This is a genomic window from Streptomyces sp. NPDC051576, from assembly GCF_040681835.1.
Lineage (GTDB): Bacteria > Actinomycetota > Actinomycetes > Streptomycetales > Streptomycetaceae > Streptomyces.
The window spans coordinates 1-57511 of sequence record NZ_JBFAZO010000020.1; the positions used below are offsets into that span (position 1 = coordinate 1).

At 70.9% G+C, this 57511-nt stretch carries 53 protein-coding genes and 1 riboswitch (1 of these 54 cut by a window edge); of the genes, 41 read left to right on the forward strand and 12 right to left on the reverse strand.

What is annotated here, in order from left to right; all coding sequences use genetic code 11:
• Positions 1-119 precede the first annotated feature (119 nt).
• Positions 120-620 (reverse strand): transcriptional regulator BldD, encoded by a 501-nt coding sequence (gene bldD, locus AB0M63_RS43200; protein ID WP_019059743.1) that lies wholly within the window; start codon positions 618-620, stop codon positions 120-122.
• Positions 621-873: 253 nt separating this feature from the next.
• Here bldD and pyrR point away from each other — a divergent pair, with 253 nt between their 5' ends.
• The 13 genes from pyrR to metK all read left to right on the forward strand — a co-directional run bounded on the left by pyrR (position 874) and on the right by metK (position 15125).
• Positions 874-1437 (forward strand): bifunctional pyr operon transcriptional regulator/uracil phosphoribosyltransferase PyrR, encoded by a 564-nt coding sequence (gene pyrR / locus AB0M63_RS43205; RefSeq protein ID WP_355925580.1) that lies wholly within the window; start codon positions 874-876, stop codon positions 1435-1437.
• An 86-nt stretch (positions 1438-1523) separates the two neighbouring features.
• A complete protein-coding gene (locus tag AB0M63_RS43210) occupies positions 1524-2501 on the forward strand; it encodes an aspartate carbamoyltransferase catalytic subunit (protein ID WP_355925578.1) in 978 nt (325 codons plus the stop codon).
• Between the two features lie 5 nt (positions 2502-2506).
• On the forward strand, positions 2507-3793 hold the full coding sequence (locus AB0M63_RS43215; RefSeq protein WP_358849739.1) for a dihydroorotase: 1287 nt from the start codon (positions 2507-2509) through the stop codon (positions 3791-3793).
• The gene (locus AB0M63_RS43220) at positions 3790-4374 is read left to right on the forward strand and encodes a hypothetical protein (RefSeq protein WP_366023247.1); all 585 of its coding nucleotides are present in this window, start codon (positions 3790-3792) and stop codon (positions 4372-4374) included. Before AB0M63_RS43215 ends, AB0M63_RS43220 begins: the two co-directional genes overlap by 4 nt.
• Positions 4371-5528 carry a glutamine-hydrolyzing carbamoyl-phosphate synthase small subunit gene (gene carA / locus AB0M63_RS43225; RefSeq protein ID WP_366023248.1) on the forward strand — a complete coding sequence of 386 codons (1158 nt, stop codon included), beginning with the start codon at positions 4371-4373 and terminating at the stop codon, positions 5526-5528. The genes AB0M63_RS43220 and carA overlap by 4 nt, the downstream gene beginning before the upstream one ends.
• Entirely contained in the window at positions 5521-8838 is a 3318-nt protein-coding gene (carB, locus tag AB0M63_RS43230; protein ID WP_366023249.1) for a carbamoyl-phosphate synthase large subunit, read from the forward strand. The genes carA and carB overlap by 8 nt, the downstream gene beginning before the upstream one ends.
• Before the next feature lie 74 nt (positions 8839-8912).
• Positions 8913-10019 carry a quinone-dependent dihydroorotate dehydrogenase gene (locus tag AB0M63_RS43235; RefSeq protein ID WP_366023250.1) on the forward strand — a complete coding sequence of 369 codons (1107 nt, stop codon included), beginning with the start codon at positions 8913-8915 and terminating at the stop codon, positions 10017-10019.
• On the forward strand, positions 10016-10861 hold the full coding sequence (pyrF, locus tag AB0M63_RS43240) for an orotidine-5'-phosphate decarboxylase (protein WP_366023251.1): 846 nt from the start codon (positions 10016-10018) through the stop codon (positions 10859-10861). The genes AB0M63_RS43235 and pyrF overlap by 4 nt, the downstream gene beginning before the upstream one ends.
• 289 nt (positions 10862-11150) lie before the next feature.
• Complete coding sequence (locus AB0M63_RS43245; RefSeq protein ID WP_019059734.1) at positions 11151-11474, forward strand: integration host factor; 324 nt, start codon at positions 11151-11153, stop codon at positions 11472-11474.
• Between the two features lie 36 nt (positions 11475-11510).
• The gene (gene gmk / locus AB0M63_RS43250; RefSeq protein WP_355918662.1) at positions 11511-12068 is read left to right on the forward strand and encodes a guanylate kinase; all 558 of its coding nucleotides are present in this window, start codon (positions 11511-11513) and stop codon (positions 12066-12068) included.
• A 40-nt stretch (positions 12069-12108) separates the two neighbouring features.
• A complete protein-coding gene (gene rpoZ, locus AB0M63_RS43255; RefSeq protein ID WP_019059732.1) occupies positions 12109-12381 on the forward strand; it encodes a DNA-directed RNA polymerase subunit omega in 273 nt (90 codons plus the stop codon).
• A gap of 93 nt (positions 12382-12474) precedes the next feature.
• Positions 12475-13677: a bifunctional phosphopantothenoylcysteine decarboxylase/phosphopantothenate--cysteine ligase CoaBC gene (gene coaBC, locus AB0M63_RS43260; protein ID WP_366023252.1), complete on the forward strand. Its 1203-nt coding sequence runs from the start codon at positions 12475-12477 to the stop codon at positions 13675-13677.
• A 239-nt stretch (positions 13678-13916) separates the two neighbouring features.
• Positions 13917-15125, forward strand: a complete 1209-nt coding sequence (gene metK / locus AB0M63_RS43265; RefSeq protein ID WP_355918656.1) for a methionine adenosyltransferase — start codon at positions 13917-13919, stop codon at positions 15123-15125.
• A 59-nt stretch (positions 15126-15184) separates the two neighbouring features.
• On the opposite strand, the gene AB0M63_RS43270 is transcribed toward metK, so the two are convergent.
• Genes AB0M63_RS43270 through AB0M63_RS43285 form a run of 4 tightly spaced genes read right to left on the reverse strand, consistent with a single transcriptional unit; the run spans position 15185 to position 20319 of the window.
• Positions 15185-16282, reverse strand: coding sequence for a hypothetical protein (locus tag AB0M63_RS43270; RefSeq protein WP_366023253.1), 1098 nt, complete (start codon positions 16280-16282; stop codon positions 15185-15187).
• Positions 16283-16329: 47 nt separating this feature from the next.
• Positions 16330-18282, reverse strand: coding sequence for an ABC transporter substrate-binding protein (locus tag AB0M63_RS43275; RefSeq protein ID WP_366023254.1), 1953 nt, complete (start codon positions 18280-18282; stop codon positions 16330-16332).
• Complete coding sequence (locus AB0M63_RS43280) at positions 18279-19016, reverse strand: TIR domain-containing protein (RefSeq protein WP_366023255.1); 738 nt, start codon at positions 19014-19016, stop codon at positions 18279-18281. Before AB0M63_RS43280 ends, AB0M63_RS43275 begins: the two co-directional genes overlap by 4 nt.
• 13 nt (positions 19017-19029) lie before the next feature.
• Positions 19030-20319, reverse strand: a complete 1290-nt coding sequence (locus tag AB0M63_RS43285) for a helix-turn-helix transcriptional regulator (RefSeq protein WP_366023256.1) — start codon at positions 20317-20319, stop codon at positions 19030-19032.
• Positions 20320-20735: 416 nt separating this feature from the next.
• Between AB0M63_RS43285 and AB0M63_RS43290 the strand changes: the two genes are divergently transcribed.
• Positions 20736-20858 carry a hypothetical protein gene (locus AB0M63_RS43290; protein WP_366023257.1) on the forward strand — a complete coding sequence of 41 codons (123 nt, stop codon included), beginning with the start codon at positions 20736-20738 and terminating at the stop codon, positions 20856-20858.
• A gap of 60 nt (positions 20859-20918) precedes the next feature.
• Positions 20919-23060 carry a primosomal protein N' gene (locus AB0M63_RS43295; RefSeq protein ID WP_366023258.1) on the forward strand — a complete coding sequence of 714 codons (2142 nt, stop codon included), beginning with the start codon at positions 20919-20921 and terminating at the stop codon, positions 23058-23060.
• A 169-nt stretch (positions 23061-23229) separates the two neighbouring features.
• Here the strand turns inward: AB0M63_RS43295 and AB0M63_RS43300 are convergent, their stop codons facing one another.
• Positions 23230-23781 carry a hypothetical protein gene (locus AB0M63_RS43300; protein ID WP_355918640.1) on the reverse strand — a complete coding sequence of 184 codons (552 nt, stop codon included), beginning with the start codon at positions 23779-23781 and terminating at the stop codon, positions 23230-23232.
• A 254-nt stretch (positions 23782-24035) separates the two neighbouring features.
• Here AB0M63_RS43300 and fmt point away from each other — a divergent pair, with 254 nt between their 5' ends.
• Both fmt and AB0M63_RS43310 read left to right on the forward strand, forming a co-directional pair.
• A complete protein-coding gene (gene fmt / locus AB0M63_RS43305) occupies positions 24036-24986 on the forward strand; it encodes a methionyl-tRNA formyltransferase (protein WP_366023259.1) in 951 nt (316 codons plus the stop codon).
• A gap of 76 nt (positions 24987-25062) precedes the next feature.
• On the forward strand, positions 25063-26481 hold the full coding sequence (locus tag AB0M63_RS43310) for a transcription antitermination factor NusB (RefSeq protein WP_366023260.1): 1419 nt from the start codon (positions 25063-25065) through the stop codon (positions 26479-26481).
• A 579-nt stretch (positions 26482-27060) separates the two neighbouring features.
• Here the strand turns inward: AB0M63_RS43310 and AB0M63_RS43315 are convergent.
• Positions 27061-28227 (reverse strand): lactate 2-monooxygenase, encoded by a 1167-nt coding sequence (locus AB0M63_RS43315; RefSeq protein WP_366023261.1) that lies wholly within the window; start codon positions 28225-28227, stop codon positions 27061-27063.
• 95 nt (positions 28228-28322) lie between these two features.
• Between AB0M63_RS43315 and AB0M63_RS43320 the strand changes: the two genes are divergently transcribed.
• From AB0M63_RS43320 to AB0M63_RS43345, 6 genes are all read left to right on the forward strand, one after another.
• The gene (locus tag AB0M63_RS43320) at positions 28323-29357 is read left to right on the forward strand and encodes an Lrp/AsnC family transcriptional regulator (RefSeq protein ID WP_366023262.1); all 1035 of its coding nucleotides are present in this window, start codon (positions 28323-28325) and stop codon (positions 29355-29357) included.
• 329 nt (positions 29358-29686) lie between these two features.
• Positions 29687-30373, forward strand: coding sequence for a ribulose-phosphate 3-epimerase (gene rpe / locus AB0M63_RS43325; RefSeq protein ID WP_355918624.1), 687 nt, complete (start codon positions 29687-29689; stop codon positions 30371-30373).
• A gap of 78 nt (positions 30374-30451) precedes the next feature.
• Positions 30452-31498, forward strand: coding sequence for a sugar-binding domain-containing protein (locus AB0M63_RS43330; protein WP_355918621.1), 1047 nt, complete (start codon positions 30452-30454; stop codon positions 31496-31498).
• Positions 31499-31548: 50 nt separating this feature from the next.
• The gene (locus AB0M63_RS43335) at positions 31549-31920 is read left to right on the forward strand and encodes a ribonuclease domain-containing protein (protein ID WP_355918618.1); all 372 of its coding nucleotides are present in this window, start codon (positions 31549-31551) and stop codon (positions 31918-31920) included.
• Positions 31917-32243 carry a barstar family protein gene (locus tag AB0M63_RS43340; RefSeq protein ID WP_355918615.1) on the forward strand — a complete coding sequence of 109 codons (327 nt, stop codon included), beginning with the start codon at positions 31917-31919 and terminating at the stop codon, positions 32241-32243. Before AB0M63_RS43335 ends, AB0M63_RS43340 begins: the two co-directional genes overlap by 4 nt.
• A 35-nt stretch (positions 32244-32278) precedes the next feature.
• Positions 32279-32890 (forward strand): hypothetical protein, encoded by a 612-nt coding sequence (locus AB0M63_RS43345; RefSeq protein ID WP_366023263.1) that lies wholly within the window; start codon positions 32279-32281, stop codon positions 32888-32890.
• Positions 32891-32910: 20 nt separating this feature from the next.
• Here the strand turns inward: AB0M63_RS43345 and AB0M63_RS43350 are convergent, their stop codons facing one another.
• Positions 32911-34299 (reverse strand): hypothetical protein, encoded by a 1389-nt coding sequence (locus AB0M63_RS43350; protein ID WP_366023264.1) that lies wholly within the window; start codon positions 34297-34299, stop codon positions 32911-32913.
• Between the two features lie 205 nt (positions 34300-34504).
• On the opposite strand from AB0M63_RS43350, the gene AB0M63_RS43355 reads away from it, so the two are divergent.
• From AB0M63_RS43355 to AB0M63_RS43370, 4 genes are all read left to right on the forward strand, one after another.
• Positions 34505-35947: a GuaB1 family IMP dehydrogenase-related protein gene (locus AB0M63_RS43355; protein ID WP_355918692.1), complete on the forward strand. Its 1443-nt coding sequence runs from the start codon at positions 34505-34507 to the stop codon at positions 35945-35947.
• 86 nt (positions 35948-36033) lie between these two features.
• The gene (locus AB0M63_RS43360) at positions 36034-36558 is read left to right on the forward strand and encodes a GNAT family N-acetyltransferase (RefSeq protein ID WP_366023265.1); all 525 of its coding nucleotides are present in this window, start codon (positions 36034-36036) and stop codon (positions 36556-36558) included.
• Between the two features lie 15 nt (positions 36559-36573).
• Positions 36574-36969: a hypothetical protein gene (locus tag AB0M63_RS43365; protein ID WP_366023266.1), complete on the forward strand. Its 396-nt coding sequence runs from the start codon at positions 36574-36576 to the stop codon at positions 36967-36969.
• 73 nt (positions 36970-37042) lie between these two features.
• Positions 37043-37495, forward strand: coding sequence for an Lrp/AsnC family transcriptional regulator (locus AB0M63_RS43370; RefSeq protein WP_355918601.1), 453 nt, complete (start codon positions 37043-37045; stop codon positions 37493-37495).
• A gap of 208 nt (positions 37496-37703) precedes the next feature.
• Here AB0M63_RS43370 and AB0M63_RS43375 read toward each other — a convergent pair whose 3' ends face one another.
• Complete coding sequence (locus AB0M63_RS43375) at positions 37704-38444, reverse strand: GntR family transcriptional regulator (RefSeq protein ID WP_366023267.1); 741 nt, start codon at positions 38442-38444, stop codon at positions 37704-37706.
• Positions 38445-38655: 211 nt separating this feature from the next.
• On the opposite strand from AB0M63_RS43375, the gene AB0M63_RS43380 reads away from it, so the two are divergent.
• From AB0M63_RS43380 to AB0M63_RS43410, 7 genes are all read left to right on the forward strand, one after another.
• Complete coding sequence (locus AB0M63_RS43380; protein ID WP_366023268.1) at positions 38656-39813, forward strand: extracellular solute-binding protein; 1158 nt, start codon at positions 38656-38658, stop codon at positions 39811-39813.
• Positions 39810-40709 carry an ABC transporter permease subunit gene (locus tag AB0M63_RS43385; protein ID WP_366023269.1) on the forward strand — a complete coding sequence of 300 codons (900 nt, stop codon included), beginning with the start codon at positions 39810-39812 and terminating at the stop codon, positions 40707-40709. The genes AB0M63_RS43380 and AB0M63_RS43385 overlap by 4 nt, the downstream gene beginning before the upstream one ends.
• Positions 40694-41512, forward strand: coding sequence for an ABC transporter permease subunit (locus AB0M63_RS43390; protein WP_366023270.1), 819 nt, complete (start codon positions 40694-40696; stop codon positions 41510-41512). The genes AB0M63_RS43385 and AB0M63_RS43390 overlap by 16 nt, the downstream gene beginning before the upstream one ends.
• Before the next feature lie 3 nt (positions 41513-41515).
• Positions 41516-42598, forward strand: coding sequence for an ABC transporter ATP-binding protein (locus AB0M63_RS43395; protein ID WP_366023271.1), 1083 nt, complete (start codon positions 41516-41518; stop codon positions 42596-42598).
• Between the two features lie 41 nt (positions 42599-42639).
• A complete protein-coding gene (locus AB0M63_RS43400; RefSeq protein ID WP_366023272.1) occupies positions 42640-44118 on the forward strand; it encodes an HAD-IA family hydrolase in 1479 nt (492 codons plus the stop codon).
• A gap of 785 nt (positions 44119-44903) precedes the next feature.
• Complete coding sequence (locus AB0M63_RS43405; protein WP_366023273.1) at positions 44904-45692, forward strand: carbon-nitrogen hydrolase family protein; 789 nt, start codon at positions 44904-44906, stop codon at positions 45690-45692.
• A gap of 45 nt (positions 45693-45737) precedes the next feature.
• The gene (locus AB0M63_RS43410) at positions 45738-47438 is read left to right on the forward strand and encodes an NAD(P)/FAD-dependent oxidoreductase (RefSeq protein ID WP_355918578.1); all 1701 of its coding nucleotides are present in this window, start codon (positions 45738-45740) and stop codon (positions 47436-47438) included.
• Between the two features lie 7 nt (positions 47439-47445).
• Here the strand turns inward: AB0M63_RS43410 and AB0M63_RS43415 are convergent, their stop codons facing one another.
• Together AB0M63_RS43415 and AB0M63_RS43420 are read right to left on the reverse strand one after the other, a co-directional pair.
• A complete protein-coding gene (locus AB0M63_RS43415; protein WP_355918575.1) occupies positions 47446-48375 on the reverse strand; it encodes an LLM class F420-dependent oxidoreductase in 930 nt (309 codons plus the stop codon).
• Positions 48376-48451: 76 nt separating this feature from the next.
• Positions 48452-49138: a DUF5995 family protein gene (locus AB0M63_RS43420; protein WP_355918572.1), complete on the reverse strand. Its 687-nt coding sequence runs from the start codon at positions 49136-49138 to the stop codon at positions 48452-48454.
• A 139-nt stretch (positions 49139-49277) separates the two neighbouring features.
• Here AB0M63_RS43420 and AB0M63_RS43425 point away from each other — a divergent pair, with 139 nt between their 5' ends.
• Together AB0M63_RS43425 and AB0M63_RS43430 are read left to right on the forward strand one after the other, a co-directional pair.
• On the forward strand, positions 49278-50387 hold the full coding sequence (locus AB0M63_RS43425) for a glycoside hydrolase family 6 protein (protein ID WP_366023274.1): 1110 nt from the start codon (positions 49278-49280) through the stop codon (positions 50385-50387).
• A 116-nt stretch (positions 50388-50503) separates the two neighbouring features.
• Entirely contained in the window at positions 50504-51769 is a 1266-nt protein-coding gene (locus AB0M63_RS43430; RefSeq protein WP_366023310.1) for an alginate lyase family protein, read from the forward strand.
• A gap of 94 nt (positions 51770-51863) precedes the next feature.
• On the opposite strand, the gene AB0M63_RS43435 is transcribed toward AB0M63_RS43430, so the two are convergent.
• On the reverse strand, positions 51864-53075 hold the full coding sequence (locus tag AB0M63_RS43435; protein ID WP_355918566.1) for an MFS transporter: 1212 nt from the start codon (positions 53073-53075) through the stop codon (positions 51864-51866).
• A gap of 131 nt (positions 53076-53206) precedes the next feature.
• Between AB0M63_RS43435 and AB0M63_RS43440 the strand changes: the two genes are divergently transcribed.
• The 5 genes from AB0M63_RS43440 to ribH form a co-directional block, all read left to right on the forward strand.
• Positions 53207-54379: an ROK family transcriptional regulator gene (locus AB0M63_RS43440; RefSeq protein ID WP_366023275.1), complete on the forward strand. Its 1173-nt coding sequence runs from the start codon at positions 53207-53209 to the stop codon at positions 54377-54379.
• A gap of 193 nt (positions 54380-54572) precedes the next feature.
• Positions 54573-54703: riboswitch (FMN riboswitch) on the forward strand.
• Between the two features lie 150 nt (positions 54704-54853).
• Positions 54854-55456: a riboflavin synthase gene (locus AB0M63_RS43445; protein ID WP_366023276.1), complete on the forward strand. Its 603-nt coding sequence runs from the start codon at positions 54854-54856 to the stop codon at positions 55454-55456.
• A complete protein-coding gene (locus tag AB0M63_RS43450; protein ID WP_355918558.1) occupies positions 55453-56097 on the forward strand; it encodes a nicotinamide mononucleotide transporter family protein in 645 nt (214 codons plus the stop codon). The genes AB0M63_RS43445 and AB0M63_RS43450 overlap by 4 nt, the downstream gene beginning before the upstream one ends.
• Positions 56094-57383, forward strand: a complete 1290-nt coding sequence (locus tag AB0M63_RS43455) for a bifunctional 3,4-dihydroxy-2-butanone-4-phosphate synthase/GTP cyclohydrolase II (protein ID WP_366023277.1) — start codon at positions 56094-56096, stop codon at positions 57381-57383. Before AB0M63_RS43450 ends, AB0M63_RS43455 begins: the two co-directional genes overlap by 4 nt.
• Before the next feature lie 30 nt (positions 57384-57413).
• A protein-coding gene (gene ribH, locus AB0M63_RS43460; RefSeq protein WP_355918553.1) for a 6,7-dimethyl-8-ribityllumazine synthase crosses the window boundary here: on the forward strand, positions 57414-57511 show its start. 388 nt of this gene lie beyond the right edge of the window; 98 of the gene's 486 nt are visible here — the first part of the coding sequence; its start codon is at positions 57414-57416; the stop codon falls past the right edge of the window.

Here is a 57511-nt window from a genome sequence, read left to right on the forward strand (position 1 = left end):
ACGCCACATACAGTCGGCGGGCCCAGAACGACGTCTGGTACCTGGCCGGCAACAACCTCGACGAGAGCGGAGCGGTGCCGGAGACCGCCTTCGACGTTTCTGCTGAGACGGGGAGCGGCTCAGTTCTCCTCGTGGGAGACGGCGCGACGCGCGTCCGCGTCCAGCACGCCCCAGCTGATCAGCTGTTCGGTGAGGACCGAGGGCGACTGGTCGTAGATGACGGCGAGTGTGCGCAGGTCGTCCTGGCGGATGGAGAGCACCTTGCCGTTGTAGTCACCGCGCTGGGACTGGATCGTGGCGGCGTACCGCTGCAGCGGGCCGGCCTTCTCGGCGGGCACGTGGGCCAGCCGCTCCAGGTCCAGGACCAGCTTCGGCGGCGGCTCGGCGGCCCCGCCCGGCGTGGTGCCCGGCAGCAGCTCCTGCACCGGAACCCCGTAGAAGTCCGCCAGCTCGGCAAGGCGCTGCACGGTGACGGCACGGTCGCCGCGCTCGTACGACCCGACCACGACCGCCTTCCAGCGTCCCTGGGACTTCTCCTCGACACCGTGGAGGGAAAGGCCCTGCTGGGTGCGGATGGCCCGGAGCTTGGCCCCGAGCTGTTTGGCGTATTCGCTGGACATATAGCTCCCCGGACACTGTGTCGACGCGGCAGCGGTGGGTCCGCGCCGCGCGGCTGGTAACTCACTGTGAGGTTACGCAGCGTTACACTTCCGCGTCAAGCCGAATGGTCCGCACCGGCACTTCCGTGCCGGCGGTGGCCGATTACTCCATAGGGGTGATCAGGGCCGTCGCCCCGGCCTGCTATCGTCGATGGCGCAAATCCGACGTCCTTTAAGGTCCGTCCCGTGAGGCGGAGAAGGAGGTCCGTTTCCTATGGACACCCAGCAGTACGAGTCCGATGCGCGGCCGGTGCTCGAAGCCCCCGACATCGCGCGGGTCCTGACCCGCATCGCCCACGAGATCGTCGAGCGCGCCAAGGGCGCCGACGACGTGGTGCTCCTCGGCATTCCGACCCGGGGCGTGTTCCTCGCCCAGCGGCTCGCCGTCAAGCTCGAAGAGATCACCGACCGCAAGATCCCGGTCGGCTCCCTCGACATCACCATGTACCGCGACGACCTTCGCATGCACCCGCCGCGTGCGCTGGCCCGCACCGACATCCCCGGTGACGGCATCGACGGCCGCCTCGTCGTCCTCGTCGACGACGTGCTCTTCTCCGGCCGCACCATCCGCGCCGCCCTCGACGCGCTGAACGACATCGGGCGCCCGCGCGCGGTGCAGCTCGCGGTCCTGGTCGACAGAGGTCACCGCGAACTGCCCATCCGCGCCGACTACGTCGGCAAGAACCTCCCCACGTCGTTGCGGGAGACGGTCAAGGTCCTGCTCGCCGAGGAGGACGGTCGCGACACCGTGCTGCTCGGCGCCAAGCAGACCTCGTAGCAGGCCGAGGGGCGTGCGCCGGTTCGGTGTGCCCCTGTCTGCCCGGAATCTCCTTCTTTCGTGAACTGCCTTACGGAGCCTGACAGATGCAGCGTCATCTCATCTCGGCCGCCGACCTCACCCGCGACGACGCCGTCCTGATCCTCGACACCGCCGAGGAGATGGCCCGGGTCGCCGACCGGCCGATCAAGAAACTGCCGACCCTGCGCGGCCGTACCGTCGTCAACCTCTTCTTCGAGGACTCCACACGCACGCGCATCTCCTTCGAAGCCGCCGAGAAGCGCCTCTCCGCCGACGTCATCAACTTCACCGCCAAGGGGTCGAGCGTCTCCAAGGGCGAGTCCCTGAAGGACACCGCCCAGACCCTCGAAGCCATGGGCGTCGACGCCGTCGTCATCCGGCACGGTGCCTCCGGAGCGCCGTACCGGCTCGCCACCTCGGGGTGGATCGACGCGGCCGTCATCAACGCCGGCGACGGCACCCACCAGCATCCGACGCAGGCCCTGCTGGACGCGTTCACCATGCGCCGCAGGCTCGTCGGCCGGGACGCCGGGCTCGGCCAGGACCTGGCCGGCAAGCGGATCACCCTCGTCGGCGACATCCTGCACAGCCGGGTCGCCCGCTCGAACGTCGATCTGCTGCACACTCTCGGCGCCGAGGTCACCCTCGTCGCTCCGCCCACCCTGGTGCCGGTCGGCGTCGAGACCTGGCCCTGCGAGGTGTCGTACGACCTCGACAGCACGCTCTCCAAGTCCGACGCGGTGATGCTGCTGCGCGTGCAGCGCGAGCGCATGAACGCGGCGTTCTTCCCGACCGAGCGCGAGTACTCGCGGCGCTACGGCCTCGACGGCGACCGCATGGCGAAGATGCCCGAGCACGCCATCGTGATGCACCCCGGGCCGATGGTCCGGGGCATGGAGATCACCGCCGAGGTCGCCGACTCGGACCGCTGCACCGTCGTCGAGCAGGTCGCAAACGGAGTGTCCATCCGGATGGCCGTGCTCTATCTGCTTCTGGGCGGCAACGAACCCGCCGTCAGCCACGCCCGTATCGAGGAGAAGTAAGTCACATGAGCAAGATCCTGATCCGTGGTGCGAAGATCCTCGGCGGCGAGCCGCAGGACGTGCTGATCGACGGGGACACGATCTCCGAGGTGGGCGTCGGCCTGAGCGCCGAGGGCGCCGAGGTCGTCGAGGCCGCCGGCAAGGTGCTGCTCCCGGGCCTCGTCGACCTGCACACCCACCTCCGCGAGCCCGGCCGCGAGGACTCCGAGACCGTCCTGACCGGCACCCGGGCCGCCGCCAGCGGCGGCTACACGGCCGTGTTCGCCATGGCCAACACCTTCCCCGTGGCCGACACCGCCGGTGTCGTCGAGCAGGTCTACCGGCTGGGCCAGGAGCACGGCTACTGCGATGTGCAGCCCATCGGCGCCGTCACGGTCGGCCTGGAGGGCAAGAAGCTCGCCGAGCTGGGCGCCATGCACGAGTCGGCGGCCGGGGTGACCGTCTTCTCCGACGACGGCAAGTGCGTCGACGACGCGGTGATGATGCGCCGGGCGCTGGAGTACGTGAAGGCCTTCGGCGGAGTCGTCGCCCAGCACGCGCAGGAGCCCCGCCTCACCGAGGGCGCCCAGATGAACGAGGGCGTCGTCTCCGCCGAACTCGGCCTCGGGGGCTGGCCTGCGGTGGCCGAAGAATCGATCATCGCCCGAGATGTCCTGCTCGCCGAGCACGTCGGCTCCCGCGTGCACATCTGCCACCTGTCGACCGCCGGGTCCGTCGAGATCGTCCGCTGGGCCAAGTCCCGGGGCATCGACGTCACCGCCGAGGTGACCCCGCACCACCTCCTCCTCACGGATGAGCTGGTGCGCTCCTACAACCCGGTCTACAAGGTCAACCCGCCGCTGCGCACCGAGCGCGACGTGTTCGCCCTGCGCGAGGCGCTCGCCGACGGCACGATCGACATCGTCGCCACCGACCACGCCCCGCACCCGCACGAGGACAAGGACTGCGAGTGGGCCGCCGCCGCCATGGGGATGGTCGGCCTGGAGACCGCGTTGTCAGTGGTGCAGGAGACCATGGTGGACACCGGGCTCCTCACCTGGACCGGGGTCGCCGAGCGCATGTCCGCCAAGCCCGCCGAGATCGGGCGGGCGCACGGGCACGGCCGTCCCGTCTCGGCTGGTGAGCCCGCCAACCTCACGCTCGTCGACACGGAATACCGTGGGTCGGTGGACCCCGCGGGCTTCGCTTCGCGCAGTCGCAACACCCCGTACGAGGGGCGTGAGCTGCCGGGCCGTGTGACGCACACCTGGCTCCGGGGCAAGGCCACGCTCGTCGACGGGAAGCTCACGTGACACCACTGCAACTGACCCACCTCGCGGCCGGCGAGAAGTCTGCCCCGGTGACCGACTGGGCGGCCCGCATCGGCTGGCTCGTCGGCCTGGCCCTGTTCATCGCGCTCGTCTACTGGCTGATGCGCGAGGGCTGGAAGTGGCGCGGCACCCTCCAGAGCGACCTGCCCGAGCTGCCCGCCGTGCCGGAAGCGCCCGGCGAGGCGAGACTGACGATGAGCGGCCGCTACCACGGCTCCACCACCGCAGGGCAGTGGCTCGACCGCATCGTGGCGCACGGCCTGGGCACCCGCAGCAGGGTCGAGCTGACCCTGACGGAGGCCGGTCTGGCTGTCGTACGACCGGGAGCCACCGACTTCTTCATCCCGGCCGGTGCGCTGCGCGAGGCACTGCTCGGCAAGGGCATCGCCGGGAAGGTCCTCAGCGAGGGCGGGCTGCTGATCGTGACGTGGGCGCACGGCGACCGGCTGATCGACTCCGGGTTCCGCTCGGACCAGGCGGCCGAGCACACGGAGTGGGTCGACACCCTGAACAGCATGATCAACAAGAGTCTCCAGACGACCGACACGGAAGGCGCACGATGACCACCTCCACCAGGGGAGCCACCAAGGTTCCCGCCGTACTCGTCCTGGAGGACGGCCGGACCTTCCGCGGCCGTGCCTACGGGTCCGTGGGGGTGACCTTCGGCGAGGCCGTGTTCTCCACCGGCATGACCGGCTACCAGGAGACCCTGACCGACCCGTCGTACCACCGCCAGGTCGTCGTGATGACGGCCCCGCACGTGGGCAACACCGGGGTCAACGACGAGGACCCCGAATCGCGCCGCATCTGGGTCGCCGGTTACGTGGTGCGCGACCCCGCGCGCGTGCCGTCCAACTGGCGCTCCCGCCGCTCGCTGGACGAGGAGCTGCGCGACCAGGGTGTCGTCGGGATCTCCGGCATCGACACGCGCGCGTTGACCCGTCATCTGCGCGAGCGCGGCGCGATGCGCGTCGGCATCTTCTCCGGGAACGCGCTGCCCGACGAGGGCACCATGCTCGCCGAGGTGCGTCAGGCCCCCGAGATGGCGGGTGCCGACCTTTCCGCCGAGGTCGCCACCAAGGAGGCGTACGTCGTCCCCGCGATCGGTGAGAAGAAGTTCACCGTCGCCGCCGTCGACCTGGGCATCAAGGGCATGACCCCGCACCGCATGGCCGAGCGCGGCATCGAGGTGCACGTGCTCCCGGCCACGGCGAGTGTCGAGGACGTCTACGCGGTCCAGCCGGACGGCGTGTTCTTCTCCAACGGCCCCGGCGACCCGGCCACCGCCGACCACCCCGTCGCCGTCATGCGGGCGGTCCTGGAGCGTGGCACCCCGCTCTTCGGCATCTGCTTCGGCAACCAGATCCTGGGCCGCGCCCTCGGCTTCGGCACGTACAAGCTGAAGTACGGCCACCGGGGCATCAACCAGCCCGTGCAGGACCGTACGACGGGCAAGGTCGAGGTCACCGCGCACAACCACGGCTTCGCCGTCGACGCGCCCCTCGACAAGGTCTCCGAGACCCCCTACGGCCGCGCCGAGGTCTCCCATGTGTGCCTGAACGACCAGGTCGTCGAGGGTCTGCGACTCCTCGACCGGCCGGCCTTCAGCGTCCAGTACCACCCCGAAGCGGCGGCCGGCCCGCACGACGCCGCCTACCTGTTCGACCGCTTCACGTCTCTGATGAACACCGTCCGCATGGAGGGCCAGCGTGCCTAAGCGCTCCGATATCCAGTCCGTCCTGGTCATCGGCTCCGGCCCGATCGTCATCGGCCAGGCCGCCGAGTTCGACTACTCCGGCACCCAGGCCTGCCGCATCCTGCGCGCCGAGGGCCTCCGCGTCATCCTGGTCAACTCCAACCCGGCGACGATCATGACCGACCCGGAGATCGCCGACGCCACCTACGTCGAGCCGATCACCCCGGACTTCGTCGAGAAGATCATCGCCAAGGAGCGGCCGGATGCTCTGCTGCCTACCCTTGGTGGTCAGACGGCCCTCAACACCGCCATCTCGCTCCACGAGGCCGGCACCCTCGACAAGTACGGCGTCGAGCTGATCGGCGCCAATGTCGAGGCCATCAACAAGGGCGAGGACCGCGACCTCTTCAAGGGCGTCGTCGAGGCCGTCAAGGCGAAGATCGGTCACGGCGAGTCCGCCCGCTCGGTGATCTGCCACTCCATGGACGACGTCCTCGGGGGCGTCGAGACGCTCGGCGGCTACCCGGTCGTCGTCCGCCCCTCCTTCACCATGGGCGGCGCCGGCTCCGGCTTCGCGCACGACGAGGAGGAGCTGCGCCGCATCGCAGGCCAGGGCCTGACCCTGTCTCCCACCACCGAGGTCCTCCTGGAGGAGTCCATCCTCGGCTGGAAGGAGTACGAGCTGGAGCTGATGCGCGACAAGCACGACAACGTCGTGGTCGTCTGCTCCATCGAGAACTTCGACCCCATGGGCGTGCACACCGGCGACTCGATCACCGTCGCCCCGGCGATGACACTGACCGACCGCGAGTACCAGATCCTGCGGGACATCGGCATCGCCGTGATCCGCGAGGTCGGCGTCGACACCGGCGGCTGCAACATCCAGTTCGCGGTGAACCCCGAGGACGGCCGCGTGATCGTCATCGAGATGAACCCGCGCGTGTCCCGCTCCTCCGCCCTCGCCTCCAAGGCGACCGGCTTCCCGATCGCCAAGATCGCCGCGAAGCTGGCCGTCGGCTACACCCTGGACGAGATCCCGAACGACATCACGCGCGAGACCCCGGCCTCCTTCGAGCCGACCCTCGACTACGTCGTCGTGAAGGCCCCGCGCTTCGCCTTCGAGAAGTTCCCGAGCGCCGACTCCACCCTCACCACCACCATGAAGTCGGTCGGCGAGGCCATGGCCATCGGCCGCAACTTCACCGAGGCCTTCCAGAAGGCGCTGCGCTCGCTGGAGAAGAAGGGCAGCCAGTTCACGTTCGTCGGCGAGCCCGGCTCCGCCGGAAACAAGGCCCAGCTCCTGGAGGAGGCCGTACGGCCCACCGACGGCCGGATCAACACCGTCATGCAGGCCATCCGCGCGGGCGCCACCCAGGAGGAGGTCTTCGACTACACGAAGATCGACCCCTGGTTCGTCGACCAGCTCTTCCTCATCAAGGAGATCGCCGACGAGCTGGCCGCCGCCGACAAGCTGGAGCCGGAGCTGCTCGCCGAGGCCAAGCGGCACGGCTTCTCCGACCAGCAGATCGGCGAGATCCGCGGGCTGCGCGAGGACGTCGTCCGCGAGGTCCGGCACGCGCTCGGCATCCGCCCGGTCTACAAGACGGTCGACACCTGCGCCGCCGAGTTCGCCGCGAAGACCCCGTACTTCTACTCGTCCTACGACGAGGAGAACGAGGTCGCCCCGCGCGAGAAGCCCGCGGTCATCATCCTGGGGTCGGGCCCCAACCGCATCGGCCAGGGCATCGAGTTCGACTACTCCTGCGTCCACGCCTCCTTCGCGCTCAGCGACGCCGGCTACGAGACGGTGATGGTCAACTGCAACCCCGAGACCGTCTCCACGGACTACGACACCTCCGACCGCCTGTACTTCGAGCCGCTGACGCTCGAAGACGTGCTGGAGATCGTCCACGCCGAGCAGCAGGCGGGCCCGGTCGCGGGCGTGATCGTGCAGCTCGGCGGCCAGACCCCGCTGGGCCTCGCGCAGGCCCTCAAGGACAACGGCGTCCCGGTCGTCGGCACCCCGCCCGAGGCGATCCACGCCGCCGAGGACCGCGGCGCCTTCGGCCAGGTCCTCGCCGAGGCGGGTCTCCCGGCCCCCAAGCACGGCACCGCGACCACCTTCGCGGGCGCCAAGGCCATCGCCGACGAGATCGGCTACCCGGTCCTCGTCCGCCCCTCGTACGTCCTCGGCGGACGCGGCATGGAGATCGTCTACGACGAGACCCGCCTGGAGTCCTACATCGCCGAGTCCACCGAGATCAGTCCCTCCCGGCCGGTCCTGGTCGACCGTTTCCTCGACGACGCCATCGAGATCGACGTCGACGCGCTCTACGACGGCCACGAGCTGTACCTCGGCGGTGTCATGGAGCACATCGAGGAGGCCGGCATCCACTCCGGCGACTCGGCCTGCGCCCTGCCGCCGATCACCCTGGGCGGCTTCGACATCAAGCGCCTGCGGACCTCGACGGAGGCCATCGCCAAGGGAGTCGGTGTCCGCGGCCTGATCAACATCCAGTTCGCGATGGCGGGCGACATCCTCTACGTCCTGGAGGCCAACCCGCGCGCGTCCCGCACGGTCCCCTTCACCTCGAAGGCGACCGCGGTACCGCTCGCGAAGGCCGCCGCCCGCATCTCGCTGGGCGCGACCGTCGCCGAACTGCGCGCCGAGGGGCTGCTCCCGGCGAACGGCGACGGCGGCGAACTCCCGCTGGACGCGCCGATCTCCGTCAAGGAGGCCGTCATGCCGTGGTCGCGCTTCCGCGACATCCAGGGGCGCGGCGTAGACACCGTCCTCGGCCCGGAGATGCGCTCCACCGGCGAGGTCATGGGCATCGACTCCGTCTTCGGCACGGCGTACGCCAAGTCGCAGGCGGGCGCCTACGGTCCGCTGCCCACCAAGGGCCGCGCGTTCATCTCGGTCGCCAACCGCGACAAGCGCTCGATGATCTTCCCGGCACGCGAACTGGTCGCCCACGGCTTCGAGTTGCTCGCCACCTCCGGCACCGCCGAGGTCCTCAAGCGCAACGGCCTGAACGCCACGGTCGTCCGCAAGCAGTCCGAGGGCACCGGCCCGAACGGCGAGAAGACCATCGTCCAGCTCATCCACGACGGCGAGGTCGACCTCATCGTCAACACCCCGTACGGCACCGGCGGCCGCCTCGACGGCTATGAGATCCGTACGGCGGCCGTGGCCCGGTCCGTGCCCTGCCTGACGACGGTCCAGGCGCTCGCCGCCGCCGTCCAGGGCATCGACGCCCTCAACCACGGTGACGTGGGCGTGCGTTCACTCCAGGAACACGCCGAACACCTGACCGCGGCCCGCGACTAGCAGCCGAAGAGGGGGACACCGGAAACGGTGTCCCCCTTCTCGTGAGGACACCGAAGTTTCAAGAGGACTCTGAGATGTACAAGCTGTTCTTCCGTCTGGTCTTCAAACGCATGGACCCCGAGCGGGCCCACCACCTCGCCTTCCGCTGGATCCGGCTCGCCGTCCGCGTCCCCGTACTGCGCACCTTCGTCGCCGCGGCCCTCGCGCCCCGCTACAAGGAGCTCCGTACCGAGGCCTTCGGGCTGCGCATGCACGGCCCGTTCGGGCTCGCGGCCGGCTTCGACAAGAACGCGGTCGCGATCGACGGCATGTCGATGCTCGGCTTCGACCACGTCGAGATCGGCACCGTCACCGGGGAGCCGCAGCCCGGCAACCCCAAGAAGCGGCTGTTCCGGCTCGTGCCGGACCGGGCGCTGATCAACCGCATGGGGTTCAACAACGAGGGCTCCGCGGCCGTGGCGGCCCGCCTGGAGGCTCGTGAGGCGGTCTTCCGGACCGTCGTGGGCGTCAACATCGGCAAGACCAAGGTCGTACCCGAGGAGGAGGCCGTCGGCGACTACGTGAAGTCGACCGAGCGACTCGCCCGGTATGCCGACTACCTCGTCGTCAACGTGTCGTCGCCCAACACGCCCGGGCTGCGCAACCTCCAGGCGACCGAGGCGCTGCGCCCGCTGCTCACGGCGGTGCGCGAGGCCGCCGACCGCGCGGTGACCGACCGCCGTGTCCCGCTGCTGGTGAAGATCGCCCCGGACCTCGCCGACGAGGACGTGGACGCGGTCGCCGACCTCGCCGTGGAACTCGGCCTGGACGGCATCATCGCCACCAACACCACCATCGCGCGCGAGGGACTCGGTCTGACCTCCGAACCCTCCCTCGTCAAGGAGACCGGCGGACTGTCCGGGGCGCCGCTGAAGGCCCGCTCCCTGGAGGTACTGCGCCGCCTCTACGCGCGCGTGGGCGACCGCATCACCCTCGTGGGCGTCGGCGGCATCGAGAACGCCGAGGACGCCTGGCAGCGCATCCTCGCCGGCGCCACCCTCGTGCAGGGCTACAGCGCCTTCATCTACGAAGGGCCCTTCTGGGGCCGCGCGATCCACAAGGGCCTCGCCGCACGCCTGCGCACGAGCCCGTACGCCACCCTTGCCGACGCGGTCGGCGCCGACGTGAGGAAGCCGGCATGAGCCCACTCGAACCCTTCGGTGCCCGCCTGCGCCGTGCCATGGACGTACGGGGCCCGCTCTGCGTCGGCATCGACCCGCACGCTTCGCTGCTCACCGAGTGGGGACTGAACGACGATGTCGCGGGACTGGAGCGGTTCAGCCGCACGGTCGTCGAGGCGCTCGCCGACCGGGTCGCCGTCCTCAAGCCGCAGAGCGCCTTCTTCGAGCGCTTCGGCTCGCGCGGGATCGCCGTCCTGGAGAAGTCCGTCGAGGAGGCGCGGGCGGCCGGCGCGCTGGTCGTCATGGACGCCAAGCGCGGCGACATCGGCTCGACCATGGCCGCCTACGCCGAGTCCTTCCTCCGGAAGGACTCCCCGCTGTTCTCCGACGCGCTGACGGTCTCGCCGTATCTCGGCTACGGCTCGCTCTCCCCGGCGATCGCACTGGCCCGCGAGAGCGGCGCCGGGCTCTTCGTGCTCGCGCTCACCTCCAACCCGGAGGGGGGCGAGGTGCAGCACGCGGTCCGCGCGGACGGCCGGAACGTCGGAGCGACGATGCTGGCACACCTGGCCGCCGAGAACGCTGGGGAGGAGCCGCTGGGCTCCTTCGGCGCCGTCGTCGGCGCCACCCTGGGCGACCTGTCGTCGTACGACCTCTCCTTCGACGGTCCGATCCTCGCGCCCGGCATCGGTGCGCAGGGGGCCACTCCGGCCGATCTTCCCGGGGTCTTCGGGGCGGTGCTGCGCAATGTCGTCCCGAACGTGAGCCGGGGTGTTCTACGTCACGGTCCCGACGTGGGGGCGCTTCAGGCGGCCTCGGATCGCTTCGCGGAGGAGATCCGCGTCGCCTTTGCGACCGTCTGAGGTGTTCGAACGGGTCGATCGAGTCCTCCGATGAGTGACTCGGTGAGCGGCTCCGGAGCGACTTGAGTCTGAATACATCCTCAAATCCAGGGCGTTATGTCGGAAATGTCCGGCCTGGCGCAGGCTGACCAGGACTTTTCCTCTGTTCTCGCTGACTCTGGCGCCCCTGGCCGCTAGTCTCCGAGCAGAGTCAACGGGCAAGCGTGTTGCTCGTAGCTCCCCAGGTGTGGGGCGACTAGGTTCCTCACCGGTCCGTATCCGACAGTTCGACATCCGAGGTGACGTAGGCGTGGCTCTTCCGCCCCTTACCCCTGAACAGCGCGCAGCCGCGCTCGAAAAGGCCGCCGCGGCTCGCCGGGAGCGGGCCGAGGTCAAGAATCGACTCAAGCACTCCGGCGCCTCCCTGCATGACGTCATCAAGCAGGGCCAGGAGAACGACGTCATCGGCAAGATGAAGGTCTCCGCGCTGCTTGAGTCCCTGCCTGGCGTGGGCAAGGTCCGCGCCAAGCAGATCATGGAGCGACTCGGCATCTCCGAGAGCCGCCGAGTGCGTGGCCTTGGTTCCAACCAGATCGCGTCCCTGGAGCGTGAGTTCGGCAGCACCGGCTCGTGAGTCCCGGGCACCCGGGATTGCTGGAATAATCGCTGCATGAGTGAACGTCCGCGGCTGACCGTGCTCTCCGGCCCCTCAGGGGTCGGCAAGAGCACGGTCGTCGCCCATATGCGCAAGGAACACCCCGAGGTCTGGCTCTCGGTGTCGGCGACGACCCGCAAGCCCCGCCCCGGCGAGAAGCCGGGAGTCCACTACTTCTTCGTCAGCGACGAGGAGATGGACAAGCTGATCGCCAACGGCGAACTGCTGGAGTGGGCCGAGTTCGCCGGCAACCGCTACGGCACGCCGCGTACGGCCGTGCTGGAGCATCTGGAGTCCGGTGTGCCGGTCCTGCTGGAGATCGACCTCCAGGGCGCCCGGCAGGTCCGCGAGTCCATGGCCGAGGCCTACTCGGTGTTTCTGGCCCCTCCCTCCTGGGAGGAGCTGGTGCGCAGGCTCACCGGGCGGGGCACCGAGTCGCCCGAGGTGATCGAGCGCCGCCTGGAGGCGGCCAAGGTCGAGCTGGCGGCGGAGCCCGAGTTCGACGCGACCCTGGTCAACACCTCCGTCGAGGACGTAGCGCGCGAGCTGCTAGCCTTGATGGAAGTTGTGTGATCGTTTTTCCGATCTCATCCCACCTTTCGGAAGGCAGAGCGTGTCCTCTTCCATCACCGCGCCCGAGGGCATCATCAACCCTCCGATCGACGAGCTTCTTGAGGCCACCGACTCGAAGTACAGCCTCGTGATCTACGCCGCCAAGCGCGCCCGTCAGATCAACGCGTACTACTCGCAGCTCGGCGAGGGCCTCCTTGAGTACGTCGGTCCGCTCGTCGACACGCACGTCCACGAGAAGCCGCTCTCCATCGCCCTGCGCGAGATCAACGCGGGTCTGCTGACGTCCGAGGCCGTCGAGGGCCCCGCGACCTGAGTCGCAACAGTTCTCTCCACAGGCCCGGCAGCGCGACTGCCGGGCCTGTGGTGTGTCATGGACGTATTGCGTTTGCCGAGTCCGGGGAGAGACGTGGACAAGCCGAAGGTCGTTCTGGGAGTCAGTGGTGGCATCGCCGCGTACAAGGCGTGCGAACTGCTGCGCAGACTGACGGAGTCGGGCCATGACGTCCGCGTCGTCCCCACCGCCGCCGCCCTGCACTTCGTCGGCGCGGCCACCTGGTCCGCGCTCTCCGGCCACCCCGTCTCGACCGAGGTGTGGGACGACGTCCACGAGGTCCCGCACGTGCGCATCGGCCAGAGCGCCGATCTCGTGGTCGTGGCTCCCGCGACCGCGGACCTGCTCGCCAAGGCGGCCCACGGCCTCGCCGACGACCTGCTCACCAACACCCTCCTCACCGCCCGCTGTCCGGTCGTCTTCGCGCCCGCCATGCACACGGAGATGTGGGAACACCCGGCCACCCAGGAGAACGTGGCGACGCTGCGCCGCCGAGGCGCCGTCGTGATCGAACCGGCCGTCGGCCGGCTGACCGGCGTCGACACCGGCAAGGGCCGGCTGCCCGACCCCGTCGAGATCTTCGAGGTCTGCCGCCGGGTCCTCGCGCGGGGTGTCACCGAACCCGACCTCAGGGGCCGGCACGTCGTCGTCAGCGCCGGCGGCACCCGCGAGCCCCTCGACCCGGTCCGCTTCCTCGGCAACCGCTCCTCAGGCAAGCAGGGCTACGCCCTCGCCCGCACCGCCGCCGCCCGGGGCGCCCGGGTCACACTGATCGCGGCGAACACGGGACTGCCGGACCCGGCGGGCGTGGACGTCGTCCCGGTCGGCACCGCCGTACAACTGCGTGAAGCGGTGCTGAAGGCCGCCGCGGACGCCGACGCGGTCGTCATGGCCGCGGCGGTCGCGGATTTCCGTCCGGCCGAGTACGCGGCCGGGAAGATCAAGAAGAAGGACGACAAGGACCCCGACCCCATCGTCCTGGTGCGGAATCCGGACATCCTCGCGGAGATCTCCGCCGACCGGGCCCGCCCCGGACAGGTGGTCGTCGGATTCGCCGCCGAGACGGACGACGTCCTCGCCAACGGCCGCGCCAAACTGGCACGCAAGGGGTGCGATCTGCTGGTGGTGAACGAGGTGGGGGAGCGCAAGACGTTCGGTTCCGAGGAGAACGAGGCGGTTGTGCTGGGCGCCGACGGCACCGAGACCGCCGTACCGCACGGACCGAAGGAAGCCCTGGCCGAGATCGTGTGGGACCTGGTCGCACACCGTCTTGCCTGATTTGTTTCAGCCATTTGTCAGCTCGCCGAAACCTGACATTCGCGCGTGGCGGGTCTGGCCAACGGCATACGCCATTCGGCAAAATGCGCGTGCCGCAGGTCACAGCGTTTCCCGAGAGGCGAGACAGGGGAGCTGTCTGTCGACCGCGACCGATAAACTGTTCTCGGACGACGTCGGGCGCAGCTCCCGTCCCGTCCGCCAATGATCAGCCAGCAGCCGCTGCAACCTCAGGGAGCGTTGTGTCCCGTCGCCTTTTCACCTCGGAGTCCGTGACCGAAGGTCACCCCGACAAGATCGCTGACCAGATCAGCGACACCATTCTCGACGCGCTTCTGCGGGAGGACCCGACTTCGCGGGTCGCCGTCGAGACGCTGATCACCACCGGCCTGGTGCACGTGGCCGGCGAGGTCACCACCAAGACCTACGCGCCTATCGCGCAGCTCGTCCGAGACAAGATCCTGGAGATCGGCTACGACTCCTCCAAGAAGGGCTTCGACGGCGCCTCCTGCGGTGTCTCGGTGTCCATCGGCGCGCAGTCCCCGGACATCGCGCAGGGTGTCGACGCGGCGTACGAGAACCGTGTCGAGGGCGACGACGACGAGTTGGACCGCCAGGGCGCGGGCGACCAGGGCCTGATGTTCGGTTATGCGACCGACGAGACGCCCACGCTGATGCCGCTGCCGATCTTCCTGGCGCACCGCCTCTCGAAGCGCCTCTCCGAGGTCCGCAAGAACGGGACCATCCCCTACCTGCGCCCCGACGGCAAGACCCAGGTCACCATCGAGTACGACGGCGACAAGGCCGTCCGCCTCGACACGGTCGTCGTCTCCTCGCAGCACGCGTCCGACATCGACCTGGAGTCGCTGCTCGCCCCCGACATCCGCGAGTTCGTGGTCGAGGCCGAGCTGAAGGCGCTCCTGGAGGACGGCATCAAGCTCGACACGGAGAACTACCGCCTGCTGGTGAACCCGACCGGCCGCTTCGAGATCGGCGGCCCGATGGGCGACGCCGGCCTGACCGGCCGCAAGATCATCATCGACACGTACGGCGGCATGGCCCGCCACGGCGGCGGCGCCTTCTCCGGCAAGGACCCGTCCAAGGTCGACCGCTCCGCCGCCTACGCGATGCGCTGGGTCGCGAAGAACGTCGTGGCTGCGGGCCTCGCCTCGCGCTGCGAGGTCCAGGTCGCGTACGCGATCGGCAAGGCCGAGCCGGTGGGCCTGTTCGTCGAGACCTTCGGCACCGCCAAGGTCGACCCGGACCGGATCGAGAAGGCGATCGACGAGGTCTTCGACCTCCGCCCGGCCGCCATCATCCGCGACCTCGACCTGCTGCGCCCGATCTACGCCCAGACCGCGGCGTACGGCCACTTCGGCCGTGAGATCCCCGACTTCACGTGGGAGCGCACGGATCGCGTGGAGGCGCTGCGGAAGGCCGCGGGGCTGTAGTACGCGGTTGGCTTTGCGAGGCCCGGTTTCCCTTGGGGGAGCCGGGCCTCGGCTATTCGTCAGGGAGTGGGTTCGTCACCAGGGGGCGGGGCGGCACCGTCCACGGTGTCGTCGTCTCCGGGCTCAGTCGGATCGTGGACGAATCGGCGCCTGATCTCGTCGACGGCGTCCGTCTTGCCGTGCACCGACGCCAGGTGCATCAAGCGTTCCGCGAACAGGTCGACATCCGGATCGGCGGTGGAGAAACCGAACCACTCCAGCAACGAGTCGACGGACAGACCGTTCCCCGAGCCGTTGTCGGACGCCGCCGTGTCTCCCATTCCGTACGGCCGGTGCTGGTCGGCTGGTTCCTGCTCGTCCGTGCTCCCGTCCGCGAAAACGATCCTCGGCGGAACCAGGTGCTCGAAAGGTGGCGCGACCGTCTCGTTCTTGGCCGCGGCGGAGAGCTGCGCGAGCAGACCGATCCGGTCGACCGCACCCTCCACCTCCTTCTCGTTGCGGGACAGCCACCAGACCACGGCGCTGCCCGTGTCCTTGAGCACGTCGTCGCCGAGGTAGGCCCGTTTGCTGCGCTCGTAGTTGCGTTCGTGCTCCCAGACGTCCTCGTCCTTGCGCACGTCGGAGAGCTTGGCGAGCCGTTCACGGTCGTGTTCCGGAAGGCTGAGCGAGACGTCGAAGGCCATCGCCATGACCCGGCCGGTGGAGTCGACGCGCATGGTCGCCAGGGCGCCGTCGAGCTGATGCTGTACGAACGCGCTGCGGTGGGGCGGCTGTTGAGCCGTCACCACACGGGCGCGCTGGAGTACGGCGTCGATCGCCAGGCCCGCGGGATTGATGTAGGGCGCGTCCGAGGGCGCGTCCAGCACCAGCCAGCGGACCGTGGCGGAGAAGGAGAAATCGTAGTCCGCGACGGAACTGGACAGGGCCACATGGTTGACCCGCTGCTCCTGCCGCACGGATTCCGGCAGCGGGAGATCCGGTTCCGGAAGCAGGTCCCGTGGAAATGCCTCGGCCTTCGGCGCGAGAACTCTGTTCGTCACCACACTGATGACGGCCAACAGCGCGGCCGACGCGACCCAGGCCCACAGCGGCCAGTCGGCGCACAGCCCGAGGATGACGAGGAGCAGGCCGAGGATGACCGAGAGGAAAAGCGTCATTGCCTTGTGTCCGGAACTCATGGAAGGCCCCCGATGATGTCTCGCGATCAGACGGCGAGTGGGTAGGACTCGATGCCCTGGGCGGTGTCGATCTTCCGCAGCAGGACGGAGACGGTCTCCGCGCGTGAGGCGCTCGGATCGGCGTGCAGCCACTGCCGGGCGGCGCGGTAGAGGCAGCCGGAGACCCGGACGTCCGCCTCACAGGCGGCGGACAGCACCCTGAGTGCGAGGTCGCGGTGACGCACGTCCTCGCTCGCGGTGAGCCAGCGCGCCAGGGGTTCGGTCCAGGACGCGACGGGATGCCGCAGGACGCCGTGCCAGCAGGTGATCAGTGACGCGCGGACGCTTCGATACCCCACGAGCCTTACCGGGTCGGCGAGTTCGAGGAAGAGGGCGCGGTCCTCGTCCCATTGGCCCTGGGCGATTCCGGCACCGAGCCGGTCCAGCATCCGTCGGTACAGACGGTGGTCCGATCCTGCCAGGGCCAGCAGAGCCCGGCGGGCGTCCGCCCCCACGAGACCGTTCGTGCGCCGGGCCAGATGGTGCAGTCGGACAAGCGCCTGGTCCGGATGCGCGCCGGCCATGGTCGTGGAGCACACCGGGACGAGCACCCGCCTGAGCCCATAACTCGTCTCCATCGACGTGCTCCAGTCGTAGATCTGCTGTCGGAAGAAGCGGCCGTAGTGCTCGTCGTCCAGTCCGCACGCCAGCAACTGGGCCGCGTCGAGGTCGAGGCGCGCCGGTGCCTTGTTCGACGTCCACCGTTGCGCCAGCCAGGACAGATCCTCTGGACGCGCGGTCCGCAGGCTCTGGGCGGCGAACCTGGCCACGACCTCCTTGCGCCCGAACCGCAGGAGTGAGGGGTCGGTCAGGCACTCGTCGAACCAGTCGCGGAACTGTCTGCGGATGTCCGGCAGGAACGTCCAGAAGTGGTCCCGTACGGCACGGTCGTAACCCGCGATGCGGAACCGTACCCGCCCGTCGGCCAGCGTCTCGGCGCCGATCCCGGAGAGTTCGGCGTGCAGGTCCGCCCGGTCGAGCCGGGGAGTGGGGTCCGGCGGATGACTGAGCACGCGCAGCAGGGCGTTGGCGCCCTGGAGCACCGTCCCCGACGCGGCCCCGTGAAACAGTGCCAGCGACAGCAGGAGCGCCCGGTGCCGGCCGTCCTGCCAGGTCGCGAGGTCCGCCGCCACCCGGGCGCTCTGGTCGTGCTGGTCGACCAGCGACTCGGCGAGCCAGTCGGAGAAGCCCCGGTCGGCCGGCGAGATGTCCCGGCAGTGCCGGATCCGGTCGGCCAGTCCGGCCACGTCGCGCATCGGGGCCTGCGCCAGGTAGGACAGGAGGCCGCTGCCGCCCAGGTCGGAGGAGGCCGGGTCGATGCCCTCCTGCCGGAGATGACGGACGAGCACTCGCTGGGCCGTGGGGCGGCCGATCTCCACGGTCAGGCGCTTCAGTTCGCCCCGGAGCAGATAGCCGAGGTGGTGGGGGAGCACCACGGTGAGATGGGCGCCGCGCCGGACCAGGCTGTCGCGGAAGTCGGAGAGCGTGTTCTGGATGGCGATGTACCGGGATTCCTCCGACTCCGAGAGGTCGAGCAGCAACCGGTCGCCCGCACCGATGTCCCGGATGTCGAGCGGCGACGCGGCCGTGTCGCCGCTCGTGTCGTCGGACGTGTCGGGCAGTTCGTGCAGACTGCCGCGGGCGTCGGACAGTTCGTGCAGCAGCATGATCGCGGCGGTACGCCGGCCGCTGCCCGGCAGCCCGTCGATCAGGACCGTGTTCCGCTCCGCCAGCCGGTCGCGCGCGAGTTGCATACCGCGTGGCGGCACGAACCGCGCGGCGAGCAGCTCGCGGTCCTCCTTCGCGACGGCACGCGGACGCCTGCTCGCCTGCTCGCGCAGCCGGGCCTCGGCGGCGTAGTAGAAGTTGAACTGAGGTCCGTCCCCGCTGTGCACGGACCCGTGGGCCTCGTGCACGTACGAACCGAAGGTCTCGGTCACTTTCCTTCGCCCCCGCGCGGTGTCCGGGTGCCGAACCCCTGGCGTATCCCGCCGTGGTTGTCGCCGGAGATGACGTTCGTGCCGTCGCCGTTGACCTGCGGCCCGCCGCCCGTGTGCAGCGGCCCTCGGGCGTCGTGCACATACGTTCCTACGGTGCCGCTGACCTGGCCGATGCCGCCGCTCTGGTGGTCGTTGCGGACGGTGAGGTCGGGTTCGGCGGGAACCGGATCATCCGACGGCCCACTGCGGTCCAGAGCGGCGAGAGCCGGCACCAGGCGTACGAGACGGTCGCCGAGCCGGGTGAGATCTGCCTCCAGACTGTGCTGATCCACCCGGGTGTACTGGCATTCCGCGATCTCCGCGATCGACCTGGGCAGGCGCCGGGGATCGAGCTGCTCCACCCTGCGGCCGATGAACAGGGGCACGATCAGCACTCCTGACGCCAGCGCCTCCTCGATCTCACGCCGGACCCAGTCCTGAGGATTGTCCAGTGCGCGCTTGCCCGGCCTGTTCCGGTCGGGCGCGTCGATCCACTCCTCGTCCACGAGAGCGAGCAGTACATGACTGCGCCGGGCCGCCCGGACGAGGACGTCGATGTAGTTGTTGCCGGGCTCGATCGACTTCCGGGCGAGGAAGACACTGTCGGGGCCGAACCTGGCCGACAGCGCGCGGTCGCACGAGTAGGCGACCTCCTTGCCGCCCTTGGTCCGGTAGTTGACGAAGATCTCGTGCATGTCCGTGTCCCTTCTAGAAGACGGTGGAGCGGGCGAGCGTGCCGGACAGGTCCGGGACCAGCGCCCGTACGGCGGCATTGCGGGAGTGTCTGCCGAGCGTGTGGCCGAGGCGGCGCAGGTCGGCGGAGACCGTGGCGGAGTGGATGAGACGCACGGACGGCAGGACCTCGGTGGTGATCCGGCAGGCGTGGTCGATGTCTCCCGCCGCCGCGTGGGCCAGTGCGCGCCGGACCCCGTACCGCGCCCGGGTGCGGAAGGCGTGCTCCGGGATACGGGCGGTCTCCTGGTCCAGCAGGGCGGCCGCCTGCTTCGGGCGGCCAAGGTCGTACAGGCACCAGCCGGTGAACATCGAGACCACGTCGGGCACGTGGGAGGCGCCGAGGACCGGTTCGGCGGGATCGGCGGCGTCCTGTTCGAGCAGTCGGCGCGCCCGGTCCAGGCTTCGCATGCAGGTGTCGTGGTCGCCGTCGGCGGCGGCGCCCTGGGCCAGGTGCTGGGCGGCCAAGCCGCGGATACGGGCGGGCGCGTCGCTCTCCAGGGCGTGGGTGGCCAGTTGTACGGCTTCGGCGATGTCTCCTCGGTAGAGACTGATCAGTGAGTGCCGGACCTGCGCGTAGGTGGCCAGCCCGGTGTCGGCGCCGGCCGCCGCCAGATGTACGGCGCGGTCCGTCCACCAGATCGCGGCGGTGTCGTCGCCGCACTCCTGGGCCATCCAGCCCGCGTACTCGGCGTAGCGGGAGGCGAGGAGCAGCAGCGTTCGCCGCCCGTGCGGACCGCTGCGCGCGGCCAGCTGTTCCAGGCTGTGGGTCTGGGCGATGAGCGGCGGCAGCACACTGGCGGGACCCGACGTCTGACCGAGCCGCCGGAACTGGTCGAACAGCAGCCGTGAGGCGTCCGCGAAGGTCTCGGCGCCCTCAAGGGTGAGTGTGTACGGATCACCCGTGTGCAGGGTCAGCACCGTGGTGGCGCCGGCGGTGATGAGCCCCCGGCGGCTCACGGGTTGGAAGGAACTCGAACCGTCCTTGCGCAGTTGCATCAGCCACACCTCGTCGTCGCTTCCGGGGGAGGGCAGAGACGGTTGGGAGGGCCGGACGGGCACGAGCCGGCTGAGCGCGCCGTCGGCCCGCAGCTCGGCGTCGCACATCCGCGCCAGTTCGGGCGTCGCACGCTTGATTCCCCGTTCCACCTTGCTCAGTTGGCTCTTGCTGTAGTGCACGCGCTGTCCCAGTTGTTGCAGGGATAGCCGGGCGGCGAGGCGCCTCCTGCGCAGTTCCGGCCCGAAGTCGTACGACTGATCCAGCACTTCGACCTCCGTCGTTCCTCGGCCGACAGCCGACGAGCGCCGCGATTCAGCGTGGAGCAGCCGGGCTGGGCCGAACAAGGCGAAACGGGTGTTTCCCGTTTCCTCATCCGGAGCGAAGCCGAGGTGAAGAGCCGTGTCGAGTAAGCGATTTCGGCCAGGCCCGGTCGTAACTCGGTGGCTTCTGGGCCGTGTTCGGGAGCGTCAGCGGCGGAAACGGCGAGCGGCGACGAGAAGGGCGGCCGCAGTGATCGCCGCAATCACCGCCGTCGCGTGTGCATAGGCGTCGGTGTCGCCCGTGACGGCGGCCTGGAAGCCGTGCAGAGCCCAGTAGCCCGGGGTCGACGAGGAACGCGGTCTACGACGCCCTGCACACCGCCGGTGTCGCGGAGGAGCGGATTCCGCAGGTCGAGCGGCTGTTGGCCACGTTCATGCTCGGGTTCGCCGCCTCGGAGGCCGGGGGTCGGTTCCGGGACGGTGACCCGGACGAGGACATGGCCTTCGCGGAGCAGCTCATCGTGCAGGCGATCGACAGGGCCTAGAAGCCCAAGGCGTGCGGCGGCCGTCGTCCGTTGTCAGTGGCGTTTGGTAAGAATGCAGGCGTGAGCAGCGAGAACGGGGAACGGGACGGCGGGGCCGAGGGTGCGCCGCCCGAGCAGCTTGCGCTCATCCGGGAGAGTGTGCGGCAGGCCAAGGGGCCCAAGGCCAAGCCGCGGACCTGGCGGGGGGCCGCGCTGGCCGGGGGGTTGCCCGTCGCGCGGGTGCTGGTCGACAAGGGTGTGCTGCATCTCGACCGGTACTTCGACTATGCCGTGCCTGCCGAACTCGACGCCGACGCGCAGCCGGGGGTGCGGGTGCGGGTGCGGTTCGGGGCCGGGCGGCACCGGGTGCGGGACGGACGGCGTGAGGGCGGCGGGCTGATCGACGGGTTCCTCGTCGAGCGGCTGGCCGAGTCGGACTACTCCGGGCCGCTCGCCGCGCTCGCCCAGGTCGTGTCGCCCGAGCCGGTGCTGAGCGAGGAGTTGCTCGGGCTGGCCCGGGCCGTCGCCGACCGGTACGCGGGGAGCCTCGCCGATGTGCTGCAACTGGCCGTGCCGCCGCGCAGCGCCCGCGCCGAGCAGAAGCCGTCGCCCGCGCCGCTGCCGCCGCCGGGGGCACCCGAGGCGGGGTCCTGGGCGCGGTACGAGCGGGGGGCCGGGTTCCTGGAGGCGCTGGCCTCGGGGGGCGCCCCGCGCGCGGTGTGGAACGCGCTGCCTGGGCCGGAGTGGAGCGAGGAGATCGCGCGGGCCGTCGCCGCGACGCTCGCCTCGGGACGCGGGGCGCTCGTCGTCGTACCGGACGGACGGGCCGCCGGGCGGGTCGACGCCGCGTTGACGGCGGTCCTCGGCGAGGGGCGGCACGCACTGCTCACCGCCGATGCCGGGCCCGAGAAGCGGTATCGGCAGTGGCTGGCCGTGCGGCGGGGATCCGTGCGCGCGGTGGTCGGGACCCGGGCCGCGATGTTCGCGCCGGTCCAGGACCTGGGGCTCGTCGCGATCTGGGACGACGGGGACGACAGTCACAGCGAGCAGCACGCGCCGCAGCCGCATGCCCGCGAGGTGCTGCTGCTGCGCGCGGCCCTGGACAAGTGCGGTTTCCTGCTGGGGAGTTGGAGCTGCACCGTGGAGGCCGCCCAGTTGGTCGAGAGCGGGTGGGCGCGGCCGCTCGTCGCGGCGCGCGACCAGGTGCGGGCGGCCGCTCCGCTCGTACGGACCGTGGGGGACGGGGACCTGGCGCGGGACGAGGCCGCCCGGGCGGCCCGGTTGCCGACGCTGGCCTGGCGGGCGGCGCGGGAGGGGCTCAAGCACGGACCCGTGCTGGTGCAGGTGCCCCGGCGGGGGTATGCGCCGCGGATGGCGTGCGCCCAGTGCCGGGCCGCCGCGCGGTGCCGGCACTGTGCCGGGCCGTTGGAGGGACAGGACGCGGGTGTCCTGCGGTGCGGGTGGTGCGGGGTGGAGGAAAACTCCTGGCACTGTCCCGAGTGCGGTGGGTTCCGGTTGCGGGCCCAGGTGGTGGGGGCGCGGCGGACGGCGGAGGAGCTGGGGCGGGCGTTTCCGGCTGTGCCGGTGCGGACGTCCGGGCGTGAGCAGGTGCTCGACACGGTGCCGGGGACTCCCGCGCTGGTCGTGAGCACACCGGGCGCGGAGCCGGTCGCCGACGGCGGTTATGCGGCCGCGCTGCTGCTGGACGGGTGGGCGATGCTCGGACGGCCCGATCTGCGGGCGGGGGAGGACGCGTTGCGACGCTGGATCGCGGCGAGTTCGCTGGTACGGCCGCAGGAGGCCGGGGGGACCGTCGTCGTGGTCGCCGAACCCACCCTGCGGCCGGTGCAGGCGTTGGTGCGGTGGGATCCCGTGGGGCACGCGGTGCGGGAGCTCGGCGAGCGGGCGGAGTTGGGGTTTCCGCCGGTGTCCCGGATGGCCGCGGTCACCGGGGTGCCGGAGGCGGTCGCGGAGTTCCTTGGCGCGGTCGAACTGCCTGCGGATGCCGAGGTGTTGGGGCCGGTGCCCGTTGCTTTGGCCGCAGGGCCCCGGCGGGTGGGGGGACCGCCGGTGGGGGAGCGGTGGGAGCGGGCGTTGATTCGGGTGCGGCCGGGGAGTGGGAGTGCGTTGGCGTCCGCGTTGAAGAGTGCGCAGGCCGCTCGGATGGCGAAGGGGGTGGGGGAGCCGGTGCGGGTGCGGGTGGATCCGCCGGACATCGGGTGAGGCCTCGGCCTGCGGCCTCGGGTTGTCTCCCACTCGCGCACCGCCCGTCTGCTGTCGGTCGAGAGGCTGGGGTTGTTCGCGGGTGGTGCTCGCCGTCGGCGGCCGTCGGTGGTCCGGGTATACGGCTGCCTCCCGGTTCGGTCCGGGAGGCAGAGGCGGAGGAGGGGGGTCAGCCGTTGCGCGGGCCCGGGAAAGCCGTGGGCCTGGCCTCGTCGCGGAGGGTGGGGCTGCCCGCGGTCGGCTGGGTCGGCATGGAGCGGGCCGCCGGGACCGTCGGCATGGTGGGGAGGGTCGGCAGGCCGGTGTTCACGGTGACCGGGCGGGCACTCGCCGCCTCGGTCGTGCGCTCGGCGTCGGCGGCGGCCTGGGTCGCGGCACGGCGGGCGCCGTAACGACGGTGCACCGCCTGCTTGGTGACACCGAGGGCCGAGCCCACCGCGTCCCACGAGAAACCGAGTGAGCGGTCGAAGTCCACGGCGGCCGTGACCAGGGTCTCGACACTGTCCCGCAGCTCCTGCGCGAGACGGACCGTCGGCGCGGGAGCGCGTCCGTAGACGACGAAGCCCGTGGAGGGACCGGAGCGGCGCGGGCGGTAGACGTTGCCCAACTGGGCGGTGAGCGTGCGCAGTGCGTCCACCTGCCGGCGGACCCGCTCGATGTCGCGCACCAGCAAGTGCAGGCTGGCCCGAGCCTGGGCGTCGTGGGTTGCGTGGTCGGCCATGAACAAGCCTCTCGAACCGGCGTTGAAAAGGATCGGGCCGCGCGAATGCGGCCCAGGGTGGTCAACTCTTTCTTGACCAACGCGTGCGCGCTCCGCTGGTCACGCAACGGGGGCGTAAGGGCATATGCGTACGCCCCCGGTGGACCGCTGTGCGCTGCGGGCGTCGAGGAGTTCACCGAAGTGAGCCGTCGGCGGCTCTCGCCATAGACTGGTGCGCTGCCGCCCGACCCCCGCCCGAGAGGCCCGAACCCAGCATGAAGCTCGTCTTCGCCGGTACCCCCGAGGTCGCCGTTCCCGCACTGGACGCCCTGATCGCCTCCGGGCGGCACGAGGTGGCCGCCGTCGTCACGCGGCCCGACGCGCCGGCCGGGCGTGGGCGCAGGCTGGTGGCGAGCCCCGTCGCCGAGCGGGCCGAGGAGGCGGGCATCGAGGTGCTGAAGCCCGTCAAGCCGCGCGATCCGGAGTTCCTGGAGCGGCTGCGGGAGATCGCGCCCGACTGCTGTCCCGTCGTCGCCTACGGCGCCCTGCTGCCCCGCGTCGCCCTCGACATCCCCGCCCACGGCTGGGTCAACCTGCACTTCTCGCTGCTCCCCGCCTGGCGCGGCGCCGCCCCCGTGCAGCACTCCATCATGTCCGGCGACGAGATCACCGGCGCCTCCACCTTCCTGATCGAGGAGGGACTCGACTCCGGGCCCGTCTACGGCACCGTCACCGAGGAGATCCGCCCCACCGACACCAGCGGCGATCTGCTCACCCGGCTCGCGTTCGCCGGCTCGGGCCTGCTGGCAGCGACCATGGACGGTATCGAGGACGGCACCCTGAAGGCCGTACCGCAGCCGAACGAGGGCATCACCCTCGCCCCGAAGATCAACGTCGAGGACGCCCAGGTGGAGTGGTCCGCCCCCGCCCTGCGGGTCGACCGGGTGGTGCGTGGGTGCACACCGGCACCCGGTGCCTGGACCGTCTTCCGCGGCGAGCGGCTCAAGCTGATCCAGGCCGTGCCCGTGCCCGAGCGGACCGACCTCGCGCCCGGGGAGCTGTCGGTCGGCAAGAACAACGTCTACGTGGGCACCGGTTCGTACGCCGTCGAGCTGCTGTGGGTGCAGGCGCAGGGCAAGAAGCCGATGCGGGCGGCGGACTGGGCGCGCGGGGCGCGGATCGGGGCCGGGGAGAGCCTCGGGACTTCAGGGGCGTCCGGGGCGTGACGGCCCCGCGCACGTCCGCGCCGGTGCGACGTAGGCTGGACGCACATCTCAGCCAGAAATCCGGAGCACCTTTTTCGTGAGCGAGCAGTCCCCTCGACCCCGTAAGCCCGGCAAGCCCTACCGCCGGCCGCAGAAGGACCCCGTCCGCTTCCTCGCCTTCGAGGCGCTCAGGGCCGTGGACGAGCGGGACGCGTACGCGAACCTCGTGCTGCCGCCGCTGCTGCGGAAGGCGCGAGAAAAGGGCGATTTCGATGCTCGGGACGCGGCGCTCGCCACCGAGTTGGTCTACGGGACGCTGCGCCGGCAGGGGACGTACGACGCGATCATCGCCTCGTGTGTCGACCGGCCGCTGCGTGAGGTCGATCCGCCGGTGCTGGACGTGCTGAGCCTCGGGGTGCATCAACTGCTCGGGACGCGGATCCCGAGCCACGCAGCCGTCTCCGCGTCCGTCGAACTCGCCAGGGTCGTCCTCGGCGACGGGCGGGCCAAGTTTGTCAACGCCGTGCTGCGGAAGGTCGCGCGGGACGACCTCGACACGTGGATCGAGCGGGTCGCGCCGCCTTACGACGACGATCCCGAGGACAACCTGGCCATCGTGCACTCGCATCCGCGCTGGGTCGTCTCCGCGCTGTGGGATTCGCTCGGCGGAGGCCGGGCCGGTATCGAGGACCTGCTGGAGGCCGACAACGAACGGCCCGAGGTGACCCTGGTCGCCCGGCCCGGCCGGTCCACCACCGAGGAACTCCTCCGCGAGGAGGCCGCGGTGCCCGGGCGCTGGTCGCCGTACGCCGTGCGGCTCAGCGAAGGCGGCGAGCCCGGGGCCGTGGCGGCCGTGAAGGAGGGCCGGGCCGGGGTGCAGGACGAGGGCAGCCAACTCGTCGCGCTCGCCCTCGCGAACGCGCCCCTCGACGGCCCGGACGAGAAGTGGCTCGACGGGTGTGCGGGCCCCGGCGGCAAGGCCGCGCTGCTCGCCGCCGTGGCCGCCGAGCGCGGGGCGATGCTCCTCGCCGCCGAGAAGCAGCCGCACCGCGCGGGCCTGGTCGCGAAGGCGCTCGCCGGGAACCCCGGGCCCTACCAGGTCATCGCCGCCGACGGGACCCGGCCGCCGTGGCGGCCCGGCACCTTCGACCGCGTCCTGATGGACGTGCCGTGCACCGGACTCGGCGCCCTGCGCCGCCGCCCCGAGGCCCGCTGGCGGCGCCGCCCGGAGGACCTCGAAGGGTTCGCTCCCCTCCAGCGCGACCTGCTGCGCACCGCGCTCGACTCCGTGCGCGTCGGCGGTGTCGTCGGCTACGCGACCTGCTCACCGCACCTCGCCGAGACCCGGGCCGTCGTCGAGGACGTGCTCAAGCAGTACCCGCACACCGAACTGATCGATGCCCGGCAGCTATTGCGAGATGTTCCGGCGCTGGGCGAGGGGCCTGACGTACAGCTCTGGCCGCATCTGCATGGGACCGATGCGATGTACCTGGCGCTCATTCGCCGGACCGGGTGAGCGGTGGCCTGCGGCGGTCGGACTGGCGGTGACTGGTCGGTCGGGTTGTACACGACGGGGTCCTGCGGGGGTCGGCGGCCGGGGATGGCTGATGACCACCGGAGTTGTACTTCGATGACGGACTGCTGAGCGCCGGGGCGATGCGGGGGTTCGGGCGCTGCTGATGGTTGGGGTGGCGTAGCGCTTCGCGGACTGCCGACTGCCAGGTGGCGCGAGGTTTCGGGGGTGGCCGATTGGCGGGGCGACGCAGCGCTTCGCGGGCCGTTGACCGCCGGGTGGCCGGGTGGCCGGGTGGCCGGGTGGCCGGGTGGCCGGGTGGCCGGGTGGCCGGGTGGCCGGGTGGTGCGGGGTTTCGGGTGCTGCCGATCGCCGAGGCGGCGAAGCGCTCCGCGGACCGCCGCTGTGGTGTAACCGCCTGCCGCCTGCCGCCTGCCGCCTGCCGCCTGCCGCCTGCCGCCTGCCGCCTGCCGCCTGCCGCCTGCCGGCCGCGAGGCCGTTCTTGTTGCCGTACCCCCGCGGACTTCGTGGACCGTCTCCGGCCGGGCAGCCACTCTCTTCGCCCCCCGCGGACGCGGCCCCTCACGCCACCCGCCGGAGCGCCTCCCGCGTCAGGTCGGCCAGCCTCGGGTAGCCGTCGACGGCCATGATCAGGTCGGCTTCCGCGAGGAGGGAGCGGAGGACGTGGATGATGCCGTCCGTGCCGCCGAGGGCGAGGCCGTAGGCGTACGGGCGGCCGATGCCTACGGCGGTGGCGCCCAGGGCGAGGGCCTTGATGATGTCGGCGCCGCTGCGGATGCCGGAGTCGAAGAGGACCGGGAGGCCGTCCGCGGCCTCGACCACCGCGGGGAGCGCGTCGAGGGCGGGGAGGCCGCCGTTGGCCTGGCGGCCGCCGTGGTTGGAGCAGTAGACGCCGTCCACGCCGCCGTCCTTGGCCCGGCGTACGTCCTCGGGGTGGCAGATGCCCTTGACGATCAGGGGCAGGTCGGTGAGGGAGCGCAGCCAGGGGAGGTCGTCCCAGGTGAGGGGGTTGCCGAAGAGCTGGGTCCAGAGGAGGACCGCGGACTGGGGGTCCTCCTCCGGGGTGCGGGCGAGAAGGGCGCGGAAGACCGGGTCGCTGGTGTAGTTGGCGAGGCAATGGCCGCGTAGCTGGGGGAAGTTGGCGGTGGACAGGTCGCGGGGGCGCCAGCCGGTGATCCAGGTGTCCAGGGTGACCACGATCGCCTTGTAACCGGCCTGTTCGGCGCGGTGGACGAGGCTCGCGGCGAGGTCGCGGTCGGTGGGGGTGTAGAGCTGGAAGAGGCCCGGGGTGTCCCCGAATTCGGTGGCGACGTCCTCAAGAGGGTCGACTGTGAGCGTGGAGGCGACCATCGGTACGCCGGTGCGCGCGGCGGCCCGTGCGGTGTCCAGGTCGCCGTGTCCGTCCTGGGCGCACAGGCCGATGACGCCGACCGGTGCCATGAACACGGGGGAGGGCAGCCGCAGCCCGAACAGGTCGACGGACAGGTCGCGTTGTGCCGCGCCGACGAACATCCGGGGGACCAGTCCCCAGTGGTCGAAGGCGGCCACGTTGGCCCGCTGGGTGCGTTCGTCGCCCGCGCCGCCCGCGACGTACGACCACACGGAGGGCGGCAGCGCCGAGCGCGCCCTGTCCTCCAGTTCCGCGAAGCCCATCGGGAAGGACGGCACGATGCCGCCGAGCCCGTTCAGGTAGATCTCGTTCTGGTAGGAGCCGAACGGCTGTCCCATGGCCTCTCCCTCTCCACGCCGGTACCCGGTCACAGTGCGATACTCGCCGCCGGAGACCGCTGAAGTGCAGGATTCTCACATCGGAGCCGGGTGTCGTGCAGGATCGCGTCGGAATGCTGAGCGAGGACGAACTGGCACTCATCAACGCCCTGCAGCTCAGACCGCGTGCCTCGTGGACGGAACTGGGCAGCGCCCTCGGCGTCGACCCGGTCACCGTGGCGCGACGCTGGAACCGGCTGGCGGAGCGCGGCGAGGCCTGGGTCAGCTACTCACCGGGGCCGCGTCTGCTGGACCGGGTGTGCATCGCCTTCGTCGAGATCGACTGCGGCGCGGGGGCGGCGGGCCCGGTCACCCGTGCCCTCACCGGCCACCCCCACATGCTCACCGTCGAACGGGCGGCCGGTACGTACGACCTTCTCGCCACCGTGGCCACCGCCGATCTCGCCGCGATGTCCCGCTACACGCTCGACGTGCTCCCCGCGGTCGCCGGGGTGCGGGCCGTCCGTGCCCGGATCGTCACCCATATGTTCACCGAGGGCGGTCAGTGGCGGATCGCCGCGCTCGCGCCCGTACAGCGCGCTCGGCTGACCACCCCGCCCGACACCCCGGCCGCCGACGACCGGGCCCGGGCCACCACCCCGTTCGACCGGGCCCTGCTGGCCCCCTTGGCCTACGACGGCCGGGCCTCGCACCAGCGGCTGGCGACCGCGCTCGGCGTCAGCTCCACCACCGTCAAGCGGCGCCTGGACCAACTGACCCGGCTCGGCCTGCTCCGCTTCCGCTGCGACTTCGCCCGCCCGCTCGGCGGCTGGCCGGTCGCCGTCACCTTCTGGGCCAGGGTGCCGCCCGCCGACCTGCCCGAGCTGGGCCACGCCCTGATCCGGCTCCCGGAGACCCGCAACTGCGCCGCCGTCAGCGGTACGCACAACCTCGTCCTCCAGGCCAGCCTGCACTCCGTCGCCGACGTCCTGCGCTTCGAGACCCAACTCACCGCGTCCCACCCGGGGTTGGACATCACCGAGCGGGTGATCACGCTACGGCACGAGAAACTGCTGGGCCATGTCCTCGACCCGGAGGGCCGTTCCGTGGAGGTCGTACCGCCCGACATCTGGGCCGACGTCGGCACCTGACCGCCGGCCGCTCAGCCGACATGAGAGTCCGCCGCGGGCTTCGCCGCCGGCCCGCCCGCTTCCCCGTCCTCCCGCGTCGGCCGATGCGGCAACGGTGCCACCAGTGCCCGGATCAGCCCACCCGCGCATCCGATTCCGCGCCGCGACGCTGTCCGGCAGCACGCCCTCGGTGGACGCGGCGGTCCGCTTCACCTCGTCGGCCCGCGTCCGGTTCGACACGATCAGCTGCGGGTCGCCGCCGCCCGCCGGGAAGCACCCCACCGTGCGGAGGACCGTATCCATGACGGACCGATGCCGCTAACCCCCGCAGGACATGGCAGGCTTGGGGCATGGCCGTGCAGATCAACCCCAGCATCCTGTCCGCCGACTTCGCCCGCCTGGCCGAGGAGGCGAAGGCGGTGGAAGGAGCCGACTGGCTCCACGTCGACGTCATGGACAACCATTTCGTCCCGAACCTCACGCTCGGTGTGCCGGTCGTAGAGTCACTGGCGCGTGCGACGGACACCCCGCTGGACTGCCATCTGATGATCGAGGACGCCGATCGCTGGGCGCCCCAGTACGTAGAGGCGGGTGCCTCTTCCGTCACCTTCCACGTCGAGGCGGCCGGCGCACCGGTGCGGCTCGCGCGGGAGATCCGGGCCAAGGGCGCCCGCGCCTCCATGGCGCTCAAGCCCGCGACGCCCATCGAGCCGTACGAGGACCTGCTCCCCGAACTCGACATGCTGCTGATCATGACGGTGGAGCCGGGCTTCGGCGGGCAGTCGTTCCTCGACCTCATGCTCCCGAAGATCCGTCGCACCCGCGAGCTGATCAGGAAGCACGGACTGGAGCTGTGGCTGCAGGTCGACGGCGGAGTCTCGGCCTCGACGATCGAGCGCTGCGCGGAGGCCGGCGCGGATGTTTTCGTCGCCGGTTCGGCGGTCTACGGGGCATCCGACCCGGCCGCGGCGGTACGTGCATTGCGCACACAGGCCGAAGGGGTCGTGAGCAAGGCATCCTGGACGTGCGACCACTGAGCGTCAGGTATGTGAACGGCGGCCATCGAGGCTGATCAAGTGCGCCGGATCTGCAAGGATGAACGGCGAATCCAGAGTGTGAACAGCAGTGAGGAGATCGCCGTGTCGGGTATGTCGGCGGGCCGGTCAGCCATGCGGATGGGACCCGCTGAGCTGGTGCAGGCGGCGGCCATGGCCCGCCGCTTCTACCTCGAGGGCAAGTCCAAGATCCAGATCGCGGAGGAGTTCGGCGTCAGCCGCTTCAAGGTGGCCCGGGTCCTGGAGACCGCTCTCGAACGGGATCTCGTACGGATCGAGATCCGAGTACCGGCCGAGCTGGACGCGGAGCGCTCGGACGCGCTGCGTGCCCGGTACGGCCTGAGGCACGCCGTCGTGGTCGAGTCCCCGGCGGAGGTCAGCGAGGAGTCGCCCGACCCCGAGAACCTCGGGGAGGTCGCGGCCGACCTGCTCGGCGAGCTGGTCAACGAGGGCGATGTGCTCGGCCTCGCGTGGGGCCGGTCCACCATCCACATGGCGGCCGCCCTCGACCGGCTGCCGCCCTGCACGGTGGTCCAGTTGACGGGTGTCTACGACGCCGGGACGGCCGAGCGCGGCTCGGTCGAGGCGGTACGGCGGGCCGCGCAGGTGTCGGGCGGCGACGCCCACCCCATCTACGCGCCGATGCTGCTGCCGGACGCGGCCACCGCGCAGGCGCTGCGCCACCAGACCGGGATCGCCCGGGCCTTCGAGTACTTCGACAAGGTCACGGTCGCCTGTGTCTCCATCGGCTCCTGGGAGCCGGGCATCTCGACGGTGTACGACATGCTCAGCGACGAGGAGCGGGCACACTACTCGTCCCTCGGTGTCGCCGCCGAGACGTCCGCGCACCTCTTCGACGCCGAGGGCCGCCGGGTCGGCCGGGACCTGGGCGAGCGGTGCATCACCGTCAAGGCGGACCAGTTGCGCCGTATCCCCGAGGTCGTCGCGATCGCCGGCGGGCAGCGGAAGGCGGCGGCGATCGACGCGGTGCTGCGGTCCGGGCTGGTCACCAGCCTGGTGACGGACACCGCGGCGGCGGACTATCTGATGACGGCCGGGACCTCGCCGAAGTCGGCGCTGAGCCGGACGGACCCCGACGGCATCTGACGCGCCCTGACAGCGGGTCGTGCGGGGGCGGCCGTGGCAGCATCGGGCGCATGCTGCTGCGGTTCGTCTCCCGGGTGCTGCTCGTCTGTCTGGCCGTCCTGCTGCCCGTCGGCTGTTCGGCCACGGACACCGCTGGCGGCGCCTCCACCGCCACCGTCAAGGAGTCCCAACTCCCGGCGGAGGCACGGCAGACCATCGCCCTCATCGACCGGGGCGGCCCCTTCCCGTACGCCAAGGACGGGGTCGTGTTCGGGAACTACGAGAAGCTGCTGCCGGAGCAGAAGCGTGGCTACTACCACGAATACACCGTCACCACGCCGGGCTCGCGCGATCGCGGAGCCCGGCGCATTGTCACCGGGCAGGGCGGCGAGATCTACTACACCGATGATCACTACAAGTCGTTCAGGACGGTACTGAGATGACGCGGCTCGCGGTCACGCTGGACCTCGACGGGGTCACGGACAAGGCCGGCCTGATGGACCGCTGCGCCGAGGCGCTCGGTCTGCCCGGCTGGTTCGGCCGCAACTGGGACGCGCTCGCCGACAGCCTCGGCGACCACACCGTGTGGCCCGAAGGGGCCGTGGAACAGGGGCTGTTGGTCGTCGTACGGAACTGGCGGCCGTACGCGAAGGCGCGGCCGGACGAGTGGGGGACCGCCGTCGACGTCTTCGGTGACGCGGTCGACCGCACACCGGCGCTCTCCGTGATGCTCGCGCTGGGCGGAGCCGAAGGAACCGGTCGCTAGGCCGATTGTCGGAGGCGGCTGGCAGAGTGGTCGGCATGGAGCAACAGGAGCAGCGCACGTCCGTCCGTCTCGTGGTCGTGGACCCGGACCTCGACGCGCAGTGCGACCGGGTGGAGGAACACTTGCTGGCGCCCCTGGCCGAGTCCGTCGGCGCGGCCGGTGGACATGCCCTTTTCGCGGACGGGCTCGCGGCCTTCCGGCGGGTCCGGGAGACCCTCGCCGACGCGGTGGCGCGGGGCCCCAAGGTGTGGACACCAAACGGCCGTTGGGAGCACGAGGGCCTACGCATCGTCGAACTGCCCACCGAGGACACGGACTTGCTGTACGCACTGCTGCGCGAGCTGTCCGGCCTCCTGGTGGCACCGCCGGACCTGCCCGACCCCTCGGGCGTCGTGGCCGCGGTCCGCGGCACCGTCCTGACGCCCGAGAAGACCGCCGTGGGCCTGGTCGGCGCGCTGGCGCGGGTGCTGTCCCTGGTGGACCTCACACCCGACGCCGACACGGCGACCCTCTTCGCGGCGATCGAGGGGGGCGGCGGCGAGGACGTGCGACTCACCTACGGTCAGGACGAGGCGTGGCAGCGCCTCGCCCATCGGCTCACCATGCTGCTGACCGAGTCGGCTCCGTTGCACCGGTTCCTGTACTGATCCCGCGCTTCAGTGCCGGGCTATCTGCCGAAGGCGAAGGTGGCGCTGTCGTTGGACGGGTCCGGGTCGTGGAGGCGAAGACCGGCCGGGCCGGGGCGTACGGTCACCGTGCCCTTGGCGCCGTCGTAGCCCTTGGTCGTCTTCCCCCGCAGCACGAACGACTGGCTTCTGCCCGCCACGATTCTGAACGGCACGAAGCACACGTAGTGCCGGTGACCCGCCTGGAAGGCCGCTGTGCTGGTGGGACCGGCCCAGAGGCGGCATTCACCGTGGAAACCGTCCTCCGACTCGGCGAAGACGTTGCCGGTCGCGACCGTGCCCTTGGGCAGGACGACGTCGACCACGGCGGCGGCCTTGGCGCCGACGTTGTACACGGAGGCCGGGCCGTGGTCCACGGCTTCGATGTCCAGGGTCCATTCGCCCGTCCCGGAGACGGGTTTCGCCTTCGCCGCCAGGTCGGCGGAGTTGTCGGCCGTGACGGTGAACCGGCCCTCGGAACCGCCCTCGGGCCCGCCGGACGCCGGGACCAGGGTGAGTGCCGGACCGGTGCCCCGCTCGGCGCCGCCGTCCGCGTCTTCGCCCGGCTCCAAAGGGGCGGCCGAGTAGGTGGTCACGTCGTGCAGGACGTGCGTGCCGACCGTGGCCGTCAGGGGGCTGCTCAGCTCCATGGTGGCGCCGGCGGCCACGGGGGTCGTGACGACGCAGTCGACGGAGGTCTGGCCGCTGGGTTCGCCGCCCACGCCGGGCCCGTCGCCCTCGCCGTAGACGCAGTTGGAGAACTTGTGGTCGAAGCCCAGGCCGCCCACCGACGCCCAGCGCAGCATGAGGGGCCCGTCGGTGGCCAGGTCGCCGATGTTGCCGATCCGGAGCGGAACCTCGATCCGGGAGCCGACCTTGGCGTGTGTCACGTCCGGGAGCTTGCCGACGATCAGGTTCGGGAGGCCGGCGATCACCTTCGTCCTGGCCGTGGCGCCCTTGGCGTGCCCGGCGCTGACGGTGTACGTGAGCGTGCCGTCGGCCCCGGGGGCGGCACCCGCGTCCGCGCGCACGGAGAACTCGACCGACCCGCCTCGCAAGGCGGCCTTGGAGACACAGGTGAAGACCCGCCCGGCGGCCTCGCAGCGAGGATCGTCGACAGTCACGTCCGCGACACCGGCCAGGTCCCGGGCGTCGATGACGAGCGTCTCGTCCGTCTGCGGGGGATCGTTCGGCTCGATGCCGAGGAGGTTCCAGTTCGCGTCGACCCGCTTTTCCACCGACCCCACGTTGAGGTGTTCCACGGTGCTGAACGACACGTACGGCCGAGGGGACGGTTGGGACGTGTCGGCAACCGTGGCGGCCGAACCCGACGCCATGGCGAGCAGCGCGGCAGCCGACACCGCCCCGGACACCGTGCGACGGAAAGCCATGCAGGTTCGATGCGTGAGCCGTCCCGAAGGTTGCCCGCGGGTGGAGCCCAGGTGCTCCTGGAGGTTCCTCCAGGGAGGTCGCCGACCTGCCTGGACGATGATCCGAGGCATGGCATTACGCCCGACATGGGACAATGAAGTACGTGCTCTTCCCCCTGGCTGACCTGTCCGGGGACCACCTCTGATCGACTGGGATGTGCAGCACGTGCGTTTCCTCAACGACATCCAGCCCCCGTACGACCTGACGTACGACGACGTCTTCATGGTGCCGCGGCACAGCGCGGTCGGTTCGCGTCAGGGTGTGGACCTCAGCTCCCCGGACGGCACGGGCACCACGATCCCGCTGGTCGTCGCCAACATGACCGCCATCGCGGGCCGGCGCATGGCCGAGACCGTGGCCCGGCGCGGCGGGCTCGTGGTCATTCCGCAGGACATCCCGATCGAGGTCGTCACCGAGGTCGTCTCCTGGGTGAAGAGCCGCCACCTCGTCCTGGACACCCCGATCCGGCTGGCCCCGCACCAGACCGTCGCCGACGCGCTGGCCCTGCTGCCCAAGCGCGCGCACAACGCCGGTGTCGTGGTGGACGAGCACCAGCGCCCGGTCGGGGTCGTCACCGACGCCGACCTCAACGGTGTGGACCGCTTCACCCAGCTCGCCGAGGTGATGTCCCGGGACCTGCTGCTGCTCGACGCGGACATCGACCCGCGCGAGGCGTTCAACAGGCTGGACGGCGCCAACCGCCGCTACGCGCCCGCCGTCGACAAGGACGGCAAGCTCGCCGGCATCCTCACCCGCAGGGGCGCCCTGCGCGCCACGCTGTACTCACCGGCCGTCGACGAGCGGGGCAGGCTGCGTATCGCCGCCGCGGTCGGCATCAACGGCGATGTCGCCGGCAAGGCCAAGCAGTTGCTGGACGCGGGCGTCGACACGCTTGTCATCGACACCGCGCACGGCCACCAGGAGTCGATGATCGCCGCGATCCGTACTGTCCGCGCGCTCGATCCGCGGGTCCCGATCGCGGCCGGCAACATCGTCGCCGCCGAGGGCGTCAAGGACCTCATCGAGGCGGGCGCCGACATCATCAAGGTCGGCGTCGGCCCCGGCGCGATGTGCACCACCCGCATGATGACCGGCGTCGGCCGGCCGCAGTTCTCGGCGGTCATGGAGTGCGCCGCCGAGGCCAAGAAGTACGGCAAGCACGTCTGGGCCGACGGCGGTGTCCGCCACCCGCGCGATGTCGCCATGGCGCTCGCGGCGGGCGCGTCGAACGTGATGATCGGCTCGTGGTTCGCGGGCACGTACGAGTCCCCGGGCGACCTCCAGCAGGACGCGGGCGGCCGCCTCTACAAGGAGTCGTTCGGCATGGCGTCCGCACGCGCGGTCCGCAACCGCACGTCGGACGAGTCGGCCTACGACCGCGCCCGCAAGGCACTCTTCGAGGAGGGCATCTCCACCTCCCGCATGTTCCTCGACCCCGCCCGCCCGGGAGTCGAGGACCTCATCGACTCGATCATCGCGGGCGTCCGCTCCTCCTGCACCTACGCCGGCGCCAACTCCCTCGAGGAGTTCGCCGAACGGGCGATCGTCGGCATCCAGAGCGCGGCGGGCTACGCGGAGGGCAAGCCCCTGCACGCGAGCTGGAGTTGAGCAAGTTCCTTGCCTACGGCCCCTGTTGACCCGGTGGACGGGATATTCGGGGGCCGTCCGCGTGCCTCGGCGGCTACCGTCGCTCCATGGAGATCACCGTGTGCCGGGCCGCCGACGTGGCGCTGCTCGACGAGTTCATGGGCTCGTCGGCGGCCGTCTCCTCCCATGCCCGGCGCTTCGCCCGGCAGGCGGCCGGTGCGGGCACATATCTCGTCGCCTGGCTGGACGGGAGGCCCGTCGGGCACGCCGAGGTGCGGTGGGACGGCTGTGCGGACCCGGGGGTGCGGGCCGCGCTCCCCGGCTGTCCGGAGCTCAACGGCCTCGCCGTATGGCCCCCGGAACTGCGCTCGCGCGGCATCGGTGGCGCGCTCGTCCGGCGGGCCGAGGAACTGGTCCGGAAGCGTGGCCGTACGGTCCTCGGTCTGGGTGTCGCGGCCGACAACCCTAGGGCCGCCGGTCTCTACGCTCGGCTCGGCTACCGGCCCCTGACGGAGTACGTCGACCGCTGGTCGTACGAGGACCGCGAAGGGGTGACCCATGAGCACGCCGACCCCTGCACCTTCCTCACCAAATCCCTGCCGTCAGGCCCTCTTGACGTCAAGCAGTCCTGACGCGACGCTGAGGGCATGACCACACCGCAGAGCATCGAACCGGAGCACACCCTCCTCACCGCTGTCGCCCGCCTCGACCATCTGCGCACCCGTGAGTCCCTCGCCGGCTTCGGCAGCGACGCCGAGGCCCTCGACCGGGCCGAGACGCTGGAGCTGCTCGCGCTCAGCGAGGTCGTCGCCCGCAAGGCCGCCTACGGCCGTCAGCTCACCGTCCGCGCGGCCCGCGAGGCCGGTGCCTCCTGGACGCAGATCGGGGCCGCGCTCGGCATGAGCAAGCAGGCCGCGTGGGAGGCGCACACCCGCTGGATCGACGCGCAGGCGGACGCCTTCGGGCAGCCCGGGCGGATGGGCTTCGACGAGGGGGACGTGGCCCAGGCGCGGGCGCTGGCGGGCGAGCCGGACGAGGGCTGAACCCGCTCGTGTTCTACTTCGTACACGGCCACCGCCGCACCACCCGCACCGCCCGAGAAGTGATCGATCCACCGTGCTGAACGAACTCGACGAACGCATCGTGCACGCCCTCGCCGAGGACGCCCGCCGCTCCTTCGCGGACATCGGGCACCTGGTCGGCCTCTCCGCGCCCGCCGTGAAGCGACGCGTGGACCGGCTGCGGGCCACCGGCGCCATCACCGGATTCACCGTCCGCGTGGACCCCTCGGCACTCGGCTGGGAGACCGAGGGGTTCGTCGAGATCTACTGCCGGCACAACACCTCCCCGGACACCATCCGACGGGGCCTGGAGCGCTACCAGGAGGTCGTCGCCGCGTCCACCGTCACCGGCGAGGCGGACGCGGTCGTCCAGGTCTTCGCCGCCGACATGCGCCACTTCGAGCGGGTGCTGGAGCGGATCGCGGGGGAGCCGTTCGTCGAGCGGACGAAGTCGGTGCTGGTGCTCTCCCCGCTGCTGCGCCGCTTCTCTTCCGGCTCGCCCACGTAGGGCGACCGCCAGCAGGGGCGGGAGGGTTCCGGTTCTGGAGGTACAAATCGATCTGATCCTCGACTGCACCGATGCCCCACTCGGCGCCGCGTTCTGGGCTGCACTTCGACATCTGGGCCCCCGAGCGCCGAGTTCGACGGACCCCACGTGGTGATGGCCGACCCGGAGGGCAACGAGTTCTGCGTGGCGGCCGGTTGAGGCCCCGGGCTCACTCCGCCGTCTTGCGGGCCAGCGCGTTGTTGCCTATCGAGTTGTGCACGCTGAAGCTCACCGCGTCCGAGCGGTAGCGGTCGTCCGACCACTCGACGGGCCGTCCCTCGCGGGTCGTTGTGACCCGGCGGACCCTGAGCAGGGGGCTCGTGCGGCGGATGCCCAGCAGCTCCGCGTCCTGCGCGCCCGCCGCCACCGCGTCGATGACATGCTCGCCGTAGGCGAAGACCAACCCCGTGTCGTCGTACAGGCGTTGGGTCACGGACGGGCAGTCCGGCTCGATCGCCTCGACGGCGGGGGAGATCCAGTCGGCGTAGACGGTGCGCTCCAGCAAGACCGGTTCGCCGTCCAGGCCGCGCACCCGCAGGACGTGCAACACCGGGGTCTTCTCAGCGAGTTGGAGGCGTACGGCGTCCTCGGCCGTGGCCGGCCGGTACTCCTGCTCGACCACGTGCCCGGTCGCCTCGCGCTCCATCGCGCGCGCCCACTCGGCGAAGCTGCGCAGCTCCGCGAAGCTCTGGCTGCGCCGGCTGGCCAGCACCATCCGGCGGGCGCCCTGACGTGAGCCGATCAGCCCCTCGGCGGTGAGGGCAGCCACGGCCTGGCGGACCGTGCCGCGCGAGACGCCGTACTGCGCCGCGAGCTCCGTCTCCGCGGGCAGCCGGCTCCCGACTGTGTACTCCTCGCGGTCGATGGCTTTCCGCAGCTCGTCGGCGATCTCCTCGTGTCGCGCCGTCATGCTTCCCCTCTGAGTCGGCCACTGTGCACAGCGTGAGCAGCGTAGTCGAGTTCCCTTGGTGATCCGTGTCAGTCAGGAGTGTGCAGGGAATAAGGGGTCGCGGTTTCGCCAATGTTTACGAACAAGACACCATCGCCGGGCGTACTGAGGCCAACTTGTTCAGACAAGTTCTCCGCTCTGCTCAACCCTCGTGCGCACCCCTGGAGAGACCGTGACCGTGTCCCCGCCGAGAAACGCCGTCCTGGGTGGTTCCCTCGCCGTCGTCGCCGCGCTGGCCCTCAGCGCCTGCGGCGCCGCCCCCACCAACTCGTCGACCACCGCCGACGGCAAGAACGCCGCCACCGCCACCTCCGCCACCGACTTCGGGGGCATGGCCGCCCTGGTGAAGGCCGCCAAGAAGGAGGGCGCGCTGCACATCATCGCGGTGCCCCGCGACTGGGCGAACTACGGCGCCATCATCGACGGTTTCACCAAGAAGTACGGCATCAAGATCACGGACGAGAACCCGGACGGCTCCAGCCAGGACGAGATCAACGCCGTGACCTCGCGCAAGGGCCAGGACCGGGCGCCCGACGTCCTCGACCTCGGCTCCTCGTTCGCGCTCAGCGCCGCTCAGCAGGGCCTGCTCGCGCCGTACAAGGTCGCCTCCTTCGACCAGATCCCCGAGGGCCAGAAGGACCCGAAGGGGCAGTGGTTCAACGACTACGGCGGCTACATCTCCATCGGCTGCGACGCCAAGCGCGTCAAGACCTGCCCGACCACCTTCGCGGACCTGCTCAAGCCGCAGTACAAGGGCCAGGTCGCCCTGAACGGCAACCCCACCAAGTCGGGTTCGGCCTTCGGCGGTGTGTACGCGGCGGCGCTCGCCAACAAGGGTTCCTTCGACGACATCCAGCCCGGCCTGGACTTCTTCGCCAAGCTGAAGCAGAACGGCAACTACACGCCCGTCGAGTCGACCCCGGCCACCGTCGAGAAGGGCGAGACGCCCATCTCCATCGACTGGGACTACCTCAACGCCGGTTACGCCGACGAGTTCAAGTCCAAGGGCGTCGACTGGAAGGTCACGATCCCGAGCGACGGCCAGTACGCGCAGTACTACTCGCAGGCCATCAACAAGGACGCCCCGCACCCGGCGGCCGCCCGCCTGTGGCAGGAGTACCTGTACAGCACCGAGGGCCAGAACCTGTGGCTCAAGGGGTACGCGCGCCCGGCGCTGATGACCTCCATGGAGTCGGCCGGCACCCTCGACAAGACCGCCGCCGCCAAGCTCCCGCAGGTCACCGGTACGCCGTCCTTCCCTACCGAGACCCAGCAGAGCAAGGCCAAGACGGTCATCGCGTCCGGCTGGGCGAAGGCCGTCTCCGGATGACGGCCACGCTCACGCGGGCCGACGTGGTCGCCGCCGCTTCTGTGAGGCGGCGGCGCCGCGTCCCCGGCTGGATCGCCGTGGTCCCGCTGCTCGTGTTCGTCGCGGTCGCCTTCGGGGTGCCCGCCGTGGCGATGCTGAACGGCGCCTTCACCGTCAAGAACCAGACGACGGGCGCCACTTCGTACAGCACCGCCAACCTGACCGACTCGTTGCAGGGCGCCTACTTCACCGCGCTGGTCGGCAGCGTCAAGCTGTCCGCCATCTCGGCCGCCCTGGGCACGCTGTTCGGTCTGCCGCTCGCGCAGGTCGTCGTCACCTCCCGGTTCCGCGCGCTGCGCGAGGCCGTCCTCACCGCGTCCGGCGTCCTCGCCAACTTCGGCGGTGTCCCGCTGGCCTTCGCGTTCGTCGCCACCCTCGGCAACGCCGGTGTGCTGACCACCCACTTGGGCCTCAAGGACCAGGGCTGGGACCTCTACAGCTTCACCGGCCTGGTCATCGTCTACCTGTACTTCCTCATCCCGCTGATGGTCCTCACCATCACGCCGGCTCTGGAGGGCCTGCGCACCCAGTGGCGCGAGGCCGCCCAGAACAACGGCGCCACCGGCGTGCAGTACTGGCGGCACGTGGCCCTGCCGGTCCTCGCGCCGTCCCTGCTCGGCGGGTTCGTGCTGCTCTTCGGCAGTGCCTTCGCCGCGTACGCCACCGCCGCGGCCATGGTGGGCAGTTCGGTCCCGCTGGTCACCCTCCAGATCGCCGACGCCATCTCCGGCAACGTGCTGGTCGGCCAGGAGAACGTGGCCCTCGCCCTCAGCCTCGACATGGTCCTGGTCGCGGGCCTCGTCATGGCCGTGTACCTGCCCCTGCAACGACGGAGCGCGCGATGGCTGGACGCCTGAACCTCTGGCGGTGGGTCGTCCTCGGCCTCGCCGCCCTGTACTTCCTGGTGCCGCTCGCCGCCTCCGTGATCTTCACGGTCGACGTGCCCGGCCAGGGTGTCACCTTCGACGCCTACACCCAGATCGTCTCCACCGGCGGCTTCACCTCCAGCCTGCTGCTCTCGCTGGAACTCGCCGCCGCCACCATCGCCGTCGTCCTGCTCCTGATGGTCCCCGCCATGGTCGCGCTACGACTCGGCGCGCCCCGCCTGCGCCCGGTCGTCGAGGTGATCTGCTCGCTGCCGCTGGTGGTCCCGCCGATCGCGTTCGTCGCCGGTATCGCCACGGTCCTCAAGTGGGGCCCCGACTACCTCTCCCGCACCCCCCTCTTCGAGACCTTCGTCGCCATCCAGAACCCGGACTTCCCCTTCATCCTGGTCCTGGCCTACGTCGTGATGGCGCTGCCCTTCGTGTACCGGGCCCTGGACTCCGGGCTCCGCGCCATCGACGTGAAGACCCTCGTCGAGGCCGCGCGCAGTTGCGGCGCCGGCTGGCCACAGGCGCTCGTACAGGCCGTACTGCCCAATCTGCGCGGCGCGTTGCTCAACGCCTCCTTCCTCACGCTGGCGCTGGTGCTCGGCGAGTTCACCGTGGCCCAACTGCTCGGCTTCCAGCCCTTCGCCGTGTGGATCTACAGCGTCGGCGGGTCCAACGCCCAGCTCTCCGTCGCCGTCTCCGTGCTCAGCCTGGTCGTCACCTGGGCACTGCTCCTCACGCTCGCCGGTGTCGGCGGGCGTGACCGAACCGCTCCTTCCCGGGGATGAACCATGACCGCCACCACGCTTGAGAAGACCACCGCCGAGAAAGCCGCCACTGTCGAATTCCGCGGCCTGCGCCGGGAGTTCGGCCCGACGGTCGCCCTCGACGGACTCGACCTGACCGTCCGCCCCGGCGAGTTCCTGGCCCTGCTCGGCCCCTCCGGCTGCGGCAAGACCACCGCGCTGCGCATGCTCGCCGGCTTCGAACACCCCACCTCCGGCGAGGTGTTGGTCGACGGCCAGGACGTCACCGACGTCCCCGCGCACCGCCGCGACGCGGGGATGGTCTTCCAGTCGTACAGCCTCTTCCCGCATCTCAACGCGCTCGACAACGTCGCCTTCGGACTGCGCATGCGCAAGGTCCGTACGGCCGAACGGCGGGCCCGCGCGGCCGAGTTGCTCGACCTCGTCGGGCTCGGCGACAAGGGCGAGCGCTTCCCGCACCAGCTCTCCGGCGGCCAGCAGCAGCGCATCGCGCTGGCCCGCGCGCTCGCTCTGCGGCCCCGTGTCCTGCTCCTGGACGAGCCGCTGTCGGCGCTCGACGCCAAGGTGCGGCTGTCGCTGCGCGAGGAGATCCGCCGCCTCCAGCAGGAACTCGGCATCACCACCCTCTTCGTGACACACGATCAGGAGGAGGCGCTGTCCATCGCCGACCGGGTCGCCGTGATGCGCGCCGGAAAGCTCGAACAGTGCGCCGCACCGGCCGAGTTGTACGGCCGGCCCGCGACCGCGTTCGTCGCCGAGTTCGTCGGCACGATGAGCCGGCTGCCGGGACGGCTCACGGACGGGGTCGTCGAAGTGCTCGGCGGACAGCGGCTTCCCGTGGACGGCGAGGCCCCGGCCGGGCCCGACGTGGACGTGCTCGTCCGACCCGAGGCGATCGACGTGCGCGCCGACGCCGCCGGTGACGCGCGGGTCGTCGGCACCGCCTTCCTCGGCGCGGTTGTCCGCCTCACCGTGCAACTCGTCGACTCCACCGAGGTCAAGGCCGACCTGCCCACGCACGAGGCCGCGGGTCTGGGAGCCGGCGTCGCCGTACAGGTGTCGCTGCCGGAACGCCCGGTACTCGTGGCAGAACGCGTCAACCCGTAGGGCCACAGTCGCCCGCAGTGCCCGTACTGAAAGAGAGAAACGTGACCCCCCACACCCAACTCCCGCTCCAGGCCGTCCTGTTCGACATGGACGGAACGCTCGTCGACACCGAGCGACTGTGGTGGGAGGCGGTGGAACAGGTCGCGGGCAGGTCCCTGACCGAAGCGGACCAGCCGGAGGTGCTCGGCCGCCCGGTCGAGCACACCGCCGGCTGGCTCGCCACGACCACGGGCGCATCGGCGGCGGACCTCGCGGCCGAGCTGCACCGGGAGTTCGCCGCCCGCGTCCGCACCGGCATCGTGCCCCGCCCCGGTGCGCTCGACCTCCTCGACGCCCTCGCCCGCGACGGCGTCCCCACGGCGCTCGTCACCGCGTCCCCCCGCGCGGTCGCCGACACCGTCCTCGACGCGCTCGGCGCGAGCCGCTTCGCGGTCTCCGTCACCGCCGACGACACCGGGCCCACCAAGCCCGCCCCCGACCCCTACCTCGCCGCCTGCCGCGCCCTCGGCGTCGACCCGGCCGCCTGCGTGGCCGTCGAGGACACCCAGACCGGCGTCAGCTCCGCCGAGGCGGCCGGCTGCGCGGTCCTCGCGGTCCCGTCCCTGGCGCCGATCGACGAGGCCCCCGGCCGCACGGTACGGGCGAGCCTCGCCGGGGTGACTCCCGCCCACCTGCGCGCGATGGTGACAGCCGGCACGACAGATGAACTACGCGTGTTGACCTGGAACCTCTGGCTCGGCGGCAGCAAGGTCGACGACCACCGCACCAAGCAACTCAAGGCCATCATGGAGACCGGCGCGGACGTGGTCGGCCTCCAGGAGACGGCCGGCACCGCGGCCCAGGAACTGGCCGAGGTCCTCGGCTGGCACCACCACCGGGCCGGCGAGAACCTCGGCATCATCAGCCGCCACCCGATCACCGCCCGCTTCGGAGACCCGGACGTCGGCTTCTACGGAGCGGCGGGCGTACGGATCGCCATCGCGCGGGGCCGCGAAATCGACGTATGGACCTGCCACTTCGACTACACGCCCTACGGCCCCTACGAATCCGCCTTCGACGGGCTCCCGGCCACCGACCTGATCGCCCACGAGGAGACGCGGCTAGCCCAGATGCGGGACACCTTGAGCCGCATCGCGGAGGTGGCCGAGGACGCCGTACCCGTCATCCTGGTCGGCGACTTCAACAGCCCCTCGCACCTGGACCGGCCGGACGTCGAGTGGCCCGTGACCAAGGCAGCGGCCGACGCGGGCCTGCGCGACAGCTACCGCGAAGCCCACCCGGACCCGACCGCCGCCCCCGGCCACACCTGGTCGCCCATCCACCCCGTCCACGAGGACGGCAGCGGCCGCCCCGAACCCCAGGACCGCATCGACTACGTCCTGCACCGAGGCCTGACCGTGCTCGACTCCCGCACCTTCGTCACCGGGAACCCGAGCCCGTGGCCCGAGGTGTCGGGGAACTGTTGGCCTTCGGATCATGCGGCGGTTCTTACGGTGTTCGGGGTGCCGCGTGTGAGCTGAGGTGAAGTGGGGCGGGGTGGGAATGGTCGGGGTGGGGGAGGGGCGCGGTGGGTGGTTGGCCGCGGGGAGGTGTACAGCGGGTGGTTCCCCGAGCCGGGCGTGGCGGCCACCTCCGACGGCTGGCCCTCGGGCCGTGCGGCCGGTGTTCGGGGTGCCTCGCGTGATGTGAAGCGGAGCAGGCGGCTGGGGCACGCGGTCAGTGGCCGGCTCGGCCGGGGCGTGGTGGTCATGTCGATGGTCGGGCTTCGGGCCGTGCGGCCGGTGGCTCGTGGTCTTCGGTGCGTGGCGGGGTGGACTGCGTGGGGAGACGCGCAGCGGGCTGCCGCCTCGGCCTCGGCGTGACGGCCACCTCATTCGTCGGGACTCGGGCGTGCCGCCGGTGCTCAGGGTCTTCGCCGGCGCGCGTGTCCCGTGAAGCGGGGCGGGGCGCCCGCGCCCAGCGCGCCCGGCACCGGATCGGCGTGCGTGCCACCGCTGTCGCGGGGACGCACCGAGGCGCCGCCCCAGCTCGGGCCTGTCGATCACCGTCGATCCAACCGCCGCCCCCGGGACCATGCGACCGGTACTCGGACCGTACCGCCGATACTCGGGGCCCTCGGCGTGCCCCGAACCCCGAGGCCCGGCAGCGCACGCAACGAATCGCCGCCCCACCAGGCCCACACGCAACGATCCGCTCACCGGCACGCAACGGCTGCTTCTTGTCCGGCCCAGGCCCTCGGTCGTACCGTCTAGGTGGCCCCCGACAGGTGGCTCTTCAGCCATTTCGTCCCGGTGAAGGAACACACATGCGCACCGCCCTGCTCCAGAGCTCCGGCCGCCCCGGCTCCGTCGTCGAGAACCTCAAGGTCCTCGACGAGGCCGCGGGCCGGGCCGCGGCCGGTGGCGCAGGGCTGCTGGCCGCGCCGGAGATGTTCCTCACCGGATACGCGATCGGCGACGCCGTCGGCCGCCTCGCCGAGCCCGCCGACGGCGACTCCGCGGACACCATCGCCGAGATCGCCACCCGCCACGGACTCGCCATCGCCTACGGCTACCCGGAGCGCGCCGGCGACGTCGTCCACAACTCTGCCCAGTTGATCTCCGCCGACGGCACCCGCCTCGCGAACTACCGCAAGACCCACCTCTTCGGCGACTTCGAGCGCGCCCACTTCACCCCGGGTGAACAGCCGGTAGTCCAGGCCGAGTTGGACGGCCTGAGGGTCGGCCTGATGATCTGCTACGACGTCGAGTTCCCGGAGCCCGTCCGCGCCCACGCCCTCGCCGGCACCGACCTGCTCCTCGTCCCGACGGCGAACATGCACCCGTTCCAGTTCGTCGCCGAGTCCGTGGTCCCGGTGCGGGCCTGGGAGAACCAGCTGTACGTGGCGTACATCAACCGCATCGGCCAGGAAGGGGAGTTCGACTTCTTCGGCCTCTCCACGCTCGCCGGCCCCGACGGAGTCGCCCGCACCCGGGCCGGCCGCGGCGAGGAACTCCTCCTCTCCGACATCGACCCCGAGTTCCTGGCCGACTCCCGTGCGGCGAACCCGTATCTGAAGGACCGCCGCCCCGGTCTCTACGGCTCCCTCGCCTGAACCTCCCCCCCGTTAGCCCTGTTTTTCGCAAGGAGTCCGTACCCCATGACGTCCACGGTGCCCAACGCCGTCCAGCACGCCGACGAGCGGCAGCCGCCGATCACCATGTTCGGGCCGGACTTCCCCTACGCCTACGACGACTTCCTCGCCCACCCGGCCGGCCTCGGCCAGATACCCGCGACCGAGCACGGCACCGAAGTCGCGGTGATCGGCGGCGGGTTGTCCGGCATCGTGGCCGCCTACGAGCTGATGAAGATGGGCCTCAAGCCCGTCGTCTACGAGGCCGACCGGATCGGCGGCCGACTCCGCACCGTCGGCTTCGACGGCCCCGGCACCGAGGAACTCACCGCCGAGATGGGCGCGATGCGCTTCCCGCCCTCCTCCACCGCCCTCCAGCACTACATCGACCTGGTCGGACTTGAGACCCGGCCGTTCCCCAACCCCCTTGCGGAGGCGACCCCTTCGACCGTCGTCGACCTCAAGGGCGAGTCCCACTACGCGACCACCGTCGACGACCTCCCGCAGGTCTACCGCGACGTGATGCACGCCTGGAACGCCTGCCTCGAAGAGGGCGCCGACTTCTCCGACATGAACCGGGCCATGCGCGAGCGCGACATCCCGCGCATCCGCGAGATCTGGTCGAAGCTCGTCGAGAAGCTCGACAACCAGACCTTCTACGGCTTCCTCTGCGACTCCGAGTCCTTCAAGTCCTTCCGGCACCGCGAGATCTTCGGCCAGGTCGGCTTCGGCACCGGCGGCTGGGACACCGACTTCCCGAACTCCATCCTGGAGATCCTGCGTGTCGTCTACACCGAGGCCGACGACCATCACCGCGGCATCGTCGGCGGCTCCCAGCAACTCCCGCTCAGGCTCTGGGACCGCGAACCGCAGAAGATCGTCCACTGGCCCTACGGCACCTCGCTGGCATCCCTGCACGTGAACGGCGAACCCCGCCCCGCCGTGACCCGGCTGCACCGCACCGCCGGCAACCGCATCACGGTGACGGACGCGAACGGCGACATCCGCACCTACCGGTCGGCGATCTTCACCGCCCAGTCCTGGATGCTGCTCTCCAAGATCGCCTGCGACGACTCGCTCTTCCCGATCGACCACTGGACGGCGATCGAGCGCACCCACTACATGGAGAGCTCGAAGCTCTTCGTCCCCGTCGACCGGCCGTTCTGGCTCGACAAGGACGAGCAGACCGGCCGGGACGTCATGTCGATGACCCTCACCGACCGTATGACGCGCGGCACTTACCTCCTCGACGACGGCCCGGACAAGCCCGCCGTCATCTGCCTCTCGTACACCTGGTGCGACGACAGCCTCAAGTGGCTGCCGCTGTCGGCGAACGAGCGGATGGAGGTCATGCTGAAGTCGCTCGGCGAGATCTACCCGAACGTCGACATCAGGAAGCACGTCATCGGCAACCCGGTGACGGTCTCCTGGGAGAACGAGCCTTATTTCATGGGCGCGTTCAAGGCCAACCTGCCCGGCCACTACCGTTACCAGCGGCGCCTGTTCACCCACTTCATGCAGGACCGGCTGCCCGAGGACAAGCGCGGCATCTTCCTCGCGGGCGACGACATCTCCTGGACGGCCGGCTGGGCCGAGGGCGCCGTCCAGACCGCCCTCAACGCTGTCTGGGGCGTCATGCACCAACTAGGCGGTACGACGGACCCGACCAACCCCGGACCGGGGGACGTCTACGACGACATCGCACCGGTCGAACTGCCCGAGGACTAGGGTGCGTTCAGACCCCGGCCGCCCGAGCCTTCTCGTACACCTCGGCGGCGACGTCCGTCAGCTCCCGCGCGTCCCGGGTACCGCTCTGCAGGTCCACGAGGATCTCGTCGAGGCCGATCTCGGCGTGCGCGACGAGGTCCTCGACGATCTGGTCGACGTTGCCGTGGAAGGGACGGCGGTCGGGGCCGTCGTAGGGCTTGGCGGTGTAGCGGGGGTTGGTGCGCAGCACGGTCCGGATCGGCTCCGTGCGTCCGCGCTCGGCGGCCAGTTCGCGTAGCTCGCGCCACTGTGCGGCGAGGGTGTCGGCGCCCAGGCCGACCGGCATCCATCCGTCGGCGTGGTCGACCAGCCGGCGCCGGGCCCTCCCGCTGCCCGCCGCGAGCAGGATCGGGACGGGCCGGGCGGGCTTGGGGCCGACCACGGCCGACGCGATCTTCGTCAACCGGCCGTCGTACGACACCGGGTCGGGGCCCCACACGGCCCGGCACACCTCGATCAGCTCGTCCAGGACCTGGCCGCGCTCCTCGAACGGCCGGACCGACGCCGCCGCGTACTCGTCGTGCGACCAGCCGGTACCGAGGCCCGCGACCACCCGGCCGCCGCTCGCCGCGTCCAACGACGCCAGGGCCTTGGCCAGTTGGAACGGCACGTGCAGCGGTGCCACCAGCACACTGGTGCCGAGCCGGGCCCGCTCGGTGGCAGCGGCGGCGAGCGTGAGCGTGACCAACGGCTCGGCCACGCTGCGGTAGTGGTCGGGCCAGGGCACCCCGGGCATGCCGTACAGACCCTGGGTCGCGGGCTCCGGGTACAGGGCGCGCTCGTACACCCACAGACTCTCGAAGCCGATCCGCTCGGCGGCGCGGGCCACGGTGGGCACGTCCTTGCCGATGTCGTACCAGTGCATCTGGGGGAGGCCGAGTCCGAGAGGGGTCGTCATACCCTGTGCTCCTTCGCCCGAGCGGCTTGGGGATCTCACGACCGAACGTACAACGTCGGCAGGGGAGTTGAACCGATCAGTCCGGCAACGGCGTGAGCATCATGCGGCCCGCGAGTCCCACCGCCGCGTCCAGCCGCTCGGTGAACTCCGCGGCGACATCGGGCAGTCCGCGCAGCGCCCACAGGGCTCGCGCCGCCGTCCAGGTCGCCTCCCTGGCGCGCTCCAGGCTCCACGAGCCGAGCAGATGGGTGAGCGGATCGGCGATCTGGAACAGGTCGGGACCCGGCATCAGATCCTCGCGGATGCGCTCCTCAAGTGAGACGAGGAGATCGCCCACGCGGTCGAACTCGTCCTCCAGCTCGGCGGGTTCGCAGTCGAGCGTACGACAGGCGTCCACGACGGCGAGCGCGAGATCGTGACCGATGTGCGCGTTGATGCCCGACAGGGCGAACTGCAGCGGTCGTACGCCCGGATGCCCGCGCAGTTGGAACAGCGGTCGCCAACAGGCGGGCGGGCGGCGCCCGTTCGCCACCGTGTCCACGGCGGCGAGGTACCGCTCCGCGAACCGTACGTCCAGCGTGACGGCTGCGCGGGTGTCCTCGAACCGACCTGCGTCGATGCGCCGGTCGACCGCTTCCGTGACGGCGAGGTAGACCCGGTTGAACACCGCGACCCCGTCCCGCGCGGGCAGTTCCTCGTCGAGCGCGCGCAGCCGGGAGACGACGATGTCCACGGGTGTGCCGAAGTGTGCCAATTGCCCCATGGAGGCAGCGTCCCAGTCCTACGCTGACCGAGGTGCCGCCGGGCCCGACACTTCCCCAGAACGGGGGAACGGTTCGGCGCGAGGGGGCGGTGTGTCGGGTTCACGTGGTCGGGGGCGGAGGCCGACCGCCCGGCGGAGCGTGGCGGTCGTGGCCGCGTCGGTCCTGGTGGCGATCGGCACCGCGACCGGGACGATCAAAGCCCTGGACGAGGGGCGCGGCGCGGACCGGGCCCGGCCGGAGGCGAGCGACGCGACCCTCCTGCTGCCGCTGCCCGATGTGCCGTCCTCGCTTTCCAACTCCCCTTCGGCGAAGGCGAGTTCGTCCACCCGGCCGAAGAGGACAGCCGCGCCCTCCGGGCGGAAGCCGCAGCGGACCGCCACCGACTCACCCCGCCTCTACCGCCACCCCGACTCCCAGGTCCTCGACTGGGTCCGCGCCCACCCCGACGACCCGCGTACGGAGGTCATAGCCTCCCGGATCGCCGACGAGCCGGCGGCGGTGTGGTTCGCCGACTTCACGCCCTCGACGATCACCTCCCGGGTCCGCGCGGTCACTGCGGGCGCCGCCGCGCAGGGCCGGGTGCCGGTCGTCGTGCCGTACGCGATCCCGGAGCGCGACTGCGGCGGGGCCTCCGAGGGCGGGGCGCCGGACTTCGCGGCGTACGACGGCTGGATCGACGACTTCGCGGCCGGGCTCGGTTCCGGGGAGGTCGTGGTGATCCTGGAGCCCGATTCCGTGGCGCAGACCGACTGCCTCTCCGACGCCCAACGGGCCGACCGTTTCGCCGCGTTGGCCCGTGCGGGTCGCGTGCTTAAGGCCGCCGACCCGAAGGCGCGCGTGTACTACGACGCCGGTCACTCCGACTGGAACCCGGCCGCGCAACAGGCTGCCCTGCTCAGGCAGGCGGGTGCGGCCTCCGACGGATCGTCGGACGGAATCTTCAGCAACGTCTCCAATTTCAACGGCACTTCGGCCGAGATCGCCTACGACCGCCAGGTTCTCGACGCCCTCGGTGGCCCGGCTGGTCTCGGCGCCGTCGTCGACACCAGCCGCAACGGCAACGGCGCCCCGGCCGACGGCCAGTGGTGCGACCCGGCGGGCCGGAAGATCGGGCGGGCGCCGACCCTGGACACCGGGGAGGCGCGGATCGACGGCTATCTCTGGGTCAAGCTGCCGGGGGAGTCGGACGGTTGCAAGGGCGCGGCCGGCACGTTCACGGCGTCGTACGCCTACGACTTGGCGCGCTGACTCTCATCTCTGTACGTGAATCCGGTCCGGACCATTGTCACGGTTGCCGCATGCCCCTACGCTCGCACGGTTCCATTCATGAACTACGTTCACATACATGATGGAGTCGTTGCATGGTGAGAGCCAGACCCCGCCTCGGTGTTCTTCTCACGGCCGTGGCCGTACTGACAGCAGTGTTCGTCCCCTCCGCCTCCGCGCACCCGGTGCCGGCCACCCCCGACACCGCTGTCCTGGACGGCGCCCGCCTCCAGCAGATCAAGCTCCGCCTGGACCGAGGCGATCCCCAACTGCGCCGGTCACTGCGGAACTTGACGACCCGCGCCGACAACTGGCTGCACCAGGGCCCGTGGACGGTCGTGGACAAACCGAAGCCCGCCCCCGGCGGCGATGTTCACGACTACCTGAGTCAGGCCCCCTACTGGTGGCCGACGACCACCCCGACCGCCGACAACCCCTGGGGCTGCCCGTACGCCCAGCGCGACGGGCAGCGCAACCCCGAGGTCGACACGGGGACCGACCGCCAGGATGTGGAGAAGGTCTTCGACTCGACGTACGACCTCGCGCTCGCCTGGTACTACACCGGCGACCAGCGCTACGCGCACAAGGCCGACCAGGTCCTGCGCACCTGGTTCCTCGACCCGGCCACGAGGATGAACCCCAACCTGAACCACGCCCAGTTCATCCCCTGCAAGTACGACGGCCGCGCCATCGGCGTCATCGACTTCTCCCAGTCGTACACCAGCGTCGTCGACGCCATCGCGATCCTCGGCACCGGCGCCCCCGGCTGGACGAGGACCGACCGCACGGCGATGGCCCGGTGGAACTCCGACTTCCTCGACTGGCTGAAGAACAGCGCCTTCGGCAAGGAGGAGGGCGCCGCCGCCAACAACCACGGCACCTTCTACGACATGCAGCTCGCCGCCCTCGCCTACGCGACCGGCGACAAGGCGCTGGCCCGGCGAACGGTGCTCGACGCACGCGCCAAACGCATCGACCCCCAGATAGCGGGCGACGGCAGCCAGCCGCAGGAGCTCGCACGGACCCGGAGTTGGCACTACTCGACCTTCGACCTGGTCGCATACACCCGGCTCGCGGCCATCGGCCGGCACGTCGGCGTGAACCTGTGGACCTACCAAGGCCCTGACGGGCAGGGCCTGTTGAAGGCCGTGGACTATCTGCTCCCTGCCGCGACCGGGGCCGCCGCCTGGTCGCATCCGGAGCTGGAGTTCTACCGCTACGCGGCGAGCGACATCGTCCACGCGGCGGCCGACGCGGGCGACACACGGGCCAGGGCCGCCGTACCGGAACTGGAGGCCCCGCCCGGCGGTGACCTGTGGTCCCTGCGTCCGGCGGCCGAGCAACTGGACTCCATCGCTGGATGACTGACGATCCGTCACCGCGCCGGTCACCGGCCCCGGCCCGTACGCCGTCCGTCTCTGGTCGGACCGGCTCGGTACGCGCCCCGGACCGAGCCGTTCAGAGCTGTCGGTCCGGCACCGCCGCGCCCGGCGCGGTGACCTTCGGGCGGTCCCGGTCCCCGGTGCGCAGCACGCCCGCGAAGACCGCGAGGCCGCCGGCCAGCGCCGTCACCAGGCAGAACGACACCACCAGGCTGGTCGCCTGCGCCACCCCGCCGATCAGGCTCGGCGCGATCAGCCCCGAGGTGTAGGTGATCGTCGCCACGCCCGCGATGGCCTGGCTGGGGTTCGGCCCGCTGCGGCCGGCGGCGGCGAAGCACAGGGGTACGACGACGGCGATGCCCAGACCGAGCAGCCCGAAGCCGGTCATCGCCAGCACCGGACTGTCCGCGAGGACGATCAGCAGTCCGCCGAACACGGCGAGGACACCGCCCGCGCGGACCGTGCGCACCGAGCCGAAGCGGTTCACCACCGCGTCGCCGACCAGCCGGGCCACCGCCATCGTCAGCATGAACCCGGTCGTCGAGGCCGCCGCGAGCCCGGCCGACGTGTCCAACTGGTCCCGCAGGAACACCGCCGACCAGTCCAGGCTCGCCCCCTCCGCGAACACCGCGCAGAAGCCCACTGTGCCGATGAGCAGCGCCGACCGCGGCGGCAGTGTGAACCGCGGCGGCGCCTCCTCCTCCACGCCCGGATGGATGTCGAGCACCCAGTGGCAGGCGGTCACCCCGAGCAGGGTGAGGATCAGGGCCGCGATGAGATGGTGCACGCGCGCGTCCGAGTCGAGGTGCGCGGCCAGGGTGCCGCCCGCCGAACCGATCAGGGCGCCCGCGCTCCACATGCCGTGCAGACCAGACATGATCGACTTGTCGAGCAGACGCTCGACCTCGACACCGAGCGCGTTCATGGCGACATCGGCCATCCCCGCGCTCGCGCCGTACGCGAACATCGCCAGGCACAGGGTGACCAGGTTCGGCGCGAGGGCCGGCAGGACCAGGGACATCGTCCACAGCGAGATCAGCCCGCGCAGCGCCGTACGGCTGCCGAAGCGGTGGGTGATCCAGCCGGCCAGCGGCATCGAGCAGGACGCGCCGAACGCCCCGAACGCGAGCGCGAATCCGAGCCAGCCCGCGGCGACCTGCGCATGGTCCTGGATCCACGGCACCCGGGTCGCGAACGAGCCGGTCACCGCGCCGTGCACGGCGAAGACGGCGGCCACGGCATAGCGGGCGCGCTTCACCTCGTGTCGGTCGTAGACCACATCGCTCATCGTCCGGCCCCTCCAGTGCTCTTCACGTCCCCGTCCCCACTCGCGTCGCGTAAACTATCAGGAACCCTGCCTGATAGATAGAGAATTACCGGCCGCCCGCCGCACCCCCTCGATCTGGGAGGATTCCCGGCATGCCCGCATCCCCGAGCACCGCCCGGGCCATCAACGACCGGCTCGCCCTGCGGCTGCTCCAGCACGAAGGCCCGCTGACCGCAGGGCAGTTGAAGCAGCTCACCGGACTGTCCCGGCCCACCGTCGCCGACCTCGTCGAACGCCTCACCGCCTCCGGACTGATCGAGATGGTCGGCGAGTCCGGGGAGCAACGGCGCGGCCCGAACGCCCGGTTGTACGGTCTCGTCGCCGACCGCGCCCACCTCGCCGCGCTGGATGTCCGCACGGAGGGCGTCTCCGTCCTCGTCTCCGATCTGGTCGGCCGGGTGCTCGCGGAGGCGTCCGTGCCGATCGACGGCGACTCGGGCACCGGTCCGGCCGTCGAGCAGGCCGTGGCGCTGGTCGAGCGGGCCGCGAAGGAGGCGGGCGCTGAGCATCTGCACACGGTCGGCATCGGCGCCCCCGGTCTCATCGCCCCGACCACCGGCGAACTCCGCGACACCACGGGCCTGCCCGCGTGGCACCGCCGCCTGGTGGCCGCCCTCCAGGAACGGCTCCCCGACGCCCGCGTCGTCGTGGAGAACGAGACCAACCTCGCGGCCCTCGCGGAACAGCGCGACGGCGCGGCCCGCGACCGTGACACCTTCGTCCTCGTCTGGCTGGGCATGGGCATCGGCGCCGCGATCGTCCTGGACGGGGCGTTGCGCCGAGGGGCGTCGGGAGGCGCGGGCGAGTTGGGCTTCCTTCCGGTGCCGGGCACCAGGGGGCTTCCCTCGGCGACGGACTGCGAGGGAGGTTTCCACTCGCTGGCGGGGGCCGGTGCGGTACTCGAACTGGCCCGGGAACACGGGGTGTTGGGCGTCGGGGGCGCGGCGGAGGTGGTGCGGTGGGCGGTGACCGAGGTGGCCGACCCGGGACGTACCGCCGCCACCCGCTTCCTGGATGCCCTCGCCGACCGCGTCGCCCTCGGTGTCGCCTCCGTCGTGGCGCTGCTGGACCCCGGATGCGTGGTCCTCGGCGGCGAGATCGGGCAGGCCGGCGGCGACGAACTCGCCGTGCGGGTCGCCGAACGGATCGGGCGTATGTCACCCCTGCCCGCGGAGGTGCGCCCCAGCGTCCTCGGCGGCGCCGCCGTGCTGCGCGGCGCGCTGCTCACCGCGCAGGACGGGGCGCAGGACGAACTGTTCGGCTGAGGGGCCCGGCGGTGGGCAAGGGCCGTCGTCACCACCGCCGGACCGGTTCAGGGAGATCCGAAAAGGACTAGACCAAATGATCCAGCAGGTGAGGGCCGGTTGAGAAGTCCATGGGCACTCTCTGTGAGCCAGCCCACACCGTTCACCTGGATGGACCCTTGCCGGGCGTGGCACACTTGCCGTGTACCAGAAGCAGCGCACTCCGGGGTCGGTGAAAGTCCGAACCGGCGGTTACAGTCCGCGACCCGTCCGCTTCCAGCGGCCGGTTGACCAGGTGAAATTCCTGGACCGACGGTTAAAGTCCGGATGGGAGGCAGTGCGCGGCGGGCGGGCATTCGTGCGCGCCGCCGTATCGGCTCGTCCTGTGTGGACGGGTTCTTTCCGGCGTCGTTCCCGGTGCTTCCGTTCGTTTCATTCTGTCGTCCTCGACAGGCCCCGGAGTCCGTGCCCCGATGTGGCAGGAGGACCCGGGAAGTGTTCACCGGAATCGTCGAAGAGCTGGGTGAGGTCACCGCCGTCGAGAGTCTCGACGACGCCTCCCGCTTTCGGCTCCGCGGACCCATCGTCACCGAGGGCGCGAAGCACGGCGACTCCATCGCCGTGAACGGCGTCTGTCTCACCGTCGTCGAGCACGAGGGTGACGAGTTCACCGCCGACGTCATGGCCGAGACCCTGAACCGCTCCAGCCTCGGCGTCCTCGCCGTCGGCTCCCGCGTCAACCTCGAACGTCCCATGGCCCTCGGCGCCCGCCTCGGCGGCCACATCGTGCAGGGCCATGTCGATGGCACTGGCGCGGTGTTGGAGCGCAAGCCGTCCGAGAACTGGGAGATCGTCAAGATCTCGCTCCCCGCGGACCTCACGCGCTACGTGGTCGAGAAGGGCTCCATCACCGTCGACGGCATCAGCCTCACCGTCGTCGACGCCGGCCCCGACTTCTTCACCGTCAGCCTCATCCCCACCACCCTCGGTCTGACCACCCTCGGTCTCAAGCAGCCCGGCGACCCGGTCAACCTCGAAGTCGACGTCATCGCCAAGTACGTCGAGCGGCTCATGGGCGCGCGGGGGGCGGACAAGTGAACTGGCTCAACTCCGAGGCGTTCGTCATGTTCGGCCAGCACATCAAGTGGTCGGACATGATCGGCAACGTCGTCGGTCTCATCGCCCTCGCCCTGGGCTGGCGCCGCTCCATCTGGAGCTGGCCCACCCAGTTCGTCTCCGGCGTGATCCTGTTCGCCGCCTTCGCCACCGCCCACCTCTCCGGCAGCGCCGGCAAGCAGGTCGTCGTCATGGTCGTCGCGGTCTACGGCTGGTGGCAGTGGAACCGCGGCCAGGGCGGCTCCGCCGACGGCCACATCACCCCCCGCTTCGCCACCTGGCGCGAGCGCGCCGTCCTGGTCGGCGCCGCCGCCGTGGGCACGGTCGCGGTCGCCGCCCTCTTCAAGGCGTACCCGTCGCTCTCCTGGGACCCCTGGCCCGACGCCTACATATTCGTCGGCACCGTCGTCGCCATGTACGCCCAGGCCCGCGGGATGGTCGAGTTCTGGTTCGCCTGGCTCCTCGTCGACCTGGTCGGCGTCCCCCTCAACTTCGCCAACGGCTTCGCGTTCTCCGGCTTCGTCTACGTCATCTACGGCGCGCTCGTCCTGTGGGGCATGCGCGACTGGTGGCTGCGCTCCCGCAAGGCCCCGCAGCCCGTCATGGAAGGAGCGCCGGCATGACAGCGGCACCGATCCTGTACAGCACCGACGGTTTCGAGGACTTCTCGCTCGACCCGGTCGAGCAGGCCATCGCCGACATCGCGGCCGGCCGCCCGGTCGTGGTCGTCGACGACGAGGACCGCGAGAACGAGGGCGACCTCGTCATCGCCGCCGAGAAGGCCACCCCCGAGATCGTCGCCTTCATGATGAGCGAGTGCCGCGGCCTCATCTGCGCCCCCATGGAGGGCGAGGAGCTGGACCGGCTCCGGCTCCCGCAGATGGTCGAGGACAACACCGAGTCCATGAAGACCGCGTTCACCGTCTCCGTGGACGCGTCCGCCGTGCACGGTGTGACCACCGGAATCTCGGCCTCCGACCGCGCGACCACGCTACGGCTCCTCGCCAGCGGCACCGTCGAGGCCGACGACCTGGTCCGCCCCGGCCACATCTTCCCGCTGCGCGCCCGCTCCGGCGGAGTGCTGGTCCGCAACGGCCACACCGAGGCAGCCGTCGACCTCGCCCGCCTCGCGGGCCTGCGCCCGGCCGGCGCGATCGTCGAGATCGCGGGCGAGGACGGCCGGATGCTCCGCCTCCCCGAACTGATTCCGTTCGCCCGCAAGCACGGCCTGACGATCATCTCCATCGAGGACCTGATCGCCTACCGGCAGACCGCCGAACCCACTGTCCGCCGCGAGGCCGAGGTCCGACTCCCCACCCGCCACGGCCAGTTCACGGCGTATGGCTACCGCTCCACCGTCGACGGCGTCGAGCACGTCGCCCTCGTCCACGGCGACATCGGCGACGGCGAGGACGTCCTGGTCCGCGTCCACTCCGAATGCCTCACCGGCGACGTCTTCCACTCCCTGCGCTGCGACTGCGGCCCCCAGCTGGAGGCCTCCCTGGAGCGCATCCAGGAGGAGGGCAGGGGCGTCGTCGTCTACCTGCGCGGCCACGAGGGGCGCGGCATCGGCCTGCTCTCCAAGCTCCGGGCGTACGAACTCCAGGAGCGCGGCCGGGACACCCTCGACGCCAACCTCGAACTCGGCCTGCCCGCCGACGCCCGGGACTACGGCGCCGGCGCGCAGATCCTGGAGGACTTGGGCGTGCGCAGCCTGCGCCTGATGACCAACAACCCCGACAAGACCGACGCGCTCGTCCGGCACGGCCTCAAGGTCACCGGCCGGGAGCCGATGCCCGTGACCGCGGGCGAGCACAACCTCACCTACCTGCGCACCAAGCGGGACCGGATGGGACACGACCTGCCCTGGCTGGACGCGGCCCCCGTGTCCACCTGCGGCAACCAGTAACCAGCAAGAGAGCGACGAGGAGAGACGTACGTGAGCGGCAAGGGCGCACCGGAACTGTCCGTACGAGGCGTCGGAGACCTGCGGGTCGCCGTCATCGCGGCGCAGTGGCACGAAAAGGTGATGGACGG

Coding starts and splice junctions, on each gene's coding strand:
- bldD (WP_019059743.1), bottom strand. CDS start 620: ATGTCCAGCGAATACGCCAAACAGCTCGGGGCCAAGCTCCGGGCCATC.
- pyrR (WP_355925580.1), top strand. CDS start 874: ATGGACACCCAGCAGTACGAGTCCGATGCGCGGCCGGTGCTCGAAGCC.
- AB0M63_RS43210 (WP_355925578.1), top strand. CDS start 1,524: ATGCAGCGTCATCTCATCTCGGCCGCCGACCTCACCCGCGACGACGCC.
- AB0M63_RS43215 (WP_358849739.1), top strand. CDS start 2,507: ATGAGCAAGATCCTGATCCGTGGTGCGAAGATCCTCGGCGGCGAGCCG.
- carA (WP_366023248.1), top strand. CDS start 4,371: ATGACCACCTCCACCAGGGGAGCCACCAAGGTTCCCGCCGTACTCGTC.
- AB0M63_RS43235 (WP_366023250.1), top strand. CDS start 8,913: ATGTACAAGCTGTTCTTCCGTCTGGTCTTCAAACGCATGGACCCCGAG.
- pyrF (WP_366023251.1), top strand. CDS start 10,016: ATGAGCCCACTCGAACCCTTCGGTGCCCGCCTGCGCCGTGCCATGGAC.
- gmk (WP_355918662.1), top strand. CDS start 11,511: ATGAGTGAACGTCCGCGGCTGACCGTGCTCTCCGGCCCCTCAGGGGTC.
- AB0M63_RS43270 (WP_366023253.1), bottom strand. CDS start 16,282: ATGACGCTTTTCCTCTCGGTCATCCTCGGCCTGCTCCTCGTCATCCTC.
- AB0M63_RS43280 (WP_366023255.1), bottom strand. CDS start 19,016: ATGCACGAGATCTTCGTCAACTACCGGACCAAGGGCGGCAAGGAGGTC.
- AB0M63_RS43300 (WP_355918640.1), bottom strand. CDS start 23,781: ATGGCCGACCACGCAACCCACGACGCCCAGGCTCGGGCCAGCCTGCAC.
- fmt (WP_366023259.1), top strand. CDS start 24,036: ATGAAGCTCGTCTTCGCCGGTACCCCCGAGGTCGCCGTTCCCGCACTG.
- AB0M63_RS43315 (WP_366023261.1), bottom strand. CDS start 28,227: ATGGGACAGCCGTTCGGCTCCTACCAGAACGAGATCTACCTGAACGGG.
- rpe (WP_355918624.1), top strand. CDS start 29,687: ATGGCCGTGCAGATCAACCCCAGCATCCTGTCCGCCGACTTCGCCCGC.
- AB0M63_RS43335 (WP_355918618.1), top strand. CDS start 31,549: ATGCTGCTGCGGTTCGTCTCCCGGGTGCTGCTCGTCTGTCTGGCCGTC.
- AB0M63_RS43340 (WP_355918615.1), top strand. CDS start 31,917: ATGACGCGGCTCGCGGTCACGCTGGACCTCGACGGGGTCACGGACAAG.
- AB0M63_RS43345 (WP_366023263.1), top strand. CDS start 32,279: ATGGAGCAACAGGAGCAGCGCACGTCCGTCCGTCTCGTGGTCGTGGAC.
- AB0M63_RS43350 (WP_366023264.1), bottom strand. CDS start 34,299: ATGGCTTTCCGTCGCACGGTGTCCGGGGCGGTGTCGGCTGCCGCGCTG.
- AB0M63_RS43360 (WP_366023265.1), top strand. CDS start 36,034: ATGGAGATCACCGTGTGCCGGGCCGCCGACGTGGCGCTGCTCGACGAG.
- AB0M63_RS43365 (WP_366023266.1), top strand. CDS start 36,574: ATGACCACACCGCAGAGCATCGAACCGGAGCACACCCTCCTCACCGCT.
- AB0M63_RS43375 (WP_366023267.1), bottom strand. CDS start 38,444: ATGACGGCGCGACACGAGGAGATCGCCGACGAGCTGCGGAAAGCCATC.
- AB0M63_RS43385 (WP_366023269.1), top strand. CDS start 39,810: ATGACGGCCACGCTCACGCGGGCCGACGTGGTCGCCGCCGCTTCTGTG.
- AB0M63_RS43390 (WP_366023270.1), top strand. CDS start 40,694: ATGGCTGGACGCCTGAACCTCTGGCGGTGGGTCGTCCTCGGCCTCGCC.
- AB0M63_RS43395 (WP_366023271.1), top strand. CDS start 41,516: ATGACCGCCACCACGCTTGAGAAGACCACCGCCGAGAAAGCCGCCACT.
- AB0M63_RS43405 (WP_366023273.1), top strand. CDS start 44,904: ATGCGCACCGCCCTGCTCCAGAGCTCCGGCCGCCCCGGCTCCGTCGTC.
- AB0M63_RS43410 (WP_355918578.1), top strand. CDS start 45,738: ATGACGTCCACGGTGCCCAACGCCGTCCAGCACGCCGACGAGCGGCAG.
- AB0M63_RS43415 (WP_355918575.1), bottom strand. CDS start 48,375: ATGACGACCCCTCTCGGACTCGGCCTCCCCCAGATGCACTGGTACGAC.
- AB0M63_RS43420 (WP_355918572.1), bottom strand. CDS start 49,138: ATGGGGCAATTGGCACACTTCGGCACACCCGTGGACATCGTCGTCTCC.
- AB0M63_RS43435 (WP_355918566.1), bottom strand. CDS start 53,075: ATGAGCGATGTGGTCTACGACCGACACGAGGTGAAGCGCGCCCGCTAT.
- AB0M63_RS43440 (WP_366023275.1), top strand. CDS start 53,207: ATGCCCGCATCCCCGAGCACCGCCCGGGCCATCAACGACCGGCTCGCC.
- AB0M63_RS43455 (WP_366023277.1), top strand. CDS start 56,094: ATGACAGCGGCACCGATCCTGTACAGCACCGACGGTTTCGAGGACTTC.